47 protein-coding genes and 3 pseudogenes (1 of these 50 running past the window's edge) are annotated in these 57671 nt (G+C 61.0%); 37 read left to right on the forward strand and 13 right to left on the reverse strand.

The features are described 5' to 3' along the window. The 5 genes from ACIGDJ_RS09730 to msrA form a co-directional block, all read left to right on the forward strand. Positions 1–665, forward strand: a 665-nt coding sequence (locus ACIGDJ_RS09730) for a transketolase-like TK C-terminal-containing protein (RefSeq protein ID WP_397504545.1), incomplete at its 5' end; no start/stop codon positions are given. 11 nt (positions 666–676) lie between these two features. Next, positions 677–2635: a dihydrolipoyllysine-residue acetyltransferase gene (gene aceF, locus ACIGDJ_RS09735; RefSeq protein WP_397479541.1), complete on the forward strand. Its 1959-nt coding sequence runs from the start codon at positions 677–679 to the stop codon at positions 2633–2635. Positions 2636–2913: 278 nt separating this feature from the next. Beyond that, a complete protein-coding gene (locus ACIGDJ_RS09740) occupies positions 2914–4311 on the forward strand; it encodes an alkaline phosphatase D family protein (RefSeq protein ID WP_101156509.1) in 1398 nt (465 codons plus the stop codon). A 254-nt stretch (positions 4312–4565) separates the two neighbouring features. Further along, positions 4566–7262, forward strand: coding sequence for a bifunctional diguanylate cyclase/phosphodiesterase (locus ACIGDJ_RS09745; protein ID WP_101156513.1), 2697 nt, complete (start codon positions 4566–4568; stop codon positions 7260–7262). Between the two features lie 202 nt (positions 7263–7464). After that, positions 7465–8130 (forward strand): peptide-methionine (S)-S-oxide reductase MsrA, encoded by a 666-nt coding sequence (gene msrA, locus ACIGDJ_RS09750; RefSeq protein ID WP_312997720.1) that lies wholly within the window; start codon positions 7465–7467, stop codon positions 8128–8130. Between the two features lie 102 nt (positions 8131–8232). Here the strand turns inward: msrA and ACIGDJ_RS09755 are convergent, their stop codons facing one another. Further along, positions 8233–9072, reverse strand: a complete 840-nt coding sequence (locus tag ACIGDJ_RS09755; RefSeq protein ID WP_101156519.1) for a 23S rRNA (adenine(2030)-N(6))-methyltransferase RlmJ — start codon at positions 9070–9072, stop codon at positions 8233–8235. A gap of 194 nt (positions 9073–9266) precedes the next feature. On the opposite strand from ACIGDJ_RS09755, the gene ACIGDJ_RS09760 reads away from it, so the two are divergent. Further along, the gene (locus ACIGDJ_RS09760) at positions 9267–9683 is read left to right on the forward strand and encodes a hypothetical protein (protein WP_101156521.1); all 417 of its coding nucleotides are present in this window, start codon (positions 9267–9269) and stop codon (positions 9681–9683) included. Between the two features lie 99 nt (positions 9684–9782). On the opposite strand, the gene ACIGDJ_RS09765 is transcribed toward ACIGDJ_RS09760, so the two are convergent. The 4 genes from ACIGDJ_RS09765 to putP form a co-directional block, all read right to left on the reverse strand. After that, entirely contained in the window at positions 9783–10103 is a 321-nt protein-coding gene (locus tag ACIGDJ_RS09765) for a hypothetical protein (RefSeq protein WP_101156523.1), read from the reverse strand. Between the two features lie 326 nt (positions 10104–10429). After that, entirely contained in the window at positions 10430–11143 is a 714-nt protein-coding gene (locus ACIGDJ_RS09770) for a DUF4123 domain-containing protein (RefSeq protein WP_312997726.1), read from the reverse strand. Continuing rightward, the gene (locus tag ACIGDJ_RS09775) at positions 11133–13148 is read right to left on the reverse strand and encodes a type VI secretion system tip protein VgrG (protein ID WP_397479542.1); all 2016 of its coding nucleotides are present in this window, start codon (positions 13146–13148) and stop codon (positions 11133–11135) included. Before ACIGDJ_RS09775 ends, ACIGDJ_RS09770 begins: the two co-directional genes overlap by 11 nt. Before the next feature lie 352 nt (positions 13149–13500). After that, positions 13501–14985, reverse strand: a complete 1485-nt coding sequence (gene putP, locus ACIGDJ_RS09780; protein ID WP_101156529.1) for a sodium/proline symporter PutP — start codon at positions 14983–14985, stop codon at positions 13501–13503. A gap of 457 nt (positions 14986–15442) precedes the next feature. Between putP and putA the strand changes: the two genes are divergently transcribed. Then, positions 15443–19396, forward strand: a complete 3954-nt coding sequence (gene putA, locus ACIGDJ_RS09785) for a trifunctional transcriptional regulator/proline dehydrogenase/L-glutamate gamma-semialdehyde dehydrogenase (RefSeq protein ID WP_397479543.1) — start codon at positions 15443–15445, stop codon at positions 19394–19396. Positions 19397–19617: 221 nt separating this feature from the next. Continuing rightward, positions 19618–21420 carry an acyl-CoA dehydrogenase gene (locus ACIGDJ_RS09790; protein ID WP_397479544.1) on the forward strand — a complete coding sequence of 601 codons (1803 nt, stop codon included), beginning with the start codon at positions 19618–19620 and terminating at the stop codon, positions 21418–21420. A gap of 90 nt (positions 21421–21510) precedes the next feature. Here ACIGDJ_RS09790 and ACIGDJ_RS09795 read toward each other — a convergent pair whose 3' ends face one another. The 4 genes and pseudogenes from ACIGDJ_RS09795 to ACIGDJ_RS09810 all read right to left on the reverse strand — a co-directional run bounded on the left by ACIGDJ_RS09795 (position 21511) and on the right by ACIGDJ_RS09810 (position 24077). Then, positions 21511–22356, reverse strand: coding sequence for a methyl-accepting chemotaxis protein (locus ACIGDJ_RS09795; protein ID WP_397479558.1), 846 nt, complete (start codon positions 22354–22356; stop codon positions 21511–21513). 21 nt (positions 22357–22377) lie between these two features. Beyond that, positions 22378–23448, reverse strand: a pseudogene (locus tag ACIGDJ_RS09800) (cache domain-containing protein); the annotation flags it as partial. A 99-nt stretch (positions 23449–23547) separates the two neighbouring features. Next, complete coding sequence (locus ACIGDJ_RS09805; RefSeq protein ID WP_101156537.1) at positions 23548–23850, reverse strand: cell division protein ZapA; 303 nt, start codon at positions 23848–23850, stop codon at positions 23548–23550. Continuing rightward, positions 23847–24077 carry a hypothetical protein gene (locus ACIGDJ_RS09810; RefSeq protein ID WP_016772015.1) on the reverse strand — a complete coding sequence of 77 codons (231 nt, stop codon included), beginning with the start codon at positions 24075–24077 and terminating at the stop codon, positions 23847–23849. The genes ACIGDJ_RS09805 and ACIGDJ_RS09810 overlap by 4 nt, the downstream gene beginning before the upstream one ends. A gap of 343 nt (positions 24078–24420) precedes the next feature. On the opposite strand from ACIGDJ_RS09810, the pseudogene ACIGDJ_RS09815 reads away from it, so the two are divergent. The 6 genes and pseudogenes from ACIGDJ_RS09815 to trxC form a co-directional block, all read left to right on the forward strand. Then, positions 24421–25077 (forward strand): annotated as a pseudogene (locus ACIGDJ_RS09815) (MCP four helix bundle domain-containing protein); the annotation flags it as partial. A gap of 303 nt (positions 25078–25380) precedes the next feature. Continuing rightward, positions 25381–25980: pseudogene (locus tag ACIGDJ_RS09820) on the forward strand (methyl-accepting chemotaxis protein); the annotation flags it as partial. Between the two features lie 152 nt (positions 25981–26132). Then, on the forward strand, positions 26133–27875 hold the full coding sequence (locus ACIGDJ_RS09825) for a potassium/proton antiporter (RefSeq protein ID WP_024011302.1): 1743 nt from the start codon (positions 26133–26135) through the stop codon (positions 27873–27875). 34 nt (positions 27876–27909) lie between these two features. Further along, positions 27910–31263: a mechanosensitive channel MscK gene (gene mscK, locus ACIGDJ_RS09830; RefSeq protein WP_397479545.1), complete on the forward strand. Its 3354-nt coding sequence runs from the start codon at positions 27910–27912 to the stop codon at positions 31261–31263. Between the two features lie 48 nt (positions 31264–31311). Next, positions 31312–32775 (forward strand): protein adenylyltransferase SelO, encoded by a 1464-nt coding sequence (selO, locus tag ACIGDJ_RS09835; RefSeq protein WP_101156545.1) that lies wholly within the window; start codon positions 31312–31314, stop codon positions 32773–32775. Between the two features lie 81 nt (positions 32776–32856). After that, positions 32857–33291 (forward strand): thioredoxin TrxC, encoded by a 435-nt coding sequence (gene trxC / locus ACIGDJ_RS09840; protein ID WP_397479546.1) that lies wholly within the window; start codon positions 32857–32859, stop codon positions 33289–33291. A 130-nt stretch (positions 33292–33421) separates the two neighbouring features. On the opposite strand, the gene ACIGDJ_RS09845 is transcribed toward trxC, so the two are convergent. Then, positions 33422–34192 (reverse strand): ParA family protein, encoded by a 771-nt coding sequence (locus ACIGDJ_RS09845; RefSeq protein ID WP_016772022.1) that lies wholly within the window; start codon positions 34190–34192, stop codon positions 33422–33424. 356 nt (positions 34193–34548) lie between these two features. Between ACIGDJ_RS09845 and ACIGDJ_RS09850 the strand changes: the two genes are divergently transcribed. From ACIGDJ_RS09850 to ACIGDJ_RS09955, 22 genes are all read left to right on the forward strand, one after another. Further along, the gene (locus ACIGDJ_RS09850) at positions 34549–35274 is read left to right on the forward strand and encodes a beta-ketoacyl synthase chain length factor (RefSeq protein ID WP_101156552.1); all 726 of its coding nucleotides are present in this window, start codon (positions 34549–34551) and stop codon (positions 35272–35274) included. Continuing rightward, entirely contained in the window at positions 35250–36062 is an 813-nt protein-coding gene (locus ACIGDJ_RS09855; RefSeq protein WP_101156554.1) for a 1-acyl-sn-glycerol-3-phosphate acyltransferase, read from the forward strand. The genes ACIGDJ_RS09850 and ACIGDJ_RS09855 overlap by 25 nt, the downstream gene beginning before the upstream one ends. Further along, on the forward strand, positions 36040–36315 hold the full coding sequence (locus ACIGDJ_RS09860) for a phosphopantetheine-binding protein (protein ID WP_126359380.1): 276 nt from the start codon (positions 36040–36042) through the stop codon (positions 36313–36315). Before ACIGDJ_RS09855 ends, ACIGDJ_RS09860 begins: the two co-directional genes overlap by 23 nt. A 9-nt stretch (positions 36316–36324) precedes the next feature. Then, the gene (locus tag ACIGDJ_RS09865; protein WP_016772026.1) at positions 36325–36579 is read left to right on the forward strand and encodes an acyl carrier protein; all 255 of its coding nucleotides are present in this window, start codon (positions 36325–36327) and stop codon (positions 36577–36579) included. Beyond that, positions 36576–37121, forward strand: a complete 546-nt coding sequence (locus tag ACIGDJ_RS09870) for a hypothetical protein (RefSeq protein WP_101156560.1) — start codon at positions 36576–36578, stop codon at positions 37119–37121. Before ACIGDJ_RS09865 ends, ACIGDJ_RS09870 begins: the two co-directional genes overlap by 4 nt. After that, entirely contained in the window at positions 37118–38797 is a 1680-nt protein-coding gene (locus ACIGDJ_RS09875) for an AMP-binding protein (RefSeq protein WP_397479547.1), read from the forward strand. Before ACIGDJ_RS09870 ends, ACIGDJ_RS09875 begins: the two co-directional genes overlap by 4 nt. Then, the gene (locus tag ACIGDJ_RS09880) at positions 38790–39524 is read left to right on the forward strand and encodes a glycosyltransferase family 2 protein (protein ID WP_312997773.1); all 735 of its coding nucleotides are present in this window, start codon (positions 38790–38792) and stop codon (positions 39522–39524) included. The genes ACIGDJ_RS09875 and ACIGDJ_RS09880 overlap by 8 nt, the downstream gene beginning before the upstream one ends. Beyond that, positions 39521–40468 (forward strand): glycosyl transferase, encoded by a 948-nt coding sequence (locus tag ACIGDJ_RS09885; protein WP_101156568.1) that lies wholly within the window; start codon positions 39521–39523, stop codon positions 40466–40468. The genes ACIGDJ_RS09880 and ACIGDJ_RS09885 overlap by 4 nt, the downstream gene beginning before the upstream one ends. After that, positions 40449–41993, forward strand: coding sequence for a histidine ammonia-lyase (hutH, locus tag ACIGDJ_RS09890; protein WP_397479548.1), 1545 nt, complete (start codon positions 40449–40451; stop codon positions 41991–41993). The genes ACIGDJ_RS09885 and hutH overlap by 20 nt, the downstream gene beginning before the upstream one ends. Then, positions 41986–42411: an acyl-CoA thioesterase gene (locus ACIGDJ_RS09895; protein WP_312997780.1), complete on the forward strand. Its 426-nt coding sequence runs from the start codon at positions 41986–41988 to the stop codon at positions 42409–42411. Before hutH ends, ACIGDJ_RS09895 begins: the two co-directional genes overlap by 8 nt. After that, positions 42408–43010: an outer membrane lipoprotein carrier protein LolA gene (locus ACIGDJ_RS09900; RefSeq protein WP_312997784.1), complete on the forward strand. Its 603-nt coding sequence runs from the start codon at positions 42408–42410 to the stop codon at positions 43008–43010. Before ACIGDJ_RS09895 ends, ACIGDJ_RS09900 begins: the two co-directional genes overlap by 4 nt. Continuing rightward, positions 42994–45324: an MMPL family transporter gene (locus ACIGDJ_RS09905; RefSeq protein ID WP_397479549.1), complete on the forward strand. Its 2331-nt coding sequence runs from the start codon at positions 42994–42996 to the stop codon at positions 45322–45324. Before ACIGDJ_RS09900 ends, ACIGDJ_RS09905 begins: the two co-directional genes overlap by 17 nt. Beyond that, entirely contained in the window at positions 45321–46484 is a 1164-nt protein-coding gene (locus ACIGDJ_RS09910; RefSeq protein ID WP_397479550.1) for a sodium:proton antiporter, read from the forward strand. Before ACIGDJ_RS09905 ends, ACIGDJ_RS09910 begins: the two co-directional genes overlap by 4 nt. Then, on the forward strand, positions 46471–47718 hold the full coding sequence (locus ACIGDJ_RS09915; RefSeq protein ID WP_397479551.1) for an NAD(P)/FAD-dependent oxidoreductase: 1248 nt from the start codon (positions 46471–46473) through the stop codon (positions 47716–47718). Before ACIGDJ_RS09910 ends, ACIGDJ_RS09915 begins: the two co-directional genes overlap by 14 nt. Further along, entirely contained in the window at positions 47715–48440 is a 726-nt protein-coding gene (locus ACIGDJ_RS09920; protein ID WP_397479552.1) for a class I SAM-dependent methyltransferase, read from the forward strand. Before ACIGDJ_RS09915 ends, ACIGDJ_RS09920 begins: the two co-directional genes overlap by 4 nt. 23 nt (positions 48441–48463) lie before the next feature. Next, positions 48464–49054, forward strand: a complete 591-nt coding sequence (locus ACIGDJ_RS09925; RefSeq protein WP_371918369.1) for a hypothetical protein — start codon at positions 48464–48466, stop codon at positions 49052–49054. Next, complete coding sequence (locus tag ACIGDJ_RS09930) at positions 49051–50247, forward strand: beta-ketoacyl-[acyl-carrier-protein] synthase family protein (protein WP_397479553.1); 1197 nt, start codon at positions 49051–49053, stop codon at positions 50245–50247. The genes ACIGDJ_RS09925 and ACIGDJ_RS09930 overlap by 4 nt, the downstream gene beginning before the upstream one ends. Beyond that, on the forward strand, positions 50244–50708 hold the full coding sequence (locus tag ACIGDJ_RS09935; RefSeq protein ID WP_101156592.1) for a hotdog family protein: 465 nt from the start codon (positions 50244–50246) through the stop codon (positions 50706–50708). The genes ACIGDJ_RS09930 and ACIGDJ_RS09935 overlap by 4 nt, the downstream gene beginning before the upstream one ends. Continuing rightward, a complete protein-coding gene (gene fabG / locus ACIGDJ_RS09940) occupies positions 50701–51429 on the forward strand; it encodes a 3-oxoacyl-ACP reductase FabG (protein ID WP_101156594.1) in 729 nt (242 codons plus the stop codon). The genes ACIGDJ_RS09935 and fabG overlap by 8 nt, the downstream gene beginning before the upstream one ends. Continuing rightward, positions 51429–52655 carry a beta-ketoacyl-ACP synthase gene (locus ACIGDJ_RS09945; RefSeq protein ID WP_101156596.1) on the forward strand — a complete coding sequence of 409 codons (1227 nt, stop codon included), beginning with the start codon at positions 51429–51431 and terminating at the stop codon, positions 52653–52655. Before fabG ends, ACIGDJ_RS09945 begins: the two co-directional genes overlap by 1 nt. 29 nt (positions 52656–52684) lie before the next feature. Next, positions 52685–53128 (forward strand): excinuclease, encoded by a 444-nt coding sequence (locus ACIGDJ_RS09950; protein ID WP_397479554.1) that lies wholly within the window; start codon positions 52685–52687, stop codon positions 53126–53128. Between the two features lie 136 nt (positions 53129–53264). Then, positions 53265–53702 (forward strand): excinuclease, encoded by a 438-nt coding sequence (locus ACIGDJ_RS09955; RefSeq protein ID WP_101156602.1) that lies wholly within the window; start codon positions 53265–53267, stop codon positions 53700–53702. Positions 53703–53728: 26 nt separating this feature from the next. On the opposite strand, the gene ACIGDJ_RS09960 is transcribed toward ACIGDJ_RS09955, so the two are convergent. Continuing rightward, complete coding sequence (locus ACIGDJ_RS09960) at positions 53729–54631, reverse strand: LysR substrate-binding domain-containing protein (protein WP_312997815.1); 903 nt, start codon at positions 54629–54631, stop codon at positions 53729–53731. A 118-nt stretch (positions 54632–54749) separates the two neighbouring features. Between ACIGDJ_RS09960 and ACIGDJ_RS09965 the strand changes: the two genes are divergently transcribed. Then, complete coding sequence (locus ACIGDJ_RS09965) at positions 54750–56024, forward strand: MFS transporter (protein WP_397479555.1); 1275 nt, start codon at positions 54750–54752, stop codon at positions 56022–56024. Positions 56025–56155: 131 nt separating this feature from the next. Here ACIGDJ_RS09965 and hemE read toward each other — a convergent pair whose 3' ends face one another. Beyond that, positions 56156–57223 (reverse strand): uroporphyrinogen decarboxylase, encoded by a 1068-nt coding sequence (gene hemE, locus ACIGDJ_RS09970; RefSeq protein ID WP_056787355.1) that lies wholly within the window; start codon positions 57221–57223, stop codon positions 56156–56158. A gap of 241 nt (positions 57224–57464) precedes the next feature. Next, positions 57465–57671 carry the final stretch of an FAD-dependent oxidoreductase gene (locus ACIGDJ_RS09975; RefSeq protein WP_397504546.1) on the reverse strand. 1212 nt of this gene lie beyond the right edge of the window, so the window shows 207 of its 1419 coding nt (coding positions 1213–1419); its start codon lies beyond the right edge, outside the window — the gene reads right to left on this strand; its stop codon occupies positions 57465–57467.

Here is a 57671-nt window from a genome sequence, read left to right on the forward strand (position 1 = left end):
TGATCATTCAGGACGGCATGAAGAAGATGACCGAAGAGCAACAGGACATCTTCTATTACATCACCGTGATGAACGAGTCGTACCAGCAGCCAGCCATGCCAGCCGGTGCCGAAGAAGGCATCAAAAAAGGCATGTACCTGCTCGAGGAAGACACTCGCGATGCGGCGCATCACGTTCAGCTGATGGGCTCCGGCACCATCCTGCGCGAAGTGCGTGAAGCGGCGAAGATCCTGCGTGAAGAGTTCAACGTCGGCGCTGACGTGTGGAGCGTTACCAGCTTCAACGAACTGCGTCGCGACGGCCTGGCCGTAGAGCGCAGCAACCGCCTCAAGCCTGGCCAGAAGCCGAAGCTGAGCTACGTCGAAGAGTGCCTGAACGGCCGTAAAGGTCCGGTCATTGCTTCTACCGACTACATGAAGCTGTTCGCCGAGCAGATCCGTCAGTGGGTACCGTCCAAGGAATTCAAAGTCCTGGGCACCGACGGTTTTGGCCGCAGCGACAGCCGCAAGAAACTGCGTCATTTCTTCGAAGTCGACCGTCATTTCGTGGTGTTGGCAGCCCTGGAAGCACTGGCTGACCGTGGTGATATCGAACCCAAGGTTGTGGCCGAAGCCATCGCCAAGTTCGGCATCGACCCGGAAAAACGCAACCCACTGGACTGCTGAGGAGACATTTTGTGAGCGAACTCATTCGCGTACCTGACATCGGCAGCGGTGAAGGTGAAGTAATTGAACTGTTTGTGAAGGTCGGCGACCGCATCGAAGCCGACCAGAGCATCCTGACCCTGGAATCGGACAAGGCCAGCATGGAAGTGCCGGCCCCGAAAGCCGGCGTCATCAAAAGCCTGAAAGTGAAGCTGGGCGACCGTCTGAAAGAAGGCGACGAACTGCTCGAGCTGGAAGTCGAGGGCGCTGCTGAAGCGGCCCCTGCACCTGCCGCTGCTCCTGCGAAAGCCGAAGAGAAACCGGCGGCCGCACCTGTTGCTGCCGCGCCTGCTGCTGCTCCTGCTGCCGCTTCGGTACAGCAAGTGCACGTGCCGGACATCGGTTCGTCGGGCAAGGCACAGATCATCGAGATCCAGGTCAAGGTCGGCGACAGCGTCGAAGCTGATCAATCGCTGATCACCCTGGAATCCGACAAGGCGAGCATGGAAATCCCGTCGCCTGCCGCGGGCGTGGTCAAGGCCATCAGCGTCAAGCTCAACGACGAAGTCGGCACTGGCGACCTGATTCTGGATCTGGAAGTGGCGGGTGCTGCGGCGCCTGCTGCGGCCACTCCTGCTCAGGCTGCTGCACCTGCCGCCGCTGCTCCGGCGCCAGCTGCTGCCGCTCCGGTTGCGCCGGCTGCCGACAGCGTTCAGGACATCCACGTTCCGGACATCGGTTCGGCCGGCAAGGCCAAGATCATCGAAGTGCTGGTCAAGGCCGGCGACACCGTCGAAGCCGACCAGTCGTTGATCACCCTGGAATCCGACAAGGCGAGCATGGAAATTCCATCGCCTGCCGCTGGCGTGGTCGAAAGCGTTTCGATCAAGCTGGATGATGAAGTCGGTACCGGCGACCTGATCCTCAAGCTGAAAGTCAAAGGCGCGGCGCCTGCTGCTGCTTCGGCTCCAGCGGCCGCTGCTGCACCGAGCGCTCCGGCACCTGCCGCTGCCCCGGCTGCCGCTGCACCTGCTGCTGCCGCTCCGGCCGCCGCACCGGCCAAGCCAGGCGCGAAAGTTCACGCAGGTCCCGCCGTGCGTCAACTGGCCCGTGAGTTCGGCGTCGAGCTGAGCGCTGTTGGCGCCAGCGGTCCGCACGGTCGCATCCTCAAGGAAGACGTGCAGGTTTACGTCAAGGCGATGATGCAAAAGGCCAAGGAAGCACCGGCCGCTGCTGGCGGCGCAACCGGTGGCGCGGGCATCCCGCCGATTCCGGTCGTCGATTTCAGCCGTTTCGGTGAAATCGAAGAAGTGCCAATGACTCGCCTGATGCAAGTCGGCGCTGCCAACCTGCACCGCAGCTGGCTGAACGTGCCACACGTCACGCAATTCGACTCGGCGGACATCACCGAGCTGGAAGCTTTCCGTGTTGCACAGAAGGCCGTAGCCGAGAAGGCTGGCGTCAAACTGACCATCCTGCCGCTGCTGCTCAAGACTTGCGCGCACCTGCTCAAGGAACTGCCGGACTTCAACAGTTCGCTGGCGCCAAGCGGCAAGGCGATCATCCGCAAGAAATACGTGAACATCGGCTTCGCCGTCGACACTCCGGATGGCCTGCTCGTGCCGGTGATCAAGAACGTCGACCAGAAGAGCCTGTTGCAACTTGCTGCCGAAGCGGCTTCGCTGGCTGAAAAGGCCCGCACCAAGAAGCTGTCCTCGGACGAGATGCAAGGCGCCTGCTTCACCATTTCCAGCCTCGGCCACATTGGCGGTACCGGCTTCACGCCGATCGTCAACGCGCCGGAAGTGGCGATTCTCGGTGTGTCCAAGGCAACCATCCAGCCAGTCTGGGACGGCAAAGCCTTCCAGCCGAAACTGATGCTGCCGCTGTCGCTGTCCTACGATCACCGTGTGATCAACGGCGCTGCAGCCGCACGCTTCACCCAGCGTCTGGGCAGCCTGTTGGGCGACATCCGCACCATCCTGCTGTAACTCGAACGGCCCTCCGGCAACGGAGGGCCGTTTGCTGCACCCTTTCGAGCGCCACACGCTCGTACCTCAACCCCGCCAGTCTGGCGGGGCTTTTTTTTGCCTGAAATAAACCGGCCAGCGTCTTTTTCCCACAACCTGCGCTGACGTCGGCCACAAGCCTGGTCCACTTAACGCCAATATTTTCCATCGCCGCCCAACTAACCTCTGCTCAGGAAAGTTGAACCAACGCACGACGTTTATTTATTTCTTATTACTCCAACTTTCGAATGGAATCGATCATGTTCAAACCGACCATTGGCCCGATCGTGGGCCACGCCACAACTAGCGAAATACGAATTTTTATTCGCGGCGAACAGCAGGACAAAAAGAGAGTGTTTGCCGGAGTCCGCGCCCGTAAAGCCGGCGCGGACAAATGGTCTAACAGCGTATTTGCAATTTTGCATCCAGCCAATGACATGTCGGGGGTGCTGGCCCTGCAGGACCTCGAAGCCGACTGTGAATATGAATACCAGGCTGGCTGGCTGAGCCCAATGAATCCGGTGCATACCATCGACACCGTAATAGAGTTTCCACTGCAGTGGCCGCGACAACTCTACCGTTTCCGTACTCGCACCGCGCAGGCCAGCCAGCCCCGGGGCTTTATTGTCGGCTCGTGCCGTTATCTGCGGATCACCGCCGGCATCGCTTCGTTACCGCAATTGGGCGACCGCATCTTTGGCTCGATCAGCCGACTCATCGAAAACAGCCAGTTACCGGTGAGCGCGATGATCATGACCGGGGATCAAGTGTATGTAGATGATTTGAATATGATTGCGCCGGATCGCGAAGCAAAAGATATCCTGAGAAAATACCGAACGGCGTTTTCGCAACCGAATATTCAACGACTGATGTCCAATACATCGACTTACATGATGCTCGACGATCATGAAATCGAAGATAACTGGCCCGCCAAAGCCAGCGCAGCGGACGCGGACTTATATCGCAACGCCATGGCCGCTTATGAACTTTACCAAGCCAGCCACAGCCCGGTTTATGCATGTAACGGTAAAGGCCAGATAGATCGGGATACGCTGAAGCATTACTGGTATCAGTTCGGCGACAGCGATATCGCCTGGTTCGTCACCGACAGCCGAACCCGACGCAACCTGTCGAAAGAAGATCGACGCATTCTCGACATCGAGCAGGAGGAGGCGTTGCTGCAATGGCTGATCCACAGCCCGGCAAGGGTGAAGTTCGTGGTGACCAGCGTGATGTTCTATCCCGATCGCAGATTCAACGGTGACGATGCGTGGAAAGCATTCCCCGAACAGCGTCTGCGTCTGCTGGAAACCATTCGCAGCCACCGGATCAAGAACGTGGTGTTCGTCTCCGGCGACGTCCATGGCTCGCTGACCAGTCGCCTGAGTCATAGCGAAGATGCCGATTTCGAAGTGCATACCATCGTCTCCTCGCCGTTGCACAACAGCAAATTGCTGCCGTATGCCAGGGCCTCGACATTCATCCTCGATCAACCGCTGGTGCGCACGGCGGCCGGGGATTATCGGCACGAGCTGACCAGTGCGGTGGTGAGCCAGGACAATTTTGCGCATGTGATGGTCGAGACTGATCAGATTCTGGTCAAGTATCACGATCGTGAAGGCAAACTGCTGCAGTCGATTGCGATAAAACTGCGCTGAGCCTTTAAAGATCGCAGCCTTCGGCAGCTCCCACAGAAGGCCCATTCCGCTGTTGGAACTGCCCAAGGCGGGCGATCTTTTGTTCATTTCAGTCATGCACTGGAGAAATGTTCACTGCAGCCGACATATTCTTATAGCACTTGGCCTTCATCTCTCTTGTCAGTCGGTGCCGCAATGATGCAACCTTGCCGCAGCCAACAGACAAGAGGGCGAGAGCCCGGCGCATTCAGCATATTTCCAAGCGAGTTCCCTTCATGAAGAGCCAACCCGATGCCGCCAGCCGTATGGCGGCCGAGGTAGTGACGCAGTTGCCTGTGCCCTCGCGGCTCGGCATGCTGCGTTTCGAGCGCTTGAATGAAGCCAGTTGGGCGATGCTGTTCCTTGATCCCAATTGCGAACGCCAGTTCGGCCAGCCGGCCGTCGAGCTCTGCGCGCTGGTCGGCTCGCCCTACGCCAGCCTGATGGAACCCGAGGCGCGCTACCAACTGCACGACGCGATCCAGCAGCAGCTGAGCAAAAGCGCGCATTACGTGGTGCGCTACACCCTGCACACCGCCGCCGGCGCGTTGAACATCCTCGAGTTGGGCGAAGCCTACAAACAGCACAACCGGCATTTGCTGCGCGGCTACCTGCTGGCGGTCGACGAGGTGTTCGACGAACCCCTGGCGCCGCCTTCGGTGGATCTGGAAACCCAGAACTCACGCCTGCAAATCGCTCTTGAGCTGAACCAGCGCGCCCAGCAGGAACAACTGCAGCATCTGGAACGCGTGCGCGCCCAGCAGGATCTGATTCTGCTGCTCGCGCGCCAGCGCTACAGCACGCATAACTCGCTGCAGGAAGCTGCCGAACTGATCACCCGCTGCGCCTGCGATATCTACGAAATCGACTGCGCCAGCCTGTGGAACCTCGAAGGCCAGCGCTTGCTGCCGATCTCCGCCTACCATCGTGCGACCCAGGAATATCTGCTGCCGGAGCCGATCGATATCAGCGGCTTCCCCGATTACATGGAAGCGCTGCACAGCAGCCGCGCCATTGATGCGCACAATGCCATGCACGACCCGCGCACCCGCGAGATGGCTGAGGCGATGCGTGCGCGTGACGTCAACGCCATGCTTGACGCCAGCATTCGCGTCGATGGGCAGGTGGTCGGCGTGCTGTGTCTGGAACAGACCGGCGTCACCCGTGCCTGGCAGTCCGATGAAATCGCCTTTGCCGGTGAGCTGGCCGACCAGTTCGCGCAAGTGATCAACAACCACAACCGTCGTACCGCCACCAGCGCCCTGCACCTGTTTCAGCGCGCGGTCGAGCAGAGCGCCAACGCCTTTTTGCTGGTCAATTGCGACGGCGTCGTCGAATACGTCAACCCGAGCTTCACTGCCATTACCCAGTACACCACCGAGGAAGTCCACGGCCAGCGCCTGTCGGAATTGCCAGCGCTGGAAAACCTCAGCGAACTGCTGTTCGACGCGCCCTCGGCGCTGGCCCAGAGCAACAGCTGGCAGGGTGAATTCAAGAGCCGGCGCAAGAACCTCGAACCGTACTGGGGGCAGTTATCGATTTCCAAGGTCTACGGCGACAACCGTGAGCTGACGCATTACATCGGCATCTACGAAGACATCACTCAGACCAAACTGGCGCAGCAACGTATCGAGCGCCTGGCTTACACCGACAACCTGACCAACCTGGGCAACCGTCCGGCGTTCATCCGCAATCTCGATGAGCGTTTTGCCCGCGACAGCGATACGCCAATCAGCCTGCTGCTGGTGGACATCGACAATTTCAAGCGCATCAACGACAGCCTCGGTCATCAGACCGGCGACAAACTGTTGATCAGCCTCGCCCGGCGCCTGCGCAATAGCCTCAGCCCGAGTGGCAGCCTTGCGCGTTTCGCCAGTAATGAATTCGCCGTGTTGCTCGACGACACCGACCTTGAAGCAGGGCAGCAGATTGCCAGCCAATTGCTGATGACCCTCGACAAGCCGATGTTCGTCGACAACCAGTTGATCAGCGTCACCGGCTCCGTGGGCCTGGCCTGCGCGCCGCTGCACGGGCGCGATCCGCAAACCCTGATGCGCAACGCCGGTCTGGCGCTGCACAAGGCCAAGGCCAACGGCAAACATCAACTGCAGGTGTTCACTGAAGCGCTGAACGCCGAAGCCAGTTACAAACTGTTCGTCGAGAACAACCTGCGCCGCGCCCTCACGCAGAACGAACTGGACGTGTTCTACCAGCCCAAGCTGTGCCTGCGCAGTGGTCGTCTGCTGGGCATGGAAGCGCTGTTGCGCTGGAACCACCCGGAACGCGGCATGATCCGCCCGGACCAGTTCATCAGCGTCGCCGAGGAAACCGGCCTGATCATTCCGATCGGCAAGTGGATCGCCCGCCAGGCCTGCCGCATGAGCAAATCCTTGACCGCCGCCGGCCTGGGCAATCTGCAAGTAGCGATCAATCTTTCGCCGAAACAGTTCTCCGATCCGGACCTGGTCGCTTCCATCGCCAACATCCTCAGGGAAGAGGCGCTACCGGCCAATCTGCTCGAACTGGAGCTGACCGAAGGCCTGCTGCTGGAAGCCACCGAAGACACGCATTTGCAGCTCGACCAGCTCAAGCGTCTGGGCCTGACCCTGGCCATGGACGATTTCGGCACCGGGTACTCGTCGCTGAGCTATCTGAAGAAATTCCCGATCGACATCATCAAGATCGATCGCAGCTTCATCCATGAAATCCCCGACAACCAGGACGACATGGAAATTACCTCTGCGGTGATCGCCATGGCTCATAACCTGAAACTCAAGGTTGTGGCTGAAGGCATCGAAACTGCCGAGCAACTGGCGTTCCTGCGCCGGCATCGATGCGACGTCGGCCAGGGTTATCTGTTCGACCGGCCAATCCCCGGCGATGAGCTGATCAAAGCGCTCAAGCGCTACCCGCGCGGGCCGCTCTGCCTCTAACCCCTCTACCCCATTCTCGCCATAACATGCCGCCCCCTGTAGGAGCTGCCGAAGGCTGCGATCTTTTGATCTGGTTTTTAAAAAGCAAAATCAAAAGTTCGCAGCCTTCGGCAGCTCCTACATTGGGTAGTGATTAACCGGGCATCATTCGGCACACTGGCGGTCTGACTTTTTACCTCCAACCTGACTGAGAGGAACGATCATGGTTCTGCGCTCGGAAATTCTGGTGAACAAAAACGTGCTACCAACCAAAGAACAAGCCCTGCCCGGCCGCGAAACCCCGATGACCCTGCCGGAAAAACACTTCGTCTTCGAAGACACGCCGCTGCTCGGCCCATTCTTTCAGGACGTCGACTTCGCGATCTTCGGTCTGGGCTGTTTCTGGGGTGCGGAACGACGCTTCTGGCAGCGCGAAGGCGTGGTCAGCACCGTGGTCGGTTACGCCGGCGGCTTCACGCCAAACCCGACGTATGAAGAAGTCTGCTCAGGCCTGACCGGCCACGCCGAAGTGGTATTGGTGGTGTATGACAAGGCGCAAGTCAGTTATGAAGAACTGCTGGCGATGTTCTGGGAATTGCACAACCCGACTCAGGGCATGCGTCAGGGCAACGACATCGGCACCCAGTATCGCTCGGTAATCTACGCCACCACGCCAGAGCAACTGGATGCCGCGCTGAAGAGCAAAGACGTGTATCAGGCTGAACTGGCAAAGGCCGGTCTGGGTGAAATCAGCACCGAGATCGATCAGGCCCCGACCGTGTACTTTGCCGAGGCCTATCACCAGCAGTATCTGGCGAAGAATCCGGAAGGTTACTGCGGGATTGGCGGCACTGGCGTTTGCATGCCACCGAGTCTGGCGGGTAATTAGATCCTGACAGCAAAAAATCGCAGCCTTCGGCAGCTCCTACAGGGAAACGAATTTCAACTGTAGGAGCTGCCGAAGGCTGCGATCTTTTGATCTTGCTGTTGATCAGCTCTCGGCAATCAGCCAATCCATCTGCCAGCCACCCTGAGTCTGCCCCAGTTTCTTCGACAACCACGGCAGCAACTCACGCAATTCTTCCTCCAGCCCCCACGGCGGATTCGCAATCGCCATGCCCGAACCGTTCAGGCTGTTCGGCGTGTCCAGCGGATGCACCAGCAACTCCACACGCAGCAACTTCGGCGCACCCGTGCCTGCCAGGTCCTGATAGAACCGCCGCAATGCACGCTGATCCTTGACCGGGTACCAGATCGCTGCCACGGTCTGGCGCATGCGGCCGATGGCTTCTTTCATCGACGCCGCGCAGCGCTGCATCTCGTCCAGTTGCTCGAACGGCGGATCGATCAGCATCACCGCCCGCTTCTCCTGCACCGGCAACATCGCCCGCGCCACATGCCAGCCCTCGCCCAGGTGCACTTTCACCCGGCGATCGCCGGCCATGTTGTCCTTGAGCAGCACGCCGTCTTCGGGGTGCTTCTCGTTGAGCATCACCCGATCCTGTGGCCGCGTCAGGCGCCGCGCCAGCTCCGGCGAACCCGGGTAAAAACGCAACTGGCCATCCGGATTCATCTCCTGCAGCACTTTCATATAGTCGGCGGTCAGCGCCGGCAGATCGGGCTGATCCCACAACCGCGCAATGCCTTCCAGATACTCGCCGGTGCGGTTGGCCTGATCGCCCTGCAAGTCGTACAGACCGATGCCGGCGTGGCTGTCGAGATAGGCAAACGGCTGCTCCTTGCGCGACATCAGGGCAATGAGGCGGGTCAAGGTCAGGTGTTTGAACACATCGGCGTGATTGCCGGCATGGAAGGCGTGACGATAATTCATGGCTGCTCCTGCGAGGGCCGCAAAGTTTACCTTTTACCGGGCGGCAAGTCAGGGGTTCGCAGCCGAGCGGACAAAAGCCTGCCCTCACCCTAACCTTCTCCCTGTATGTACCCGATGGAGAGGGTTAGGGTGAGGGGCTTTGCTTTTATGGCATTACACTGGCTAAACATGAATGACAGGACGTCAAAAAACCCATGCGATATCGGATCATCTGCTTACTCGGCCTGCTTAGCCCCTGCCTCGTCCTCGCCGACGAAACCCACATTGAACAGGCCCGCCAGACACTCAAGAATTATGGTCTGAGCCACTGTATTCTGAAGCCATTCAACGAACACTCCGCTCTGGAAAAAGACATTGCACTGTCCGCCAATGGCTATTCGTTCATGGGCAAAGGCATGCATTCCATCCTGCAAAATGAAGACACGCTGCAAGTGCTGCATGACCCCTATAAAGAAACACTGAGCTACGTGTCGACGGCTTACGAGCAGACATCTTTACGCAGCAAACACTCAAGTGAAAAAGTAGTGTTTCTTGCGTGCCTTCACGTCTACAACTCAGAGGCGTTCGACCGCTTTATCCGCAGTCAGGATGCATACATCAATGATGATTGACCCCTTCGAAAGTCAAAAGATCGCAGCCTTCGTCAGCTCCTACACGGGACAGGCGTTCACTTTGCAGGAGCCGTCGAAGGCTGCGATCTTTTGATCTCTTCAGGCAGGCAAGCTGCGCAGGCGCTTGCCGATGACATCAAGTACATCGCAGCCATCACGCAACGGGATGGCGCACAGCAGGGCGAAGTCGCTGAGGATCACGGAGTCGCATTCGATCGAGCCGCGCATGCACATGTTTTCCAGCACCTGGACCACGGCGCGGATGCGGTGGTTGGCAGCGTCCATGAGGATGTCGAGAGGCACATGGGTGTCGACGAACAGGCTGGGCATGTCGCTGCAATTGCCGGTCAGGGCCATGAAGCGGTTGTCGGGGTGAGGCGTGATTTTCTTGTAGGGCGGATCATGTTTTGTCGTTGTCATTCTTGGCATCCCTGAAGTTCTGAGTGGAGCCGCCATTGACCTTCCTACGGGTTTGGGTGGCAGCCATGTGCGGGAGTAGGAACTGAGAACTCCAAATCAGCCACGTCGAAACGTGTCCCGCACAAAGCCGCCGTCAACTTGTCATGAATACGCTTTGACCCTTGTATTCAGCCTGCGGCACTTATGCACTTCAGAGTTCGGGATCCTACCCCCTGCCACCGCTCTCGCGGCGACAACGAAAAGACTACCCCTGCAACTCAGCGCGCACCAGTTCATGAAAACCGCCGCGATTCGAAGGAAACGTCCGAAGCGTTTGCCCCGAAATTTCACTCTGTCTCTGCCAGCAAAAACTCCAGAAGCGCCGATCGTGACGAATCTTCCGACATCGATAATTTGAAAAACTGTCCGACCTTGCAGCGCAAAACAGCCTCGGGAAACGCCTCGAACATGGCTGGGTGTTCTTCGCTCAGCCATTGCAGAGCATTCACGATGCGCACGCTTGCATCAGTCTGCGCCAACACAGATTTCGGCACGTTCCACCACGGAAAAACCCGCCCCGAACCCAGCGCTCCACCGCCGATTGCAACGGCTTGGCCGTTGATCAAGCCTCGCGAAATTACCGGCAGCAATTGCGCAGGATCGACCTCGTCAGACTGCAAAAGAGGCAGCAAAAACCGCCCATCCCAGAAGCGGAAAAACACCGCTTTACCGTCCGGCATCAGCACTTGAGTCAGGCTGCGGAAATGTTCGACCAGCACTTCAAGATCCGCCGAAGACACCGCCAGCCAACCCCAGTCCCGTGAGGCGGTTTCCGCTACCCAACGTAAAAACTCACTGTCTGCAGCGACAATTCCCACATAGGGCATCACCGCTTCCCAATCGGCATAAATGGTCTCGGCCCAAACCGGGTTCGCCGTGCCCTGCCAGACTTTGAAAGCATCGGCGTCGCTGGCGCGGCTGAAAATTGCGAACAGTTGTTCTGACGCCAGCAGCGGCTGCCGCGCCAGCCAATCTTCGGCGGTTAATTGTTCAGGCTGCACAAACACCGTCCTTGCATCGCTCACACTCTTCGCAAAAAGGCGCATCACCTTTGAGACTCATGATTTGTGCGGCGGTGAGAATCGCCGCCGGCGCAGCGGCCAGTTTCTCGGGCAATCCCGGCACCACCGGTGCCGCACTCATTGCCGCCATCGGCGCGCCGCCCACCACAATCGGTACGCTGCTGAAAATTCCGCCGGGGCCGATATTGATCCACTGTCCGCCGGCCTGAATCGTTGCGCTCGCGCCGCCATCGATTACCACTTGCTGGCCAGCGCTGATATGGATCTGCGCCGAGGCGCTGGTGGCCTGGCTGTTTACCCGAACGTGCTGGTCGCCGAGCACGGACAAGTGATCATCCTGCCTGACCTCGGTCTGGCGCTGGCCGTGGGTGATGCGCTGTTCGTCGGCTTTGAGTTCATGCCGGGCGGAGCCGGTGACGATCACACTGCGCTGGTTGTCGACCTGCAGTTGCTGATCATTGAGCACATGCTGGGTCCAATTGCGCTGGGCACGCAGGTAGATTTCCTCGGCGCCTTTCTTATCTTCGATGCGCAGTTCGTTGTAACCGCCACCGCCGGGGCTGCTCTGGCTGCGGAAAACGCTGCGAGTCTTGTCTGCCGGCAGATCGAGCGGCACCGGTGTCGCGGCGTTGGGCAGGCAACCCATGACCAGCGGCTTGTCTGCATCGCCATCAATGAAACCGACCAGCACTTCCATGCCGACGCGCGGAATCAGCACGCCGCCGTAGTGATCGTGGGCCCAGCCGGTCGCGACGCGCAGCCAGCAACTGGAGTGCTCGTTCAGCTCGCCGTCGCGATCCCAGGCCAGTTGCACTTTGACCCGCCCGTATTCATCGCAATGGATCTCCAGGTCTTTCGGGCCGGTGACCACGGCGGGTTGGTAACCCGACACGCGCGGCTTTTCCGGGCCCAGCGCCGGACGATAGAACACGTCCCACGGCGTGGCCACGAAGGTATTGCGATAGCCCTGGAAGGATTCGCCATCGCTGGTCACCGACTCCTCCAATACCTGCGGCTGACGGCCACGGTGTTCGACGGCAGTGAGTAACCACAGATCATTCCAGTCGCTGCGCGGATGTTCGACAAGTTGCAGGAAATGTCCGCAGACCAGTGAGGACTGGTCGCTGCTGCCGTCGGCTCGCCGGTAATCGGCGACGTGCCGTTCAAGCATTCGCCGCGCCAGATGCCTGCCGGTGTCGCGATCGTTGAATTGACCGGGGAAGTGGTAGTCCTCCAGCACTGGACGTTGCTCGCCGTCACTGCGGCTTTCCAGAGACAGGCGCGGTTTTTCGAAGTTGTAGTCACGTCGAGTGACAACGCTGGTGCGGGTTTCGACACGCACGTTGAAACGCTGAATCGCCGGCGCACCGCCCGACATGCCACTACCCGGCAAATATAGCGTCGGCTCGGCCAGCTTCGGAAACACGGTCTGGTCGTCGCCGAACACCAGCAGATGGCCTTCGGGGCTGTGTTGAAAGTGATAATGAATGCCGACTTCGGCACACAGACGCTGGATGAAGGCCAGATCGCTTTCCGCGTACTGCACGCAGTACTCGCGCTCCGGGTACTCGCTACCCAGGCGAAATTCAAAGGCATCGCGCAGGATCGAATGATCCTTGAGGATCTGCGTGACAATTTGCGGCACGCTTTGATGCTGAAAAATCCGCTGGTTGATGCGATGCCCCAGATACATCAGACGCGGAACGAGGCTGAGGTGATAGCGCGTCAGACGTTTCCCGGAATCGCCCTGCCCGACCTGATAAATCTGACCATGAAAACCGCAACCCTGAGCATCGAAACTCAGATACGCCTGACTGTGCAGCAGGCTTTCGAGATCCAGGTCCGGCCGCTCGCTGACCAGTTCGAGTTCGAAGCGAAAAGGCTGGCTGATGGCTTCCCTGCCCGAGAACTCAAGGACCTTGAGGTCATCCTGAGCGCCTTCGAGGGTCAAGGTAAAACGCGGTTGATTGGCAGGGGCGAACATCCGATGTCTCTCTGCAGTGTGGGGCGGGCGATTCTGCGGGAGAGGCAAGGGGTGATGAACAGGTGCCCGGAAATTCAGATTTGCCCTACGCAGGTTGCTGAAAGCGCCTGAGAACGCGGTGCCTTCGACTACAGACAAATCCCCCAAACCCGTACACAGAACGAACTGTGGGAGCGGGCTTGCTCGCGAAGGCGCCGGGTCAGTCGATTGAGATGTCGCCTGATATGCCGCATTCGCGAGCAAGCCCGTTCCCACACTGGATTTGCAGCTTCGCCGAAATCTACAGGCAATAAAAAACGGCCCGCCTCCGGTAGGAAACGGGCCGTTCTGATGTGAGCCGAAGCTCAGCGCATTATTTGTTCAGGTGGAAATCTTTTTCCGCTGCTTCGAAGCGCTGCACCATGCCAGCGGTCGGCGCGCCGAGCTTGCTGACGATGTAGATGGCCAGGCTGGCGAAGATGAAGCCAGGGATGATTTCGTACAGGCCAAGCAGTTCGAAATGCTTCCAGAGCACCACGGTAATCGCGCCGACCAGAATACCGGCCAGTGCACCGTTGCGGGTCATGTCTTTCCAGATGACCGAGATCAGCACAACCGGACCGAACGCAGCGCCGAAACCGGCCCAGGCGTAGGACACCAGGCCCAGTACGCGGTTATCCGGATTGGCAGCCATAGCGATGGCAATCAGGGCTACCAACAGCACCATCGCACGACCGACCCAGACCAGCTCCTGTTGCGAGGCGGACTTGCGCAGGAAGGCCTTGTAGAAGTCTTCGGTCAGGGCGCTCGAGCACACCAGCAACTGGCAGCTCAGGGTGCTCATTACCGCAGCCAGAATGGCCGACAGCAGCACACCGGCAACCCATGGGTTGAAGAGGAGTTTTGCCAGTTCGATGAACACCCGCTCAGGGTTTTCAGCGACCGGGCCGGCCACTTCCGGGTGCGCCGAGAAATAGGCGATACCGAAGAAGCCCACCGCCACGGTGCCGCCCAGGCACAGGATCATCCAGGTCATGGAAATGCGACGCGCCTTGGCGATCGACTTCACCGAATCCGCCGCCATGAAACGCGCGAGGATGTGCGGCTGACCGAAGTAGCCCAGACCCCAACCCATCAGCGAAATGATGCCGATGAAAGTGGTGCCCTTGAGCATGTCGAAATTGCTCGGATCTTGCGCTTCGATGGCGAGGAATGTGGTATCGACGCCGCCAGTGGCCAGCAGGACGATGATCGGCGTAAGGATCAGCGCGAAGATCATCAGCGTGGCTTGTACGGTGTCGGTCCAGCTCACAGCCAGGAAACCACCGATAAAGGTGTAGGCAATCGTCGCCGCCGCACCGGCCCACAGCGCCGTTTCGTAGGTCATGCCGAACGTGCTCTCGAACAGGCGGGCACCCGCGACGATGCCGGAAGCGCAGTAGATGGTGAAGAACACCAGAATCACGATCGCCGAGATGATTCGCAGCAGGCCGCTTTTGTCTTCAAAACGGCTGGCGAAGTAGTCCGGCAGGGTCAAGGCGTCGCCGTTGTGCTCGGTCTGTACGCGCAGACGACCGGCCACGAACAGCCAGTTCAGGTAGGCCCCGATGACCAGGCCAATGGCGATCCAGCTTTCGGAAAGACCGGACATGTAGATGGCGCCCGGCAGGCCCATCAGCAACCAGCCGCTCATGTCGGAGGCACCGGCAGACAGCGCGGTGACGACGCTGCCGAGGCTGCGACCGCCGAGAATATAGTCAGAAAGGTTGTTGGTGGAGCGATAGGCCATCAAGCCGATCAGCACCATTGCTGCGATGTAGATCACGAATGTGATCAGGGTTGGATTGCTTACGCTCATTGAGTTACGCCCTGGCTTTGTTTTTATGTAGCGGCGGTGGTGAACCGCTCGCAAACGACGACGTTTGGCAGACGATCCGGGATCCCGCGCATTTAAGACTGATGTTTCCCCAGGAAAGCCATCAGCCGGTGTACCGGGTTATTCCCGGTTGCACCTTGGCGGCGAATGCTATGCAACAAAGCAAATAAGGTGCAACCAGTTTCGCGAGAATTAGTTGCACCCAGTCGGATTAATCGACGTTCACCGGGTTTTTGCTCCCTTTTAAGGCAGTCAGGGCTCTTTGCTAGAAGTAAAAGCACCAAGCAGAGGCAGTACTTTGGTCGCGGAAATTAATTCCTGACCCGTTGCGGATTTTTCCGACAAAAAAGGGTTGCACCCGGTTGCACCTCATTCAGCGCACGGCTAATCTTGCCGCCAGCTGATGCCACGCAACTGTGGCAACCATGAGGATAAAAATATGGCTACCACCACCCTTGGGGTCAAACTCGATGACCCGACCCGCGAGCGCCTCAAGGCTGCCGCAACCTCGATTGATCGCACGCCGCACTGGCTGATCAAACAGGCAATTTTCAATTACCTGGAAAAACTCGAGGGTGGTGCAACCCTGACCGAGTTGAACGGTTTGACCGCCAAAGACGCCGATGACGCTGGCGAAGTGCAGACCGATCACGCTCACCAATGCTTCCTCGAATTCGCTGAAAGCATCCTGCCGCAATCGGTTCTGCGTGCTTCGATCACCGCCGCCTACCGCCGCCCTGAGCCGGAAGTCGTGCCAATGCTGATCGAGCAGGCGCGCCTGCCGGCACCGATGGCCGAAGCCACCAACAAACTCGCCGCGACCATCGCCGAAAAACTGCGTAACCAGAAAAGTGCCGGTGGTCGTGCGGGCATTGTTCAGGGTTTGCTGCAGGAATTTTCTTTGTCGTCCCAGGAAGGTGTGGCGCTGATGTGCCTGGCCGAAGCGCTGCTGCGTATCCCCGACAAAGGCACACGCGATGCGCTGATCCGCGACAAGATCAGCACCGGCAACTGGCATCCACACCTGGGCAACAGTCCTTCGCTGTTCGTCAACGCCGCGACCTGGGGCCTGCTGCTGACCGGTAAACTGGTTTCCACCCACAACGAAGCCGGCCTGACTTCTTCGCTGAGCCGCATCATCGGCAAGAGCGGCGAGCCGATGATCCGCAAGGGCGTCGACATGGCCATGCGCCTGATGGGCGAGCAGTTCGTTACCGGCGAAACCATCGCCGAAGCGCTGGCCAACGCGAGCAAGTTCGAAACCAAGGGCTTCCGCTATTCCTACGACATGCTCGGTGAAGCGGCACTCACCGAAGTCGACGCGCAAAAATACCTGGCCTCGTACGAACAAGCCATCCACTCGATCGGCAAAGCGTCCCACGGTCGTGGGATTTATGAAGGCCCGGGCATTTCCATCAAGCTCTCGGCACTGCACCCGCGTTACAGCCGTGCTCAGTACGAGCGTGTAATGGACGAGCTGTACCCACGCCTGCTGTCGCTGACCCTGCTGGCCAAGCAATATGACATCGGCCTGAACATCGACGCCGAAGAAGTCGACCGCCTCGAGCTGTCGCTGGATCTGCTCGAGCGCCTGTGCTTCGAGCCGCAGCTGACCGGCTGGAACGGTATCGGTTTCGTTATCCAGGCTTACCAGAAGCGTTGCCCGTACGTGATCGACTACGTGATCGATCTGGCCCGCCGCAGCCGTCATCGCCTGATGATCCGCCTGGTGAAAGGCGCGTACTGGGACAGCGAAATCAAGCGCGCTCAGGTCGAAGGTCTGGAAGGCTATCCGGTCTACACCCGCAAGGTGTACACCGACGTTTCCTACATCGCTTGCGCACGCAAACTGCTCTCGGTGCCGGAAGTCATCTACCCGCAATTCGCCACGCATAACGCCCACACTCTGTCGGCGATTTATCACATTGCCGGTCAGAACTATTACCCCGGCCAGTACGAATTCCAGTGCCTGCACGGCATGGGCGAGCCGCTTTACGAACAAGTGGTTGGCAAGGTTTCCGAGGGCAAGCTGAACCGTCCGTGCCGCGTTTACGCTCCGGTCGGCACCCACGAAACCCTGCTGGCGTATCTCGTGCGTCGTCTGCTGGAAAACGGCGCCAACACCTCGTTCGTCAACCGCATCGCCGACCAGTCGATTTCGATTCAGGAACTGGTCGCCGATCCGGTGGCGCAAATCGAGCAGATGGCCACCATGGAAGGCGGTTTCGGTCTGCCGCACCCGCGCATTCCGCTGCCGCGTGATCTGTACGGTGCCGAGCGCGCCAACTCCAGCGGCATTGACATGGCCAACGAACATCGTCTGGCCTCGCTGTCCTGCGCCTTGCTCGCCACCGCGCACAATGACTGGAAAGCCGCGCCGATGCTCGGCTGCGCGTCCAGCAACGAAACGCCGGCAGCAGTGCTGAACCCGTCCGATCACCGCGATGTGGTCGGTCACGTTCAGGAAGCCACCGTCGAGGACGTCGACAACGCCATTCAATGCGCGCTGAACGCCGCGCCGATCTGGCAGGCCACCCCGCCGGCCGAGCGCGCGGCGATTCTGGAACGTGCTGCAGATTTGATGGAAGGCGAGATCCAGCCGCTGATGGGCCTGTTGGCGCGCGAAGCCGGCAAGACCTACGCCAACGCCATCGCCGAAGTCCGCGAAGCGGTCGACTTCCTGCGTTATTACGCGGTGCAGGCACGCAACGATTTCAGCAATGATGCCCACCGCCCACTCGGTCCGGTCGTATGCATCAGCCCGTGGAACTTCCCGCTGGCGATCTTCAGCGGCCAGGTCGCTGCGGCACTGGCCGCCGGTAACCCGGTGCTGGCCAAACCGGCCGAACAAACTCCGCTGGTCGCCGCTCAAGCCGTGCGCTTGATGCTCGAAGCCGGCATCCCGGAAGGCGTGCTGCAACTGCTGCCGGGGCGCGGTGAAACGGTCGGCGCCGGTCTGGTCGGTGACGAGCGTGTCAAAGGCGTGATGTTCACCGGTTCCACCGAAGTCGCGCGCTTGCTGCAACGCAACATCGCCGGGCGTCTCGACAGCCAGGGCCGCCCGATCCCGCTGATCGCCGAAACCGGTGGCCAGAACGCGATGATCGTCGACTCCTCGGCACTGACCGAACAAGTGGTGATCGACGTAGTGTCGTCGGCCTTCGACAGCGCCGGTCAGCGTTGCTCAGCGCTGCGGGTACTGTGCCTGCAGGAAGATTCTGCCGATCGCGTCATCGAAATGCTCAAAGGTGCGATGGCCGAAAGCCGTCTCGGCAATCCGGAGCGTCTGTCCGTGGACATCGGCCCGGTGATCGACGCCGAAGCCAAGGCCGGCATCGACAAGCACATCCAGGGCATGCGCGACAAAGGCCGCAACGTTTACCAAGTGGCAATTGCCGACAGCGAAGAGGTCAAGCGCGGCACCTTCGTCATGCCGACTCTGATCGAACTGGAAAGCTTCGACGAACTGCAACGCGAGATCTTCGGCCCGGTACTGCACGTGGTGCGCTACAAGCGCAAAGAGCTGGATCAACTGATCGGCCAGATCAACGCCTCCGGTTACGGCCTGACGCTGGGCGTGCACACGCGCATCGACGAGACCATCGCCAAGGTGATCGACAACGTCAACGCCGGTAACGTCTACGTCAACCGCAACATCGTCGGTGCCGTGGTCGGCGTGCAGCCATTTGGCGGCGAAGGCCTGTCGGGTACTGGGCCGAAAGCCGGTGGCCCGCTGTATCTGTACCGCTTGCTGTCGACGCGTCCTACCGACGCCATCGAACAATCCTTCGCTCGCGGTGACGCCATCGTCGCCCCGGACGTGCGCCTGCGCGATGCCATGAGCAAACCGCTGAACGCGCTGAAAGCCTGGGCTGAAAGCAACAAGTACGCCGACCTGAGCACCCTGTGCGTGCAGTACGCGGCGCAATCGCAGAGCGGCATCACCCGCGTACTGGCAGGCCCGACCGGCGAGAAAAACAGCTACGCCATCCTGCCGCGCGAGCATGTGTTGTGCCTGGCGGAAGTTGAAGGCGACCTGCTGACGCAACTGGCGGCGGTGCTGGCGGTAGGCGGTTCGGCTGTATGGCCGGAGTCGGACATCAGCAAGGCATTGTTCGCACGTCTGCCGAAGGACATTCAGGCGCGGATCAAGTTGGTAGCTGACTGGAATAAAGATGAAGTGGTGTTTGATGCGGTTCTGCATCACGGCCATTCCGACCAGTTGCGCGGCGTTTGCCAGCAGATTGCCAAGCGTGCCGGCGCGATCGTTGGCGTTCAGGGCTTGTCCCAGGGCGAAACCAACATTGCTCTGGAACGCCTGGTAATTGAGCGGGCATTGAGCGTCAACACCGCTGCGGCGGGGGGTAATGCCAGCTTGATGACGATCGGTTAAACCGCTGTAAATTCAGGCGACTGCAATGGTCGCCTGGCTCGCTCCCACAGAAGATCAAAAGATCGCAGCCTTCGGCAGCTCCTACAGGGAACGCATTCCAAATGCAGGAGCTGCCGAAGGCTGCGATCTTTTGCTTCTGCATCACTCTCATCAATCATCCTATCCAGCCTCTATTCCCCCACCTTAGACTCGGCCCAACCTCAATTCCCAGGTAAGCCGCCATGTCCGAGACGCTGCTCAGTTCCCGCAATCTGGCTTTCGAGCTGTACGAAGTCCTTGATGCCGAGGGCCTGACCCGGCGAGAGCGTTTTGCCGAGCACAATCGCGAGACCTTCGACGCTGCCATCGGCACCGCGCGCAACATCGCCGAAAAGTATTTTGCCCCGCACAACCGCAAGGGCGATGAAAACGAGCCGCGCTATGAAGACGGCCAGGCGATTCTGATTCCCGAAGTGAAACCGGCGGTGGCTGCCTTTCTCGAGGCCGGTTTTCTCAACGCCGCACGCAGTTTTGAAGCTGGCGGCATGCAACTGCCGACGCTGCTGTCGCAAGCCTGCTTCGCGCATTTCCAGTCGGCTAACGCCGCGTCGACTTCGTACCCATTCCTGACCATGGGTGCGGCGAACCTGATCGAGAGCTTCGGCAGCGAAGAGCAGAAGCAGCGGTTTCTGCAACCGATGATCGACGGGCGCTTCTTCGGCACCATGGCCCTGACCGAGCCGCACGCCGGTTCGTCGCTGTCGGATATTCGTACCCGCGCCGAGCCTGCGTCCGACGGCACTTACCGCCTCAAGGGCAACAAGATCTTCATCTCCGGCGGTGATCACCCGCTCTCGGAAAACATCGTGCACATGGTGCTGGCGAAACTGCCGGATGCGCCGCCGGGAGTGAAAGGTATTTCGCTGTTCATCGTGCCGAAGTTTCTGGTCAACGACGACGGCAGCCTCGGCCAGCGCAACGACGTGTTGCTCGCCGGGTTGTTTCACAAGATGGGCTGGCGCGGCACGACGTCGACGGCACTGAATTTTGGCGATAACGGCGAGTGCGTCGGCTATCTGGTGGGCAAGCCGCACCATGGCTTGAGCTACATGTTCCAGATGATGAATGAGGCGCGAATCGGCGTCGGCATGGGTGCGGTGATGCTCGGTTATGCCGGTTACCTGTATTCGCTGGACTATGCGCGCGAGCGGCCGCAGGGGCGGGTGCCGGACAGCAAGGATCCGACCACCGCGCCGGTGGCGATCATCCAGCACGCGGACGTCAGACGCATGCTGCTGACGCAGAAATCCTACGTCGAAGGCGCATTTGACCTCGGCCTGTATGCCGCGCGGTTGTTCGATGACACCACCACGCTGCAAACCGAAGCCGAGCGTAAGCAGGCGCACGAGTTGCTGGACCTGCTGACGCCGATCGTCAAATCCTGGCCATCGGAGTTTTGCCTGAAGGCCAACGAACTGGCGATCCAGATTCTTGGCGGTCACGGTTACACGCGCGAATACCCGGTGGAGCAGTACTACCGTGACAACCGCCTGAACCCGATCCACGAAGGCACCCACGGCATTCAGTCGCTGGATCTGCTTGGCCGCAAACTGGCGCAGAACGGTGGCGCTGGGCTGAAGCAATTGATCCGCCTGATCGCCAACACCGCTGAACGCGCCGCTGCGTACGATTCGCTGACCGCACTGCGGGAACCGCTGGAGAAACTCGTTGCCCGCCTGCAAACCGTGACCATCGGCCTGCTGACCGATCTGGCGCAGGGCAAGGTCAACAGCAGTCTGGCGAACTCGGCGCTGTACCTGAAAGTGTTTGGCCACGCGGTGATCGGCTGGCGCTGGCTGGAGCAAGCGATTCGCGCCGAGGAAGGCCTGGCCAACGGGAGTGCGGCGGATGTCGACTTCTATAAGGGCAAGTTGCAGGCGGCGCGATATTTCCTGACGTGGGAAGTGCCGGGTTGCCAGCATGAGCTGGACTTGCTGGAGGCGCGGGATGATACGTGTCTGGCGATGCGGGACGCGTGGTTCTAAAAGCAAAAGATCGCAGCCTTCGGCAGCTCCTACAGAAACGCATTCCAATGTAGGAGCTGCCGAAGGCTGCGATCTTTTGATCTTGATCCTTTAGCTCAACTTGAACCCACCCATCTGCCGCGCCAGATCATCCGTCAGCTTCTGCAACATCTGACAATCCTCACGACAGGCACGAACTTCGACCGCCGTCGCCCGCGCCAGATCGGAAATGCCCTGCACATTGCGATTGATCTCTTCGGTCACCGCCGACTGTTCTTCCGTCGCCGTCGCTACTTGATGATTCATGTCACTGATGCGCTCGACCTGCCCGGTAATCGCCGTCAACGACGCCCCGGTGCGCTGGCTCGATTCAACCCCGGTGCCCGTCGCGGCCTGACCGGTGCGCATCGACGACACGGCATTTTCCGCGCCTTGCTTGAGACTGCCGATCATCAGTTGGATTTCGTCGGTCGAGGCCTGGGTTCTGCGTGCCAGGGTGCGCACTTCATCGGCGACCACGGCAAAGCCACGGCCCATATCGCCGGCGCGGGCGGCTTCGATGGCGGCGTTGAGTGCGAGCAGATTGGTCTGCTCGGAAACGCCACGAATCACCGCCAGCACCGAATCGATCGATGCCACTTGCTGCGCCAGCTCAGCCACCGCCCCCGCCGCCACGCCGATTTCATCGGACATGCTTTCGATATGGCGGACCGAGCCACCGACCACTTCCCGCGCCTGCAGCGCTTCATCACGTGCAGTTTGCGAAGCGAGCGCGGCGTTGCCGGCGTTCTGCGCGATTTCCTGCACGGTCAGGCCCATTTCGTGGACAGCCGTGGCGACCATGTCGGTCATTTCCTGCTGCCGACCGGAACGATCGGCGGTGTTGTCCACCACCGTCGCCACTTGCCCCACCGCCATGCGTAAACGCTCGCTGGTGGTCAGCACTTCGCCGATCATCGCGCGCTGGCTGTCGAGGAACCGGTTGAACCCTCGAGCCAGGTCACCCAACTCATCGGCGCGACTGGAATCTAACCGGTGGGTCAAATCTCCCCCACCGCTACCGATGGCCACCAGCGCTCGTGTTACTTGTCGGATCGGTCGCACCAGCCCTTGCGCCAGCCACACCACCAATGCCAGGCAAACCAATGCCACCACCAGGCCGATGCCGCCACTCATCCACATCGCTTGGCGCGCTTCGGCGTAGATCTGCGACTGCGGCACTTCGGCCACCAATGTCCAGCCGAGATCGCGCAACGGCAGACTGAAGGCGAGAAAATCTTCACCCTCGCGCTGAAAGCTGCTGTTGACTGCAGTCTTATGCCCCATCACCGCTTGCGCCGCGTTGGCGCCGATCTGCTCGGTCAAGGTGCGTTTGCCGCTGAACTGCGCTTGCGGATGCACCTGAATCAAACCGTCGGAACGCACGAGATAGACCTTGCCGCGCTCACCGAAGCTGAAATTGTGAATCAACTCGGAAAGCTCTTTCATGCTCAGCCCGAGCCCGGCAACGCCAACCACTTTGCCGGCCTGCTCGACCTTCAGATCGATGAACAGGGCCAGCTCGCCAGTGGCGCCATCGTTGTCGATATTCAGCGTGCGCGGCTGATTGCTGTCGAGAAAGGAATAGAACCAGGCATCGGCCGGTTTCGAGCGACTGAGGGTGCGATCCAGGCCTTTTTCGGTGATGTAGTGGTTGGATTCGGTGCCGATGATCAGCGCCGTGAAGGCCTTGTGTTCGGCGCGGATACCTTCCAGATACTGCGCAAATAGAGCAGTTTTGCTGCTGTCTTCGCCCGTCGCCAGCCAGTCACGCACCATGGTGTTGCTGGCGATGTCCTTGGCGGCGGTGAGTGGCTGGACGAGGATGCGCTCGATATCGTTGCGCGTCGCTTCGATGCTCGACGGCAGCGCTTGCTCGACCAGATAGTTCTGCGCAAGGCGGTTGACCACCAGCGTATAAATGCCAACCACAATCACGATGCTGATCAGCAGGGCCGTGCCCATGCCGAGAATCAACTGCCACTGAATACTGCGTCGCCACCACTGCATGGAGCACCCCCAGGGAATAAGTGGCCGAAGCACTGCAACAGCCGTGCCGATTGTATACAAGCCAACCGACAATCTATTCCCTGGTTGTGCGCAACCGCATCAGCCCTGACTGATGGTCTTGGTGATGGTCTCGACCGTGGCGCTGACTTGCTCTTGATAACGCTCGAGTTCTTCTTCGTGCTGCTTCTTCATTTCAATCTGCTGCGAGCACAGATTCATCGCTGCCAGCACCAGCAAGCGGTCGCCGATCAGCGTCGGGTATTTGCGCTTGGTGTCCTCCAGCGCTGCCTTGAGCATCATCGCCGCGTCCAGCAGGGTCTGTTCTTCCCCGGCCGGTGCCTTGATCGAATAGTCCTCACCAAGAATGGAGATGACTTTTACCCCCGCTGTGCCGTGGTTCATGCGCTGACCGGACCGGCGTTGACGCGATCAACCAGCGCCTGGATGCGAGCGGCGGTGGCGCCGTGTTTTTCTTCCTGCTCCATCAGGTTCAGTTGCAGGTTTTCGTTTTCATCCTTGGCCTGGGCCAGTTCCGTGGACAGGGTCTGGTTGGTCTGCAGCAAGGTCTGGTTCTGTTGCACCAGATCGCTGACGAGCTGTTCCAATTGGCTGAGGGATGCTTCCAACATTTTGATCTTCCAAGCGTTTTTCAAAGGGCGCGTACGATAAAGAAAAGTCACCACGGATGCCAGGGTTAAACCGGCGCAAGGCCTTGATTTACCTGGGCGGCGAAGCTTCTCGCGAGTTTAAAAGACTGTGAATGGTCGATCTGGTTCCTGCACTTCGTCGCACAGAGCTGTCTGCGACAAATACGCACACCACCTCAAGACTTTAGTCGTATGACCGATAAGTCACCCATACAGCAGTCTCAGCCCGCATGGATGCGGCCCTTTTCGGTATCCGCCCATGTCCCTTCGCAATATGAATATCGCCCCACGGGCGTTCACCGGTTTCGCCCTGATTGGCGGCCTGATGTTGATTCTCGGCGTGTTTGCGCTGAACCAGATGAGCAAGATCCGCGCGGCCGGTGAAGACATCGCCACCGCCAGCGTGCCATCGATCAAGGCCCTCGACGAATTCACCCAGTTGACCCTGCGTCTGCGCGTGCTGTCCTATCGCCTGTTGATCAACCGCGAACCCGATGTGCAGCAGAAAACCATCGAACTGTTCGACCTGCGCAACCGCCAGATCGCCGATGCGCAACGCGCTTACGAGCCATTGATCGAAGGCCCGCAGGAACGCGCGGCGTACGATCAGTACGTGCAGTTGCTGGCGCAATACCGTCAGCTTGAAGAGCGCATGAAAACCTTGTCGCGCAACAATCAGATCGATGAATTGCGGCAGATGCTCAACAGCGATTTGCTGAGCAACTCGGAGGCGGTGAACACCGCACTGGCACGCTTGCTGGAGATCAACACCCAGCAGATCGCCGAGACCGATCAGGGCGCCACAGACCAGTACTCGATGTCGTTCAACCTTGTAGTGACACTGCTGGTGATCGCCAGCGGCCTGACCCTGCTGTTCGCCTGGCTGCTGACCGTGAGCATCACCAAGCCGATTTCCAAGGCACTGGAGGCTGCGGAAACCATCGCCGAAGGCAACCTGACCCAGCCGATCCACGTCGATGGCGAAGATGAAGCCGGGCGCCTGCTGGCCGCGATGGCCAAGATGCAATCGAAGCTGCGCGACACTCTGCAGCGCATCTCCGGTTCGGCCACGCAACTGGCCTCCGCCGCTGAAGAACTCAACAGCGTCACCGACGAAAGTGCTCGCGGCCTGACCCAGCAGAACAACGAAATCGAACAGGCCGCCACGGCGGTCAACGAGATGACCAGTGCCGTCGAAGAAGTCGCGCGCAACGCGGTCAGCACCTCGGAAGCCTCGAAAAACGCCACCACTTCGGCGGGCGACGGTCGTGATCTGGTGCAGGAAACCGTCAGCGCCATCGAACGCATGAGCGCTGATGTACAGAGCACCGCGTCCTTGATCGGCGATCTGGCCAATGAATCGCGCGATATCGGCAAGGTGCTCGACGTGATCCGTGGCCTCGCCGACCAGACCAACCTGCTGGCATTGAACGCAGCGATCGAAGCGGCCCGTGCCGGTGAGGCCGGTCGTGGTTTCGCCGTGGTGGCGGACGAAGTGCGTGCCCTGGCCCATCGCACCCAGCAGTCGACCAGCGAAATCGAACGCATGATCGGCAGCATCCAGAGCGGCACCGAACACGCCGTGGATTCGATGCGCAACAGCACCGAACGTGCCGAATCGACGCTGAACATCGCCCGTGGTGCCGGGATGTCGCTGGACACCATCAACAGCGCCATCGTCGAAATCAACGAGCGCAATCTGGTCATCGCCAGCGCGGCGGAAGAGCAGGCGCAGGTGGCGCGCGAGGTTGATCGCAATCTGGTCAACATCCGCGATCTGTCGGTGCAATCGGCGACCGGGGCGAACCAGACCAGCGCGGCGAGCAACGAGCTGTCGCGCCTGGCGCTGGATCTGAACAACATGGTTGGGCGGTTCAGCCTCTAACCTGATCCTTGATCGTTCCCACGCTCCGCGTGGGAACGATCACCGACCGCAAAAGCTTTTTGACAGCATCACATTTCAACAGGTTAGAATCGCTGGCACGCAGACTGCATGGTCAGTTTGTGCCTCGTCTTTACGCTTCTGGAGTACTGCCTTTGAATGCGACGACCATCAACAGCCTGTTCTTGATCGGCGCGTTGCTGGTAGGCGCAAGCATTCTTGTCAGCTCCCTGTCTTCACGTCTCGGCATTCCTATTCTGGTCATCATTCTCGCGGTCGGCATGGCTGCCGGGGTCGATGGTGGCGGGATCATTTTCGATAATTACCCGACGGCCTATCTGGTCGGTAACCTCGCCCTGGCGGTGATTTTGCTCGACGGCGGTTTGCGCACGCGTGTGTCGAGTTTCCGCGTGGCCTTGTGGCCGGCGTTGTCGCTGGCCACGGTCGGCGTGTTGATCACCACCGGGCTGACCGGCATGGCTGCTGCCTGGCTGTTCGACCTCAATCTGATTCAGGGCCTGCTGATCGGCGCCATCGTCGGTTCGACCGACGCCGCTGCGGTGTTCTCGCTGCTCGGCGGTAAAGGCCTGAATGAGCGGGTCAGCGCCAGTCTGGAAATCGAATCCGGCAGCAATGACCCGATGGCGGTGTTTCTCACCGTCACCCTGATCGACATGCTCGCCAGCGGCGAAACCGGTCTGCACTGGAGTCTGCTGACTCACCTGATTCGCGAGTTCGGCATCGGTGGTGTGATCGGTCTGGGCGGCGGCTGGGTGATGCTGCAACTGGTCAACCGCATCAATCTCGCCGCCGGGCTCTATCCGATCCTGATCATCGCCGGCGGTCTGGTGGTGTTCGCGCTGACCAACGCCTTGCATGGCAGCGGCTTCCTCGCCGTGTACCTGTGCGGTCTGGTGATCGGCAACCGCCCGGTGCGCAGCCGCCACGGCATTTTGCACATGCTTGACGGTATGGCGTGGCTGGCGCAGATCGGCATGTTTCTGGTGCTGGGCCTGCTGGTCACGCCTCATGATCTGCTGCCGATCGCCCTGCCCGCCCTGGGTCTGGCGCTGTGGATGATTTTGTTCGCGCGGCCGCTGTCAGTGATGGTCGGCCTGCTGCCGTTCAAGGCCTTCCACGGTCGCGAAAAAGCCTTTATTTCGTGGGTGGGTCTGCGCGGCGCGGTGCCGATCATTCTGGCGGTGTTCCCGCTGATGGCCGGCCTGCCGCAAGCGCAGCTCTACTTCAATCTCGCATTCTTCATCGTTCTGGTGTCGCTGTTGGTGCAGGGCACGAGCCTGCCGTGGGTGGCCAAGTTGCTCAAAGTGACGGTACCGCCCGAGCCAGCGCCGATTTCCCGGGCGGCGCTGGAAGTGCACGTGACCAGCGAGTGGGAGTTGTTCGTTTACAAGCTCGGCGCCGAGAAATGGTGCATCGGCTCGCCGCTGCGTGAATTGAAAATGCCCGAAGGCACGCGCATCGCAGCCCTGTTTCGCGGCCAACAACTGCTCCATCCGTCGGGTAGTACGGTGCTGGAAGTCGATGATTTGCTGTGTGTTATTGGCCACGAACACAACTTGCCGGCCCTCGGCAAACTGTTCAGCCAGGCACCACAACGCGGCCTCGATCTGCGTTTCTTCGGCGACTTCGTGCTCGAAGGAGACGCCCAGCTTAAAGCGGTTGCAGCGCTGTATGGCTTGCCGGCCGAAGGCATCGATCCGGACATGACCCTGGGCGCGTTCATCGCGCAAAAAGTGGGGGGCGCACCCATCGTCGGCGACCAGGTGGAATGGAACAACACCCACTGGACAGTCGCGGTCATGGACGGGAACAAGATCGGCAAAGTGGGCGTCAGATTCCCCGAAGGAAGTCGCCCGGGCCCCGGACTCTTCCTCTAAACTGCCTCCACTCTCACTTGCTTGACCGGTCTCTATGCCTACCCTGCGCTCCTTTTTCGCCGCGGCCCTGCTGGGCCTCAGTCTCGTTGTCGGCCCGCTGCATGCTGCCGAACCACCGTCCAGCGACGCCGTGCAGGCCAGCCTCGACAAGTTGGCCGACAGCAAATTGCCGGACGCCGACAAGAAGACCTTGCAGACCGTTCTGCAGAACACGCTCAATCAGCTGAACAACCAGCGTGATTACGAGCAAAAGCTGATCGACCTCAAGCGTCAGCTGGCCAACGCGCCCAAGCAGACGATTGAAAACACCCGCGAACTCAGCCGTCTCAAGGCTACCGCGCCGGTGCCAGTGGCACAGCGTTTTCCCAAGGAGTCGATCCAGCAACTGGAGCAGATCCTTACCGATCGCTCGACCCAGCAGAGCGACCTGCAAAAAGCTTTGGCCGAAGCCAACAGCCTGATCATCACCGCGCAGACTCGCCCCGAACGCGCTCAGGCAGAGATTTCCGCCAGCCAGACGCGCATCCAGCAGATCAATACCATTCTCAAGTCCGGCAAGGACACGGGCAAAACGGTCACCGCCGAACAGCGCGACCAGTTGAACGCCGAGCTGGCCGCACTCAATGCGCTGATTCCGCTGCGCCGTCAGGAACTGGCCGGCAACACGCAGCTGCAGGATCTGGGCAACGCCCAGCACGATTTGCTCTCGGAGAAATCCGATCGCCTCGACCGCGAGATCCAGGAACTGCAAACCCTGATCAACCAGAAGCGTCTGGCGCAGTCGCAGGAAACCGTGACCCAGCAATCGATCGAAGCGCAGAAGGCCGGCGGCAGCAGCCTGCTGGCGAGCGAGAGCGCCACCAACCTCAAGCTTTCCGACTATTTGCTCAAGAGCACCGACCGTCTCAACGAAGTCACTCAGCAGAACCTGCAGACCAAACAGCAACTCGACACCCTGACCCAGAGCGATTCGGCGCTGGACGAACAGATCAATGTGCTCAAGGGCAGCCTGCTGCTGTCGAAAATTCTCTACAAGCAGAAGCAGGCCCTGCCGCACCTCAAGGTCGACCGCGACCTCGCCGACCAGATTGCCGATATTCGCCTCTATCAGTTCGATGTCAGTCAGCAACGCGAGCTGCTGAGCAATCCGGCGACCTACGTCGACAACTTGCTGGCCACGCAGCCGCCGGAGCAGGTCACCCCGCAGCTGCGCAAGAGCCTGCTCGATCTGGCCAACACCCGCACCGATTTGCTCGAGCGGCTGAACCGCGAGTTGAGCGCGATGCTTAATGAGTCGATCACCCTGCAGCTCAATCAGAAACAACTGCTGAGCACCGCGCAAAGCCTGCGCGCAACCCTCGACGAACAGATGTTCTGGATCCCCAGCAACAAGCCACTGGACGTGGAATGGATGCGCGGCGTGCCAGAGCGCCTCGAGCGGCAGGTCAACACGTTGCCTTGGGCGTCGAGCCTGAGCGAACTGACGGACGGCCTGACCCAGCGCCCCTTGTTGTTCCTGCCACTCGCGTTACTGATCGGCGCTCTGTTATGGCGCCGCAAGGCGCTGTACGGAAGACTCAACAAGGTTCACCAGGACATCGGCCACTTCAAGCGCGACAGCCAATGGCACACGCCGCAGGCCATTCTGATCAATATTTTGCTGGCGATGCCGGTGGCGCTGGGTCTGGCGCTGTGCGGTCTGGCCTTGCAGATCGATGCACGCGGGCAGAACGCCAACATGGGCGCGGCACTGTTGCAGATGGGCCAGGCCTGGCTGGTGTTCTACACCGCGTACCGGATTCTCGCGCCGGGTGGCGTGGCGGAATTGCACTTCCGCTGGGAGAAACCGCAGGTCGAGTTCCTTCAGGGCTGGGTGCGTCGGTTGGGTCTTGTGGTCATGGCACTGGTGGCCGTGGTGGCCGTCGCCGAGCTGCAGCCGGCGGCGCTGGCCGATGACGTGCTCGGCATGCCGGTGGTGCTGACCTGCTACGCCTTGATGGCGTGGCTGCTCAGTCGCCTGCTGATCAGCAGCCCGACACACCAGAATGCCTCGCTGTTTCGTAAAGCCGTCGGGGTGATGTTCACCCTGTTGCCGATCGCCCTGTTTGTCGCGGTGTGCTTCGGCTACTACTACACGGCGCTGAAACTCAGCGATCGCTTGATCAATACCCTGTACCTGCTGATGTTCTGGCTGGTGATCGAGGCCACTTTCGTGCGGGGCCTGAGCGTTGCGGCGCGGCGCCTGGCTTACCAGCGCGCGCTGGCGAAACGGCAAGCGGCAAAAGAGGCCGGTGACGGCGAAGCGGTGATCGAAGAGCCGACGCTGGACATCGAAAAGGTCAACGAACAGTCCCTGCGCCTGATCCGCCTGGCCTTGCTCGGCGGTTTCATCGCGGCGCTGTACTGGGTCTGGTCGGACCTGATCTCGGTGTTTTCGTACCTGGACAACATCACCCTCTACGAATACACCAGCGGCACTGGCGCCAACATGAGCATGGTGCCGATCAGCATCGGCGACATGCTCGGCGCGCTGATCATCATCGGCATCACCTTCGCGCTGGCGCGCAATTTGCCCGGCCTGCTCGAAGTGTTCGTGCTGTCCAAGCTCAATCTGGCTCAGGGCAGTGCTTACGCAACGACAACACTGCTGTCCTATGTGATTGCCGGCGTCGGCTTCGTCACCACCCTGTCGACCCTCGGCGTCAGCTGGGACAAGTTGCAATGGCTGGTGGCGGCGCTGTCGGTAGGCCTCGGTTTCGGTATGCAGGAGATCTTCGCCAACTTCATCTCCGGCATCATGATCCTCTTCGAACGCCCGGTGCGGATCGGCGACACCATCACCATCGGCAACCTCTCGGGCACGGTGAGCAAGATCCGCATCCGTGCCACGACCATCACCGACTTCGACCGCAAGGACATCATTGTCCCGAACAAGACGTTCATTACCGGGCAACTGATCAACTGGTCGCTGACCGACACCATCACCCGCGTCACGCTGAAACTGGGCGTCGATTACGGCTCGGATCTGGATCTGGTCAAGGAGTTGCTGCTCAAAGCGGCTCGGGAAAACCCGCGTGTGCTCAAAGAACCTGAGCCACACGTGTACTTCCTCAATTTCGGCGAAAGCACGCTCGACCACGAACTGCGCATGCATGTGCGCGATCTCGGTGACCGTAACCCGGTGCTGGATGAGGTCAACCGCTTCATCAACCGCGAGTTCAAGAAGCAGCACATCAACATCTCGTTCCGGCAAATGGAGGTTTATCTGAAGAACCTGCATGGTCAGGAATACAAGATGGTGCCCGTGGAACCCGAGAACAAAACCATCGCGCCGGTCGTCGACGCGCAGAAACCGTTGCCGGAACCGCCACCGAGCAAACTCGACTAACCGACATGGTCCCAGCAGAATGCTCGGACATTCTGCTGGAGCCGGCCCGTGAAAGCCCTCGACGAACTGACTTTCGACAACCGCTTTGCCCGCCTGGGCGACGCGTTCTCCGTTCACGTACTGCCCGAGCCGATCGATAATCCACGGCTGGTAGTGGCCAGCCCGGCCGCACTGGCCCTGCTCGACCTGGACCCGGCGACTGCCGAAACTCAAGAGTTTGCCGAACTGTTCGGCGGCCACAAGCTGTGGGCCGATGCGGAGCCACGGGCGATGGTGTACTCCGGCCACCAGTTCGGCGGCTATACGCCGCAACTGGGCGACGGTCGTGGTTTGCTGCTCGGCGAGGTCTACAACAACGCCGGCGAACATTGGGACCTGCACCTCAAGGGCGCCGGGCAGACGCCGTTTTCGCGCATGGGCGATGGTCGTGCGGTGTTGCGCTCTTCGATCCGCGAATTTCTAGCTTCCGAAGCCCTCTATGCGCTGAACATTCCTTCCTCACGCGCAGCCTGCGTGATCGGCTCCGACACACCAGTCTGGCGGGAAAAACAGGAGCGCGCGGCGATGGTGCTGCGCCTGGCGCCGAGTCATATCCGCTTCGGCCACTTCGAATATTTCTATTACACCAAGCGCCCCGAACAGCAAAAGCAGCTCGGCGAGCATGTCCTGGCGATGCATTTCCCCGAATGCCTGGAACAACCGGAACCGTATCTGGCGATGTTCCGCGAGATCGTCGAACGCAACGCCGAACTGATCGCCAAATGGCAGGCCTACGGCTTCTGTCACGGCGTGATGAACACCGACAACATGTCGATCCTCGGCATCACCTTCGACTTCGGCCCGTTCGCCTTCCTCGACGATTTCGACGCCAACTTCATCTGCAACCACTCCGATGATCAGGGCCGTTACTCGTTCAGCAATCAGGTGCCGGTCGGCCAGTGGAACCTCAGCGCCCTCGCCCAGGCGCTGACGCCGTTCATCAGCGTCGAAGCCCTGCGTGAAACACTGGGCTTGTACCTGCCGCTGTTCCAGGCGCATTACCTCGACCTGATGCGCCGCCGTTTCGGCTTCACTACTGCCGAAGACGACGACCAGCAATTGCTGGAAAACCTGCTGCAACTGATGCAGAACAGCGGCGTCGACTACACACTGTTCTTCCGCCGCCTCGGTGAAGAGTCAGCCGAACAGGCCGTGGCTCGCTTGCGTGATGATTTTGTCGATATCAAGGGTTTCGATGCCTGGGGCGAACGCTACGTCGCCCGCGTCGCTCGCGATGGCGATACCGATCAAGAGCAGCGCCGCGCGCGGATGCACGCGGTCAATCCGCTGTACGTCCTGCGCAACTACCTGGCGCAAAAAGCCATTGATGCGGCAGAGCAAGGCGATTATTCCGAGGTGCGCCGGCTGCACTCGGTGCTGAGCAAACCGTTCGAAGAGCAGCCGGGAATGGAAGGTTATGCCGAGCGGCCACCGGAGTGGGGCAAGCATTTGGAGATCAGTTGTTCGTCGTGAGCCCCCAGCGCGCGAACTTGATAAACAGCTCGTGCGGCTCCAGATAGGTCGCACGAACCGCTGAATTTCAATGAGCCGAATATGACCACCCCACTCCTCATCCCCTGCCCCACCTGCAACGGCCTCAACCGCATCCCCGCCGAGCGCCTGGCGGACCAGCCCAAATGCGGGCGCTGCAAATCTGCGGTGCTGTTGAGCAAACCGTTCGAACTCAAGCAAGGCGATTACACCAGTCAGATCAAGGGCGATCTGCCGTTACTGGTGGATGTCTGGGCGGACTGGTGCGGGCCGTGCAAGTCGTTTGCGCCGGTGTTCGAACAGGCTGCAGCGCAATTGGCGGGCAAGTGTCGGCTGGCCAAGCTCGACAGCGAAGCGAACCAGCAGCTGTCGGCGCAGTTGGGGATTCGCTCGATTCCGAGTCTGATTCTGTTTAAAAACGGTAGGGAAGTGGCGCGCCAGAGTGGTGCATTTCCATTGCCGCAATTGATGTCGTGGCTGCGTAGCCAAGGGATCTGACCCAACACAGAAACCTGTGGAAGCGGGCTTGCCAGCGAAAGCGGTTTTTCATCCGACATTAATGTCGACTGACCTTGCGCCTTCGCGAGCAAGCCAGCTCCCACAGGGGATTAGCGTGTGATTCGGCAGATCAGTGGTCTTCCAGCAGATTGTGCAGTTCAACGAACTGCTGGGTCAGCTTGTGCCGTGGGTCGAGGTGGATCAGCGGCATGCTGGCCTGGTGCGACTCGCGCATGCGCACCGAACTGCTCAGATACACCGGCAACACCGGCAAGCCTTCGGCGATCAACTCATCGAGAATCTGCTGTGGCAGGCTGGCGCGGGCCTGGAACTGATTGACCACAATGCCTTCAACTTCCAACCCTTCGTTGTGGTCATCCTTCAACTCTTCGATCTCGGCGATCAGACCGTACAGGGCCTGACGGGAAAAGCTGTCGCAGTCGAAAGGAATCAACACCCGATCCGCCGCAATCAGCGCCGATACCGCATAGAAGTTCAGTGCTGGCGGGGTATCCAGATAAATCCGGTCGTAGTCTTCCGACAATTCGTCCAGCAACTTGCGCAGCTTGTTGATCTTGTGTTTTGCCTCAAGCTTGGGCTGCAGGTCAGCCAGCTCGGCAGTGGCGGTAATGATGTGCAGGTTGTCGAACGGGGTCTCGTAGATGTCCGCCTGATTCTTCTTCGAGAACGGCCCGGAGGACAGCGTCTGTTTGAAGAAATCGGCGATGCCCATCGGAATGTCGTCGCCGGTGAGCCCGGTCAGATATTGAGTGGAATTGGCCTGGGCATCGAGATCGACCAGCAAGGTGCGATAGCCCTCGCTGGCACTGACCGCCGCCAGATTGCAGGCGATGCTGGACTTGCCCACGCCACCTTTCTGATTGAACACCACGCGCCGCATGACCAAACCTCCGTGTATCAAAGAATGACCGAGTGTAGTTGCCGGTGGCCACGCTTCGCTACCTTCACCGACATGGACTACGTCGTCAGGTGTAAATATCGGCGCACAGGCAGGGAAAAAACCGCCAGTCATCACAGACTCACCTGACAGACAGGCCGCGTGGAATCTGGATAATGGCCAAGTGACAGCCACACGGCGAACCGCTCGGTACATTTTGTTGGGCAAAATGTAACCAACATTTGCTACACACCCGTCGCACCGGGATAATGCGCGCCACCCGGCGCCCTGCGCCAAGCCAAGCGTGCTGCGGCGCTGGCGACTCAACGCGTCAACGAAAGCCCGCAGGGGCGGGATGAATGTCCGTGATCAACTTCAACATCGCCCAATGGCGCGCGTGGGCTCCCGGGCTCGACAGCGTGGACGCCTGGCAGGCCTGGAGCCGACAGCCGGTCGTGCTCCAGAGCAGTGATGCCGCGCCCGATGTGTCGTTTCTGCCGGCCATGCAACGCCGTCGCCTCAGCCGCCTCGCACGCATGGCGTTCAGCGTGGGCTGGCCATTGGCCGACGGACGCGACAAGCTGCCGCTGGTGTTCGTCTCACGGCACGGCGAAACCCCACGCACATTTGAAATCCTCCGCGATCTGGCCACCGAACAGCCCTTGTCGCCGACCCAGTTCAGCCTTTCGGTGCATAACGCGATCATCGGCCTGTGGTCGATCATGCGCGGCGAAACCAGCGAAATGACTGCCCTCGCCGCCGCTGGCGACGGCCTTGAACACGGCATGCTCGAAGCAGCGGCACTGCTCGATGAAGGCGCCCCGGCGGTGCTGCTGGTGATCACCGAAGAACAACCGCCCGAGGCCTATTCGCAGTGGGTCGACGATGTGCCGTTCCCTTATGCGCTGGGTTTATTGCTCACGCCGGGTACCGACTGGCGGCTGACCCTGAACAGCAGCACCGAAACCCGGTCAAAGGCGCACTGGCCGCACGCGCTCAACCTGCTGCGAACCCTGCTCGGCCAGCAACCTGATTGCCAACATGCGTGGAAAAATCGTGTATGGACCTGGCATCGCAACCCGTGACCGCCAAACACCGCGACGCCTACTACTGGCGCCTGCTGGCCACTGCTGCGAGCTTCGCTTTGTTCGGGCTCGGCGGGCTGTGTCTGCGTCTTCTGGTATTTCCGTTACTTGGCTGCCTGCGCGGTGACGTATTTGAACATCGCCTTCGCGCGCGGCGTACGGTCAGTCGGTTGTTCTGGTTTTTCGTGCGGTTCATGGCCCGCACCGGTGTGCTCACTTACGACATCGAGGGCGCCGAACGCCTCGGCCGGCCGGGGCAGATGATCATCGCCAACCACCCGTCGCTGATCGATGTGGTGTTTCTCATCGGTCTGGTGCGCCACGCCAACTGCGTGGTGAAGAAAACCCTTTGGGAAAACCCGTTCACCCGTGGCCCGCTGCGCCGCACTGAATACATCAGCAACGACGGCAGCATGGACATGCTCGACGCCGCCGCGCAGGCATTGCAGGACGGCCAGACGCTGATCATCTTCCCCGAAGGCACCCGCACCCGGCCGGGACAGGCGCCGGCCTTTCATCGGGGGGCGGCGGCGATTGCCCTGCGTGGTGCGAAAATCGTTACCCCGGTGGTCATCAAGGTCAGCCCGACCACCCTGACCAAAGCCGAGCCGTGGTATCGCATCCCTCATCGCCGCGTGCACTTCAGTTTTCGCGTCGGGGCCGATATAGACCCACAGACCTTCGCCGCGCAAGGCCCCGCACCGCAGGCCTCACGCAAGCTCAACGATTATTTGCATGACTATTTCATTAAGGAGCTCGCCGCAGATGAGCGAACTGAACACCGCTAGCCTGATGCGTGACATCAAACTGCTGATCATCGACGCCCTCGGCCTCGAAGACATCAGCCCCGACGACATCGGCGACGAGCAGACACTGTTCGGCGAAGGCCTCGGCCTGGATTCCGTGGACGCACTGGAACTGGGCCTGGCAATCCAGAAAAAATATGGCATCAAGATCGACGCCGATGCCAAAGATACCCGCAACCATTTCACCAACGTGGCCAGCCTTGCGGCATTCGTCACGGCAAAACAGGCAGCTTGAGACCGGACCATGCAAACTCGTGACGATATTTTCAACACCCTGCGCGATGCCCTGGTCGAGCTGTTCGAACTGGATCCGGCCCGCGTGAGCATGGACGCCAACCTGTACCAGGATCTGGAAATCGACAGCATCGACGCCGTCGACCTGATCGATCACATCAAACGCCAGACCGGCAAGAAAATCGCCGCCGAAGAATTCAAATCGGTGCGCACCGTGGGCGACGTGGTCGAGGCGGTGTTCCGTCTGGTTCAACCGGCCGCATGAGCCGACTGATCGGCCTGGGCCTGCTGCTGGCCGGTCTGCTGTACCCCTTTGCGGTGTATTTCGGCATGGAGCATTTTGCCCCGTGGCAATTTGCGCTGCTGCTGGGCAGCCTGTGGCTGGCGCGCGCCCTGTCCGGCGAACGCAAGCCCGGCAGCCTGTGGACGGCTTGCGTGGCGATGGTGTTCTGCCTGCTGCTGGCGGTGTTCGACAGCCCGCAACTGCTGCGCTGGTACCCGGTGCTGATCAGCGCATTCATGCTGGTGCTGTTCGGCGCCAGCCTGCAATACGGCCCGCCAATGGTCGAGCGTCTGGCGCGTTTGCGTGAGCCACAGCTGCCGGAGGTCGCCATTCGCTATACGCGCAAGGTCACGCTGGCCTGGAGCGTGTTTTTCTTCTGCAACGGTTTGTGCGCTGCCCTCCTCACCCTGTGGGCGCCGCTGGATTGGTGGATGTTGTACACCGGCCTGATCTCCTATGGATTGATCGGCCTGATGTTTGCCATTGAATGGCTGATACGACAACGGGTAAGAGGCCGTACATGAATTGGATAAAACTTGAGCAACTTTTGCTCAAGGCGTTGCCGGCACGGGCGATCTGCCAGGCGCCGGCGCTGGATCACGCGCAGCTGCATGCACGGGCACTGAGTGTCGCCGCTGGCCTGCAAGCTCGCGGCGTGAAGGGGCTGGCCGTGCATCTGGAAGACGCCGCCGACCTCGCCATTGCCTTGCTTGGTGCGTGGCGTGCCGGCGTCAGCGTGTTGTTGCCGGCGGATCTGCAAGCGCAGACGCGTCAGCGCTGGGCCCCTCAAGTCGACCTGTGGCTGACCGATCAGCCGGGCGATGCGCAGCTCCATGACTTCACCCACCCCGGATTACCCGGCGCCGAACTGGATCTCGATCAGTGCCGGTTGAGCCTGTGCACTTCCGGCTCCAGCGGCGAACCCAAGCGCATCGACAAGACCCTGCGCCAATTGGCCAAGGAGGTCGAAGCGCTGGAGCAGTTATGGGGCGCAGACCTCGGCGAAGCCTGCATCATCGGCAGCGTCGCCACGCAACACATCTATGGCCTGCTGTTTCGCGTGTTGTGGCCCTTGTGCGCCGGGCGTCCGTTCGTGCGCCGGCAACTGGCGTTCTCCGAAGACTTGCAACGTGCCAGCCGCGAGTACTCGGCCTTCGCCTGGGTTGCCAGCCCGGCGCTGCTGAAACGAATGGGCGACAACCTTGACTGGCCGGCCCTGAGCGCGGTGCGCCGGGTGTTTTCTTCCGGTGGCGCGTTGCCGCCGGAAGCGGCGCAAAGCCTGCAACAGCGCTTGCAGCAATGGCCGACGGAAATCCTCGGCAGCTCGGAAACCGGCGGCATCGCGTGGCGCCAGGGCGATTCGTTGTGGCAGCCGTTTGCCGGCGTCGAACTGAGCCAGGACAGCGACGGCGCCCTGCTGATTGCCTCGCCGTATCTGCCTGCCGGTCATATCGAACACAGCGCCGATGCCGCACGCATCGCTGCCGATGGGCGCTTCGAATTACTGGGTCGACTCGACCGCATCGTCAAACTGGAAGAAAAGCGCATCTCGCTGCCGATGCTTGAGCAGGCTCTGGTCGATCATGACTGGGTCGCCGAAGCGCGCCTCGGCGTGGTCCAGGAAAACCGCGCCTCGCTCGGTGCGCTGCTGGTGCTCAGCGAGTCTGGCCTGTTCGCCCTGCGCGAGCACGGCCGCCGTGGTCTCACCGAAACCCTGCGCAAACATCTGAGCCAACATTGCGAAGCGCTCGCCCTGCCCCGCCGCTGGCGCCTGCTGCGGCAAATGCCGTTGAACAGCCAGGGCAAACTGGCACAAGCCGACGTTGAAGCGTTGCTGCTGGCCGCCCGGCCGAAAGCCCCCGAAGTGCTTGAGCAAAGCGCAAGCGACGGCGAGTGGAGCCTGCAACTCAGCGTGCCGCCGGATCTGGCCTACTTCAGCGGGCACTTTCCCAAGGCACCGGTGCTGCCCGGCGTGGTGCAGGTGGAGTGGGCGCTGAATCTGGGTCGGCAGTGGCTGAAGCTGGACGGTGCGTTCGCGGGCATGGAAGTGCTGAAGTTCCAGCAACTGGTGCGGCCCGGCGATGAAATCCAGCTGCATCTGCGTTTCGATGCCGAGCGCGGCAAGCTGTATTTCGCCTACCGCAATGACACGGCGACCTGTTCCAGCGGGCGCATCCTCCTGGGGCCTGGCCATGCATAACCCCTGCGCCGTAATCCCGGTGTACAACCACGAAACCGCGATCACCACCGTGGTCGATGCCCTGCTTGCCCAAGACCTGCCGTGCATTCTGGTGGACGATGCCAGCGAGGCGTCCTGCGCACGGGTGCTCGACACTCTGGCCGAGCGCGACAGGGTTTTTCTGGTGCGCCTGACGGCCAATCAGGGCAAGGGCGGCGCAGTGATGACCGGTCTGCGCGAAGCGTCGCGTCTGGGCTTCACTCACGCCTTGCAGGTCGATGCCGACGGTCAGCACGACTTGCACGACGTCGCGCGCTTCGTCGCCGAATCCCGTGCTTATCCGCAGGCGATGATCTGCGGCTATCCGCTGTTCGACGAAAGCGTGCCGAAGGGACGTTTGTACGCACGCTACCTGACCCACGTGATGGTCTGGATCAACACCCTGTCGTTGCAGATCCGCGATTCGATGTGCGGCTTCCGCGTTTATCCGCTGGCGTCGACTCTGGCGGTGATCGACTCGGCCAAAGTCGGCAAGCGCATGGATTTCGACTCTGACATTCTCGTGCGCCTGGCCTGGCGCAATCAGCCGATGCGCTGGCTGCAGACCAGCGTGCACTACCCGCTGGACGGCGTGTCGCACTTTCGCCTGTTCCACGACAACGCGCTGATCTCCAGCATGCACACGCGGCTGTTCTTCGGCATGTTGCTGCGTTGGCCGCTGATTCTCTGGCGGCGGTGGAAACCATGAGCGAAGAAGTCGACAAGAAGCACTGGGCCGACCGCGAAGAACGCGGCAGTTTCCTGCTGATGAAATTCACCGCGTTCGCCGCCAGAGTTCTCGGCCGCCGACTGCTCAGTCCGTTGCTGTACGGCATCGTGCTGTATTTCTTTTTGTTCGGCCGGATCGCCCGGCGCAGTGCCTGGCAGTACCAGCAGCGTCTGGCCGAGTGGAGCCGGCGCGACGACCTGCGCCCGAGCCACTGGCGGGTGTTCGGCCAGTTCATGACATTTGCCGACTCTCTGCTCGACAAGCTCGACGTGTGGAACGGCAAGCTGAGCATCGAGCAGATCGAAATCATCGACCCGGCGCTGCTGCGCAAGCAGTTGCGCGGCAGTCGCGGGCAACTGCTGGTTGGCGCGCACCTGGGCAATCTCGAAGTGTGCCGGGCGCTCGCAGAGATCGGCGAAAAAGTCACCATGAACGTGCTGGTGCACACCAAGCACGCCGAGCAGTTCAACCGTTTGCTCGGCGAGGCCGGGGCGACCAATCTGCGCCTGATTCAGGTCAGCGAACTCGACCCGGTGATCATGCTGCAACTGCACGAACGGCTGGAGCGCGGCGAGTGGCTGGCGATCGCCGGCGACCGCGTGCCGCTGCACGGCGGGCGCAGTGTCACCGTGGATTTTCTCGGCCATCCGGCACCGTTCCCCCAAGGCCCGTGGTTGCTGGCCGGCCTGTTGAAGTGCCCGGTCAATCTGCTGATGTGCCTGAAACAACCCGACGGCCACTATCGCCTGACTCTCGAACCGTTCGCTGACGCAGTGGTGTGGACACGCCGCGAGCGCGAGCAGGTCATTCATCAGTGGGCCACCCGCTACGCGCAGCGCCTGAGTCACTATTGCCTCGAAGCCCCGCAGCAATGGTTCAACTTTTACCCTTTCTGGAAGACCGATGACGACGCCAACCCATGAGCCGGTAACCTTCGGCGAACGCCCTTTGCGCATCGAAGACGTGCTGGCCCTGGCCAACCGTCAGGCACCCGTGCAGTTACAGGCTGACGCCGACTATCGCGAGCGCATCGCCAAGGGCGCGCGGTTTCTCGATTCGCTGCTGGACAAGGAAGGCGTGATCTACGGCGTCACCACCGGTTACGGCGATTCCTGCGTGGTCGCGGTGCCGCTGCATCACGTCGAGGCGCTGCCGCGTCATCTCTACACCTTTCACGGTTGCGGCCTGGGCAAACTGCTCGACGCGCAAGCCACCCGCGCCGTGCTGGCGGCGCGTTTGCAGTCGTTGTGTCATGGCGTTTCCGGGGTGCGCGTCGAGTTGCTCGAGCGTCTGCACGCGTTTCTCGAATACGACATCCTGCCGTTGATTCCCGAAGAAGGCTCGGTCGGCGCCAGCGGCGATCTGACGCCGCTGTCCTATGTCGCCGCAACCCTGTCCGGCGAGCGCGAAGTGATGTTCCGTGGCGAACGTCGTCAGGCTGCCGACGTGCATCGCGAACTGGGCTGGACGCCATTGGTACTGCGCCCGAAAGAAGCGCTGGCACTGATGAACGGCACCGCAGTGATGACCGGCCTCGCCTGCCTCGCTTTCGCTCGCGCCGATTACCTGCTGCAACTGGCCACGCGCATCACCGCGCTCAACGTGGTCGCGTTGCAAGGCAATCCGGAGCACTTCGACGAACGCCTGTTCGCGGCCAAGCCGCATCCGGGGCAGATGCAGGTGGCCGCGTGGCTGCGCAAGGATCTGGCGATCGACGCGCCGACTGCACCGCTGCATCGTCTGCAGGATCGCTACTCGCTGCGATGCGCGCCACATGTGCTCGGCGTCCTGGCCGACAGCCTGAACTGGCTGCGCGGCTTCATCGAAACCGAACTGAACAGCGCCAACGACAATCCGATCATCGACGCCGAAGCCGAGCGCGTTTTGCATGGCGGGCACTTCTACGGCGGGCACATTGCGTTCGCCATGGACAGCCTGAAGAACCTTGTGGCCAACGTCGCCGATCTGCTCGATCGGCAATTGGCGTTGCTGGTCGACGAGCGTTACAACCACGGCTTGCCGAGCAACCTCTCCGGCGCTCCTGCGGATCGGGCGATGATCAATCACGGCTTCAAAGCGGTGCAGATCGGCACCAGCGCCTGGACCGCCGAGGCGTTGAAAAACACCATGCCGGCCAGCGTGTTCTCGCGCTCGACCGAGTGTCACAACCAGGACAAGGTGAGCATGGGCACCATCGCCGCCCGTGATGCGATTCGCGTGCTGGAACTGACCGAACAGGTCGCCGCCGCCACGTTGCTCGCAGCCAATCAAGGCGTGTGGCTGCGTGCGCAAGCCGACAACGCGCGTCCGTTGCCGCCAGCGCTGGCGGCGATGCACGAAGAACTCGGCAAAGACTTCCCGCCGGTCATCGAAGACCGTGCGCTGGAAGGCGAACTGCGCCTGTGCCTGCAACGCATCGCCGCGCAACACTGGAGGCTGCATGCGTAGCGCCGGAGTGCTTCACGCCGACACCGAAATCCTCGTGCCGTTTTTTGACGTCGACACCATGCATGTGGTCTGGCACGGCCATTACGTCAAATACCTGGAAGTGGCACGCTGCGCGCTGCTGGACAAGATCGGCCACAACTACACGCACATGGTCGAGTCCGGTTACGCCTGGCCGATCATCGACCTGCAATTGCGCTACGTGCGCGGCGCAGTATTCGGCCAGCGGCTGAATGTTCGAGCCAGTCTGGTCGAGTGGGAAAACCGTCTGAAGATCAATTACCTGATCACCGACCTGCAGACCGGCGAACGCCTGACCCGCGCAAGCTCCGTGCAGGTCGCTGTTGAAGTCAGCAGCCGCGACATGCAACTGGCTTCACCCAAAGTCTTCACCGATGCCGTGGAAAGGATGCTGCGATGAATGTGTTTTTCAGAAGCCTCGGCGCACTGGCGCTGCTGGCCGTGTCGTCATGGGCCAATGCCTTTGACCTGCAACAGCTCAGTGAACAACTGGCGAAACCGGACGTGATCCACGGCCAGTTCATTCAGGAAAAACACCTGCGCGCCTTGCCTCAGCCGCTGATCAGCAAGGGCAGTTTCGTCCTCGCTAAAAACCGGGGCCTGCTGTGGCTGCTGAAAACTCCGCTGCAGCAGGATTACCGCATCACCGCCAAAGGCATCGCCCGCCGCGACAACAATGGCTGGCAACTGCTGCCGAACAAGAGCGCGGGCGCCGAGCAGAACCGTTTGTTCCTCGCCGTGCTGCAAGGCGATAGCAGCGGTTTGCAGCAAGATTTTGAACTGGCCCTGAGCGGCACGGCGCAGCAGTGGCAACTGACCCTGACGCCGCGTTCGATGTTGCTCAAGCAAGTGTTCCAGCAGATCAATATCGACGGCGGCGCTCTGGTGCAAACCATCGAGCTGCTGGAAGCCCAGGGCGACAGCACACTGCTGCGCATGCAGGACAGCACGGCCGGGAAACCCTTGAGCGAAGCGGAGCAACATGACTTTGCCGAGTGAACGCAGGCTGCCCTGGCTGTTTCTGAGCATGCTGCTGGCAGTCGTTGCGCTGGCCGCCTGGCAGTGGCGCGACGGTGCGCCGCTGTCGGCCAACCTGATGGAGCTGGTGCCTGGGACCAGTCCCGACGCGCTGGAATTGCGCGCCGAGCAGCGCATGCAGGAGCCGCTCAACCGCGAAATGCTGGTGCTGGTCGGCCACACCGATCGCCAGCAAGCGCTGACCATGGCCCAGCAACTGGGCGAACAATGGCAGGCCAGCGGTCTGTTCGAAACCGTGCAGTGGAATCTGCAAGCCGACTTGCCGGCGCTGCGTACGCAATTGCTGCAAGGGCGCCTGGCGATGCTCTCGGCGGATGATCGGCAACTGCTCAGCGAACATCCCGACGTGTTCATTCAGCAGCGGGTGCAGGCGTTGTTCGACCCGTTCAACGGTTTCACTCTGGTGCCGAGCCAGGACGATTGGCTGGGCCTGACCGGACGCATCCAGAACAGCCAGCCGAAACACGGCGCGGTGCAACTGGACATCGGCAGTGGCGCATTGATCGCCAATGCCGATGGCAAGAGCTGGGTGATGTTGCGCGCGCGCACCACCGGCGATGCCTTCGACATGAACCTGCCGCTGCAAGTCGCGGATCTGCTCAAAAAAAGCCGCGACCAAGCGGCGCAAAGCGACGTGCGGTTGCTCGCCGCCAGTGGTTTGCTCTACGCCGCCAACGGTCAGCAACAGGCCACCCGCGAAATGACCTGGGTCGGCGGCGGCGCGACGGTTGGCATTCTGTTATTGCTGCTGCTGGCGTTTCGCCGCTGGGGCGTGCTGCTGGCCTTCGTCCCGGTGCTGGTCGGCATGCTGTTCGGTGCGGTGGCCTGTGTGGCGCTGTTCGGCCACATGCATGTGATGACGCTGGTGCTCGGTTCGAGTCTGATCGGCGTTGCCGTCGATTACCCGCTGCACTATCTGTCCAAGAGCTGGAGCCTCAAGCCCTGGCGCAGTTGGCCGGCCCTGCGCCTGACGTTGCCGGGGCTGACCCTGAGCCTGATCACCAGCGTTATCGGCTATCTGGCCCTGGCCTGGACTCCGTTCCCGGCGCTGACTCAGATTGCCGTGTTCTCCGCCGCCGGTTTGCTTGGCGCCTATCTGTCGGCGGTCTGCCTGCTGCCGGCGCTGCTGAAAAATGTCCAACTGCGCCCGGCGCAGTGGCCGCTGCGCCTGGCCGAACGCCTGATCGACCTGCGTGAAGCACTGCTCGGCTGCATTCGCACGCCCGTGCTGCTGGCCCTGCTGATCGCCTTCTGCGTCGGCGGCCTGATGCAATTGCAGAGTAAAAACGACATTCGCCAATGGGTCGGTGCACCGCAACATCTGACTGACGAAGCGCAGACCATCGCACGTATCACCGGTTATCAACCAACCAGCCAGTTCTTTCTTGTCCGTGCGGCCAATCAGGAGCAATTGCTCGAGCGTCAGGCAGCGCTGAGCGAGCGTCTGCAGCAACTGGTCAATCTCGAAAAACTGCAAGGCTATCTGGCCCTCGATCAACTGATCAGCGCGCCGAGTCAGCAACAGCAAGTGCGCGAATCACTGAACAAGCTGCCATCGTTCTGGCAACCGCTGCTCGATCTCGGCGTGCCAGCGGCGGCGTTGCAAAACGAATTGCAGCAGTTGCAGACCCTGCCCGCCGAAGACATCGACGCCGCGCTGGCCGGCCCACTCGGCGAACCGTATCGCACACTGTGGCTTGGTCCGACTGAACACGGCGTTGCGGCAATCACCAGCCTGCAGGGCTTGAACAATCCGTCGTTGCTACGCGTGCAAGCGCTGGACCTGCCGGGGGTGGCGCTGGTTGATCGCCTCGGTGATCTGAACAAGGTGTTCGCGGCCACGCAGCTCAGCGCCGCCGAACTTAAACTCGCTTCCTGCGTATTGATCGTGCTGGTACTGATGCTGACGTTCGGCCTGGCCGGCGCGCTGCGTATCGTCGCCCTGCCACTGCTGGCGGCGCTGTGCAGTCTCGCCAGCCTTGGCTGGCTGGGTCAGCCGCTGACCCTGTTCAGCCTGTTCGGCCTGCTGCTAGTGACGGCGATCAGCGTCGATTACGCAATCCTCATGCGTGAACAGGTTGGCGGCGCGGCGGTAAGCCTGCTCGGCACCTTGCTCGCGGCGCTGACAACGTGGTTGTCGTTCGGCCTGCTGGCAGTGTCCAGCACGCCGGCGGTGAGCAATTTCGGCCTGTCGGTGAGCCTGGGTCTGGCGTTCAGCTTCATGCTCGCACCGTGGGCCGGGCGCCATGCACCGGTCGCGGAGACAAAGTCATGATGGTCTTCGGCTTCTGGCTGCTGGCCCTGGCACTGTTTGCCCTGGCGACCCGGGTCGGCCGCCATTTCGGCCTGATTCCGATCGTCAGTCAGTTGTTGCTGGCAAGCTTCGGTTTGCCCCTGCTGATGTACTTCTGGATCGAGCCAGGCTGGCAGCTCAGCGGCGCACAACTGATCGCACCGCACTGGTTGAAAAACCTCTACAGCCTGAGCTTCGCCTTGCTGCTCGGGCACATCCTCAGCGACGTCATCGACCTGCGTCTGGATCGCCAGAGCGTAAAAATCGCCGTGCCGAGTTTCGCTGTGCCGTTCACTTGTGGGCTGGCGGTTGCGTACTGGTTGCTGCCAGCGCAACCGTGGCTCAACGCGATGGCCATCGGACTGGTCTTCGCCATTACCGCGATCCCGGTGTTGTACCTGTACTTGCGCCACATCGATTACCCGCCCGCCGCCACCAAGCGTCTGGTGCAGACCGCGATCCTCATCGACCTGACCTGCTGGACGCTGTTCGGCCTCGCGCAGGGCAGCCTGCACTTGAGCAGCCTGTTGCTGCCCGTGGCCATGGCCGGCGTGCCGCTGCTTTTGCACCTGCTGCGCGTTCGTCGCCCGCTGACTTACAGCCTCGGCTTCTTCGCCCTGCTGGTCATGGCCGAACATTACAAACTCAACGCGCTGATTTTCGGCATCGGCTATCTGCTGTGCATGGCGCTGCTGAAAGTGCCGTTGGTGCTGCCGTTGCCGGCGCGTTGGATGAGCCGTTTGCAAACGTGGATCGCGATCCCGCTGATCCTCACGTTCGGCATCGTCCAGATCGACGTGCACAGCGCCCTCGCCAGCCTCGACGCCGGACAATGGGCGGCGCTGCTGCTGGTGCCGATTGCCAGTAAACTGCTGGGCAACTGGCTCGGCCTCGGCTGGGCCGGCGCCTCGTTTGCCGGGGCCAGCCGCTGGCGCGAAAGCGTGCTGTTGAACATTCGCGGCCTGAGCGAAATCGTCTTTCTCAACCTGCTGTTGCAACAACAGCTCATCACCCCGGCGCTGTATTTCGCGCTGATGCTGATGGGCCTGATCGCGACGCTGCTGCCGGCCCTTATCGGTCTGCATCGCGCGCCCCTGAATCTGAACAGTCCCTTGCCCCGGAGCTCACGTGCCAATCGTTGAAATGGAATCCCGTCAGGTCGTGATCATCGGTGCCGGCCCGTCCGGCGCTATCGCTGCGGCCCTGCTCAAGCGCAAAGGCCACGATGTGCTGGTGCTCGAGCGCCAGCACTTCCCGCGCTTCTCCATAGGCGAAAGCCTGCTCAGCCATTGCCTGGATTTCGTCGAAGAAGCCGGCATGCTCGACGCCGTCAACGCCGCCGGTTTCCAGCGCAAGACCGGCGCGGCGTTTGCCTGGGGCGAGCGCTACAGCGCTTTCGATTTTGGCGACACTTTCACCGCCGGCAAGCCGACCACGTTCCAGGTGCAGCGCGCCGATTTCGACAAGTTGCTGGCCGATCAAGCAGCATTGCAAGGTGCGGAAATCCGTTATGGCGATGCAATCGTCAGCGTCGATTTCGATCAGACGAAACCACTCCTTGACGTGCGCCGCGAAGATGGCAGCGAGTACCGCGTCGAAGCCGATTTTGTCCTGGACGCCAGCGGCTACGGCCGCGTGTTGTCGCGCTTGCTCGACCTCGAAGCACCTTCGAATTTCCCGGTGCGCCAGGCGGTGTTCACCCATGTTGAAGATCACATCGACAATCCGGCGTTCGACCGCGAAAAGATCCTTGTCACCACCCATCCCGAGCATCGCGATGTGTGGTTCTGGACCATTCCGTTCAGCAATGGCCGCTGCTCGGTGGGCGTGGTCGCGGCTGAGGAACATTTTCAGGGCCGCGACAGCGATCTCGATGCCTGCCTGCGCAGTTTCATCGCCGAGACGCCAAGCCTCGCCGGGGTTCTGAACAACGCAGTCTGGGACACCCCGGCGCGCACCCTCGGCGGTTACGCGGCCAATGTGAAAACCCTGCACGGCCCGGGTTTCGCGCTGCTGGGCAACGCCGCAGAATTCCTCGACCCGGTGTTCTCCTCCGGCGTGACCATCGCCATGCGTTCGGCGAGCATGGCCGCCGGCGTGCTGCACCGCCAGCTCCAGGGTGAAACGGTCGACTGGCAAAGCGAGTTTGCCGAGCCGTTGAAACGCGGCGTCGATACCTTCCGCTGCTACGTCGAAGGCTGGTACGCCGGCACCTTCCAGGACGTGATTTTCTACGAGGACAGTCAGGCGGAGATTCGCCGGATGATCTGCTCGATCCTTGCCGGTTACGCCTGGGACGAGCGCAACCCGTTCGTCAGCGAAGCGCGTCGACGGCTGAAGATGATTTCCCGACTCTGCGCGCAGGACGCCTCATGAATTATTTGAGCGACAGTTACGTCGAGGAAACCCGCTTCGGTCTCTGGTTCCTGCGCAGCCGCACCTGGCAGCACCATGTGCTGCGCGTGGCGATCAACGATCTGCGTGGATTATTCAGTGAAGCGCTGCCGGAACACCCAGTGCTGCTGGACGCCGGTTGCGGTCAGGGCAAGTCGTTCGGCCACCTGCACCAGACCTTCGCTCCACAGCGACTGATCGGCGTCGACGCCGACCCGCACAGCCTGCAACTCAGCGCCGAAGAAGCCGCACGCCTGGGCCTGCCAGTCGAGTTGATCGGCAGCGATTGCGCCACGCTCGACGTCGCCGATGCCAGCGTCGATCTGCTGTTCTGTCACCAGACTTTTCATCATCTGGTCGAGCAGGAAAAGGCCTTGGCCGAGTTCTATCGCGTGCTGAAGCCGGGCGGCTATCTGCTGTTCGCCGAATCCACCGAGGCTTACATCGATACCTGGGTGATCCGCTGGCTGTTCCGCCATCCGATGCACGTGCAGAAGAGCGCCGCCGGCTATCTGCAGATGATCCGCGAGCAGGGTTTCGAGTTTGCCGAGCGCAATGTTTCCTACCCGTATCTGTGGTGGAGCCGGTCGAAGGATTTTGGTTTGCTGGAGCGATCTGGCTTGAGCAAACCCAAGCCATTCGGTGAACGCGAAGAGACGCTGGTGAATGTCGTCGCGCGCAAGCCGCTTGCAGGGGCTATCTGATGCGCCACTTTCGACCTGCTTACATGGAACCCTGTGGGAGCGGGCTTGCTCGCGAAAGCGGTAGGTCAGCTTGCATTGATGTCGGATGTACCGATGCCTTCGCGAGCAAGCCCGCTCCCACAATGCCCTCTGTGTGGCGGTTTTTTATGGTCGGCATGATCTTCCTGTTGAACGCCTGCGCCAGCCAGCCACCACTGCCCGCGGCCAACCCGACACTGCCCCTGCCGCTGCAACTGCACATCGAGCGCGAGCAGGCCGGGCAACGTCAGGACTGGCTGCTGGTGATCCAGCGCGAAGGCGCCGGCACGCGCTGGTCGATGATGGATCCGCTGGGCATTCCCCAGGCCCGCCAGCAACTGATCGACGGGCATTGGCAGGCCGATGGTCTGCTGCCGCCCAATCCCGAGGCGCGGGAATTATTCGCCGCATTGCTGTTCGCCCTGACGCCGCCCGCCGAGCTGCTGCGTAACTATCCCGACGCTCGGCAACAGGCCGATCAGCGTTCACTGTCGGCACGCTGGGACGTCCGCTATTCACAACCGTTGAGCTTCGACTTGAATCTGCCTCAAGGCCCGCACTATCGCGTTTCCCAGCTAGGTGAATCGACGCCATGACCGCTTACCTGAATGCCCTCGGCGTGATCTGCGCCCTGGGCCGCAACAAGTCTGAAGTCGCGCGCAATCTGTTCGCCGGCGACTGTTCGGGGATGCGCCGCGAGTCCGGCTGGGTCGCCGAGCGTGAGCTGCCTGTCGCCGGCGTGCACGGTGAATTGGCGCCGATCCCCGCCGAACTGCTCGAACACAGCAGTCGCAACAATCAGCTGTTGCTGGAAGCCGCCCTGCAAGTCCGCGATGACATCGACCGCGCGATCCAGACCTATGGCCGTGAGCGCATTGGCGTGGTACTCGGCACCAGCACCTCGGGCATCGACGAGGCCAGTCGTGGCCTGGCGCATTACATCCGCGAGCAGCAATTTCCCCGCGAGTACGACTATCGCCAGCAGGAGCTCGGCGCGCCGGCAAATTTCCTCGCCGAATGGCTGCAATTGAGCGGCCCGGCGTACGTGATTTCCACCGCCTGCACCTCCAGCGCCCGCGCGCTGATGAGCGCCCGGCGTCTGCTCGATCTGGGCCTGTGCGACGCGGTGCTGTGCGGCGGCGTCGACAGTCTGTGCAAGCTCACGCTGAACGGTTTTTGTTCGCTGGAAGCCGTTTCAGATGAACGCTGCAATCCGTTTTCCGCCAACCGCAACGGCATCAATATCGGCGAGGCAGCGGTGCTGTTCGTGATGAGCAAACAGCGCGGCGAAGGCCCGGGAATCGCCCTGCTGGGGACGGGCGCCAGCTCGGATGCGCACCATATTTCCGCGCCGGAGCCGAGCGGCCGCGGCGCCCTGCAAGCGATGCAGAAAGCGCTTGGCCGCGCTGGTCTGCAAGCCGCGCAAATCGACTACCTGAACCTGCACGGCACCGCCACTGCGCACAACGACGCCATGGAAAGTCTGGCTGTCGCTGCGCTGTTTCCCGAAGGCGTCGCCTGCTCGTCAACCAAGCCGCTGACCGGCCACACCCTCGGCGCGGCCGGCGCGCTGGAAGCGGCGTTCTGCTGGCTGAGCCTGAGCGCCGACAACCCTGATCATGCGTTGCCGCCGCACATCTGGGACGGCCACGCCGATCCCGCGCTGCCTCCGCTCAAGTGGGTGACCGCGAGCGAACGCCTGACGTCCATTGCACCGCGCTACCTGATGAGCAACTCGTTTGCCTTCGGCGGCAACAACGTCAGCCTGATAATCGGAGACGCCCCATGAGCCACTGGCCGCTCGCCGAACTGCTGCCGCACGCCGGCGACATGATTCTGATCGACGCCATCGAGCGCTTCGATGACGAGCAGATTTTCACTCGCCTGACGGTCAAGCCCGACGGCCTGTTCAACCTGCCCGACGGCAGCCTGCCGGCGTGGGTCGGTGTCGAGCTGATGGCGCAGAGCGTCGCCGCTTTCGCCGGATGCCACGCACGGCGAAAAGGCAATCCGCCGGAGCTGGGTTTTCTGCTCGGTACGCGCAAATTCGAGTGCAACGTCGAAGCCTTTCCGGTTGCCAGCGAGTTGACCGTCCACGGCATTCGTTCGCTGGAAGATGACAACGGCATGGGCGTATTCGAATGTCACATCCACGGCGACGGCATTCATGCCAGCGCTCGGCTCAACGTGTACCGTCCGCCGCAAGCCAACCAATATCTGCAACAGACAAAGGAGTCGCACGATGACTGAATCCGTACTGGTCACCGGCTCCAGCCGGGGCATCGGCCGCGCCATTGCCTTGCGTCTGGCGCAGGCCGGGCATGACATCGTCCTGCATTGCCGAAGCGGCATGACTGAAGCCCAAGCGGTGCAGGCCGAAATCGAAGCATTGGGCCGCCGCGCACGCATCCTGCAATTCGACGTCGCCGACCGTGAAACCTGCAAAAACATTCTCGAAGCCGACGTCGAAAACCACGGCGCCTATTACGGCGTGGTGCTCAACGCCGGCCTGACCCGCGACGGTGCGTTTCCGGCGCTGAGCGATGACGACTGGGACGTGGTCCTGCGCACCAACCTCGACGGTTTCTACAACGTTCTGCACCCGGTGATGATGCCGATGATTCGTCGTCGCGCCGCCGGACGCATCGTCTGCATCACCTCGGTGTCGGGTCTGATCGGCAACCGTGGCCAGGTCAATTACAGCGCCTCGAAGGCCGGCGTGATCGGCGCGGCAAAGGCGTTGGCGATCGAGCTGGGCAAGCGCAAAATCACCGTTAACTGCGTCGCCCCTGGCCTGATCGACACGGCCATGCTCGACGAAAACGTGCCGGTGGAGGAACTGATGAAAATGATCCCCGCGCAGCGCATGGGCACCCCTGAAGAAGTCGCCGCTGCGGTGAATTTCCTGATGTCGGCGGAAGCCTCGTACATCACTCGTCAGGTTCTGGCAGTCAACGGAGGCCTGTGCTGATGAAGCGCGTCGTCGTCACCGGCATGGCCGGCATTACCTCGCTGGGCAGCGACTGGCAGACCATTGCCGGCAACTTCGCGGCCAACCGCAGCGGCATTCGCCGCATGGACGAGTGGGATCGCTTCACGGAACTCAACACGCGTCTGGCCGGGCCCATCGATGACTTTGTCGTGCCGTCGCACTGGACCCGCAAGCAGTTGCGCAGCATGGGCCGGGTCTCACGACTGGCGGTCGGCGCAGCAGAAAAGGCTCTGGCCGACGCCGGCCTGCTCGGTGACGAATCGATCAAGGACGGGCGCATGGGCGTCGCTTGTGGTTCGTCCACTGGCAGCACTGACGAAATCAAAGCGTTCGGCAACATGCTGCTCAACTCGGTGGCCGAAGGGCTGAACGCCAACTCCTACGTGCGGATGATGCCGCATACCACCGCCGCCAATATCAGCATTTTCTTCGGCCTCACCGGGCGTCTGATTCCCACCTCCAGCGCCTGCACCAGCGGCAGCCAGGGCATCGGCTACGCCTACGAGGCGATCAAGTTCGGCCGCTTGCCATTGATGCTCGCTGGCGGCGCCGAAGAGCTGTGCCCGACCGAAGCCATGGTCTTCGACGCGCTCTACGCCACCAGTCTGAAAAACGATGCGCCACAGAGCAGCCCTCGCCCGTATGACAAGGGCCGCGACGGTCTGGTGATCGGTGAAGGCGGCGGCATGCTGGTACTCGAAGAGCTGGAGCATGCCCTCGCCCGTGGCGCGCACATTCACGCGGAAATCGTCGGTTTCGGCAGCAACGCCGATGGCCAGCACACCACCCGCCCGGAGCAGATCACGATGCGCCGCGCCATGGAGCTGGCCCTGGAAGATGCCGGCCTCAGCCCGGACGCCATCGGCTATGTGAACGGCCATGGCACGGCGACCGAGCAGGGCGACATCGCCGAAACGCTGGCCACCAGCAGCCTGTTCGGCGAACACATGCCGATCAGCTCGCAGAAGAGTTTCCTCGGCCACACCCTCGGCGCCTGCGGTGCGCTGGAGTCGTGGTTCAGCATCGAGATGATGAATCGCGATCAGTACGTGCACACCTTCAACCTCGACGAGGTCGACCCGCACTGCGGCAAGCTCGATTACCTGCGCGGCGAATTCCGCCAGATGCACCACGACTACGTGATGAACAACAATTTCGCTTTCGGCGGCGTCAACACTTCGTTGATCTTCCGCCGCTGGGCATAACCGAATCAATCCAGGTCAAGGAGACCTTCATGCACTTAAAAAAACTCGCTGCCGTCACCCTGCTGCTCTGCACTTTGCCAGCGGTGAGCCAGGCCCGCGACACGGCGGTCTACCTGCCATTCGACAAAGCGGTCGCCGAAGCGACCCGCTCCGGCAAGATCGATGGCAGCGTGAAGTTCTATCTGGCCGGCAACACCCCAGCCGGTAAAGTCACCGTCGTCAGCCCCGACGCCGTGACCAACAAGAAAACCAACGCCTTCAACAAGTCCGACGAAGTCGCCTGCGAGTGGGTAGCCCAATCGGCAATCATCAGCCTGCACCAGGCCGCAAAAAACGCCGGCGCCAACGCCGTGACCAACATCGTCAGCTTCTACAAGCGCAACGAGCGCAAGGACGCGCAAACCTACGAATGCCACGCCGGCGCGATCATGGCGGGCGTTGCGCTGAAGGGTGATTTGGCGAAGGTTCAGTAAACGCCAGAAACGACAAAGGGCGCCGTTTGGCGCCCTTTTTATTTGCGGTGATTCAGCAGCATCTACACTCGCTGATGCAGGTCGCAGCACCATCACCTGCCCTCGTGTTTCTCTTTCACCGTCAAAGGAGATGACCATGCAAGTGAAAGTCCTGTTGGCCGCTGCGCTTATCCTCCTGCTGCCCAGTGCCAGCCATGCCACCAACCTTATGTACATGCCTTTCGAAACCGTGCTGTCGGACGCCATTCGCGCCGGTCGGCTGGATGGCAGTGTGAAGTTCTACCTGATCGGCAACGGGCCGCAGAGCACTCAGCAGTTGTTGCGCCGAGGGGTGGTCAGTGATTTGAAAACCAACGGTTTCAACAAGAGCGATCAGGCTTCGTGCGAATGGGTGTTGCAGTCGAATCTGATCAAATTGCAGGCTGATGCCAAGCGGGTCGGGGCGAATGCGGTGGTCAATATCGTCAGCTACTACGACCAGCGTGTACGCAAGGATTTGAATACTTACGAGTGCCGGGCAGGAGTTTTTGTTACCCGGGTCGCTTTGAAGGGGGATTTGGTGCGATTGCCTTGAAGGGCGAAGGCTGCGATCTTTTGATTTCAGGTTTTCTGCGGCTCAACCTTGCGCGTAAGCAGTTCGACAAACGCCTTTGCCATCGGCGATTTCTGGTCTTTGCGCTGCACCAGCCATACCGCTGAAATTGCTTCAGGATCAAGCAGCGGGCGATAGACCACGCCGTCGATGCGCATACGTTGATAGGACGCCGGCAGCACTGACACACCGAGGCCCGCTGCGACCAGACCGATGATGGTCATTGCCTCGCCGGCCTCTTGGGCAAAATGCGGACTGAAGCCGGCGTCACGGGCCAGGCTCAACAGTTGTGCATAGAGCCCGCTGCCATAGCTGCGTGGGAAAAATACGAAAGGTTCCAGCGCCAGCGCCGAGAGAAAAAGACCTTCGTCGCTGCCCTGAGCCAACGGATGCTTGGAACTGAGCACCGCCACCAATGGCTCGCGCATCAACTCCACAACACTCAGCGAATCCGGCAATCCGAGCGGGCGCATGATGCCGACTTCGATCGACTCGTCCACCAAGGCATCGGCGACCATGGTGCTGCTCATTTCGCGCAGATTCAGATGCACCGCCGGAAAGCGCTGACGGAAGGAAAAAATCGCCTGGGGAATCGTCGAGTTGAACGGTGCTGACGAAGTGAAACCAATCTTCAACTCACCCAGCTCGCCAAGTTGCGCGCGGCGAGCAACGTCCGCCGCCTTGTCGACTTGCGCCAGCACCAGGCGCGCCTCCTGCAAAAACAACCGGCCCGCCTCGCTCAGCTCGACCCGACGATTGGTTCGCTCGAACAACCGCGCACCGAGCTGCTGTTCCAGCGCCTGAATCTGCTGGCTCAGTGGAGGCTGCGAAATGCCCAGCGCCTGAGCGGCGCGGCCGAAATGCAGTTCTTCGGCGACGGCAATGAAGTAACGCAGATGACGCAATTCCATGGGATTCCCATTAGGTCGCTGAGGCTATCAAACAGGTCGAACAATATATTGGATAGAAACATTAGCCAGCTATATGATTTTTTCATTGCCTGCCCGGCTGTGCTTTCCGAGGTCTGAAGTGAAAACTGCTGTCGCGCCCCTTGCCCACGAAGTCCCGCCCTCTGCCGACGACGATGCCCTCGTCGAGCTGCAGGAGATCTACATCGAAAAAGGCACGCCGGCGTTCATGCGCACGGTGCTGGCACTGTTCTGTGGCGGCTTTGCGACGTTCGCGCTGCTCTATTGCGTGCAACCGATGATGCCGCTGCTGTCGCACGAATACGGAATCAACGCGGCGCAGAGCAGCCTGATCCTCTCGGTGGCCACCGGGATGCTCGCCTTCGGTCTGCTGATCACCGGGCCGATTTCCGACCGCATCGGCCGTAAACCAGTGATGGTCGCGGCGCTGTTCGCTGCCGCGCTGTGCACCATCGCCAGCTCGATGATGCCGAGCTGGCACGGCGTGCTGATCATGCGCGCCCTGATCGGCCTGTCGTTGAGCGGTCTGGCCGCGGTGGCGATGACCTATCTGAGTGAAGAAATTCATCCACAACACATCGGTCTGGCGATGGGCTTGTACATCGGCGGCAACGCGATCGGCGGGATGAGCGGACGTTTGATCACCGGCGTGCTGATCGACTTTGTCAGCTGGCACACGGCGATGCTGGTGATTGGCGGTTTGGCGCTGATCGCTGCGGCGGTGTTCTGGAAGATCCTCCCGGAGTCGCGCAACTTCCGCTCCCGCTCACTGCACCCGCGTAGCCTGCTCGACGGTTTCACCATGCATTTTCGCGACGCCGGCCTGCCGCTGCTGTTTCTTGAAGCATTTGTGTTGATGGGCGCGTTCGTCACGCTGTTCAACTACATCGGCTATCGCTTGCTGGCGGCGCCGTACCACCTCGATCAGGTGTACGTCGGGTTGCTCTCGGTGGTGTACCTGTCGGGAATCTACAGCTCGGCGAAGATCGGTTCACTGGCGGACAAACTGGGGCGGCGCAAAGTGTTGTGGGCGACCATTGCACTGATGTTCGCCGGACTGGCCCTGACCATGTTCACCTCGTTGCTGCTGGTGATCGTCGGCATGCTGGTGTTCACCTTCGGCTTTTTTGCCGCGCACTCGGTGGCGAGCAGTTGGATCGGCCGACGTGCGTTGAAGGCAAAGGGACAGGCGTCGTCGCTGTATCTGTTCAGTTATTACGCCGGGTCGAGCATTGCTGGTACGGCGGGCGGGGTGTTCTGGCATCTGGGCGGATGGAACGGGATCGGCCTGTTTATCGGAGCGCTGCTGCTCGTTGCCCTGCTGGTGGCGTTGAAGCTGGCGAAGTTGCCGCCTCTTGGCGGTGTCAAAGCTTAAAAGCAAAAGATCGCAGCCTTCGGCAGCTCCTACAGGGAAACGCAAATCCCGATGTAGGAGCTGCCGGAGGCTGCGATCTTTCGATCTAAAAAAAGCCCGGCATTGGCCGGGCGTTTTTTATTGTGCGCCGATCACTCGTGATACTGCGCCGACAACTCATGCACCGCACGCAGGAACGCACCGGCATGTTCCGGATCAACTTCCGGCGTGATGCCGTGGCCGAGGTTGAACACGTGGCCGCTGCCCTTGCCATAACTGGCGAGGATGCGCCCGACTTCAGTGCGGATCGCTTCCGGTTTGGCGTAGAGCACGGTCGGGTCCATGTTGCCTTGCAGCGCGACCTTGTCGCCGACGCGGGCGCGGGCGTTGCCGATGTCGCAGGTCCAGTCCAGGCCCAGAGCATCGGCGCCGGCTTCGGCGATGCTTTCCAGCCACAGGCCGCCGTTCTTGGTGAAGAGGATCACCGGCACTTTGCGGCCGTCGTTCTCGCGGATCAGGCCGCTGACGATTTTCTTCATGTAGGCCAGGGAGAATTCCTGATACGCCGCCGCAGACAGGTTGCCGCCCCAGGTATCGAAAATCTGCACCGCTTGTGCACCGGCCATGATCTGGCCGTTGAGGTAGGAGGTCACCGACTGCGCCAGTTTATCCAGCAGCAGGTGCATGGCTTGCGGGTTGTCGTAGAGCATGGCTTTGGTCTTGCGGAAGTCTTTCGACGAGCCACCTTCGACCATGTAGGTCGCCAGGGTCCACGGGCTGCCGGAGAAGCCGATCAGCGGTACGCGGCCGTTGAGCTCGCGGCGGATGGTGCTGACCGCATCCATTACGTAGCCAAGATCCTTGTGCGGATCGGGGATCGGCAGGGCTTCGATGTCAGCCATCGTGCTGACGACTTTCTTGAAGCGCGGGCCTTCGCCGGTCTCGAAGTACAGGCCCTGGCCCATGGCATCGGGGATGGTGAGGATGTCGGAAAACAGGATCGCCGCGTCCAGTTGCGGATAGCGGTCGAGTGGTTGCAGAGTGACTTCGCAGGCGAATTGCGGATTCATGCACAGGCTCATGAAGTCGCCGGCGTGGGCGCGGCTGGCGCGGTACTCCGGCAGGTAGCGACCGGCCTGGCGCATCATCCACACGGGGGTGACGTCAACGGGTTGCTTGAGCAGGGCGCGGAGGAAACGGTCGTTCTTCAGGGCAGTCATGTCGGCATCCGGAAAAAAAGTGCGGGCATTTTCTCAGAGCGCGACGCAAAAGGCACGGATGTGGGTCAGCCTTTTGTCTATCGGGTCAATTTGTCGCGTTATCTTGAACACGCAGAAACCAAAGTGGGAGCGGGCTTGCTCGCGAAAGCGGTGGGGCAGCCGACACATTTGTGACTGATACACAGCATTCGCGAGCAAGCCCGCTCCCACAGTTTTGATCATGTTTCAGCTTGAAATGTGCTCAGACGCCCAAGTAATCAAGGATCCCCTCAGCCGCATTACGCCCCTCGAAGATCGCCGTTACCACCAGGTCGGAACCGCGCACCATGTCGCCACCGGCAAAGATTTTCGGGTTGCTGGTCTGATGCTTGTACTGACCTTGCTCGGGCGCAACAACGCGGCCCTGGCTGTCGGTCTGGATCTCGAACTGCTCGAACCACGGCGCCGG

It is taken from the genome of Pseudomonas sp. NPDC079367 (genome assembly GCF_044542195.1).
Lineage (GTDB): Bacteria > Pseudomonadota > Gammaproteobacteria > Pseudomonadales > Pseudomonadaceae > Aquipseudomonas.

Bases quoted from the DNA above. Each gene is read 5' to 3' on its own strand.
- ACIGDJ_RS09740 (WP_101156509.1), top strand. From the start codon at position 2,914: ATGTTCAAACCGACCATTGGCCCGATCGTGGGCCACGCCACAACTAGC.
- ACIGDJ_RS09745 (WP_101156513.1), top strand. From the start codon at position 4,566: ATGAAGAGCCAACCCGATGCCGCCAGCCGTATGGCGGCCGAGGTAGTG.
- msrA (WP_312997720.1), top strand. From the start codon at position 7,465: ATGGTTCTGCGCTCGGAAATTCTGGTGAACAAAAACGTGCTACCAACC.
- ACIGDJ_RS09755 (WP_101156519.1), bottom strand. From the start codon at position 9,072: ATGAATTATCGTCACGCCTTCCATGCCGGCAATCACGCCGATGTGTTC.
- ACIGDJ_RS09760 (WP_101156521.1), top strand. From the start codon at position 9,267: ATGCGATATCGGATCATCTGCTTACTCGGCCTGCTTAGCCCCTGCCTC.
- ACIGDJ_RS09765 (WP_101156523.1), bottom strand. From the start codon at position 10,103: ATGACAACGACAAAACATGATCCGCCCTACAAGAAAATCACGCCTCAC.
- ACIGDJ_RS09775 (WP_397479542.1), bottom strand. From the start codon at position 13,148: ATGTTCGCCCCTGCCAATCAACCGCGTTTTACCTTGACCCTCGAAGGC.
- putP (WP_101156529.1), bottom strand. From the start codon at position 14,985: ATGAGCGTAAGCAATCCAACCCTGATCACATTCGTGATCTACATCGCA.
- putA (WP_397479543.1), top strand. From the start codon at position 15,443: ATGGCTACCACCACCCTTGGGGTCAAACTCGATGACCCGACCCGCGAG.
- ACIGDJ_RS09790 (WP_397479544.1), top strand. From the start codon at position 19,618: ATGTCCGAGACGCTGCTCAGTTCCCGCAATCTGGCTTTCGAGCTGTAC.
- ACIGDJ_RS09795 (WP_397479558.1), bottom strand. From the start codon at position 22,356: ATGATCGGCGAAGTGCTGACCACCAGCGAGCGTTTACGCATGGCGGTG.
- ACIGDJ_RS09805 (WP_101156537.1), bottom strand. From the start codon at position 23,850: ATGAACCACGGCACAGCGGGGGTAAAAGTCATCTCCATTCTTGGTGAG.
- ACIGDJ_RS09810 (WP_016772015.1), bottom strand. From the start codon at position 24,077: ATGTTGGAAGCATCCCTCAGCCAATTGGAACAGCTCGTCAGCGATCTG.
- mscK (WP_397479545.1), top strand. From the start codon at position 27,910: ATGCCTACCCTGCGCTCCTTTTTCGCCGCGGCCCTGCTGGGCCTCAGT.
- trxC (WP_397479546.1), top strand. From the start codon at position 32,857: ATGACCACCCCACTCCTCATCCCCTGCCCCACCTGCAACGGCCTCAAC.
- ACIGDJ_RS09845 (WP_016772022.1), bottom strand. From the start codon at position 34,192: ATGCGGCGCGTGGTGTTCAATCAGAAAGGTGGCGTGGGCAAGTCCAGC.
- ACIGDJ_RS09850 (WP_101156552.1), top strand. From the start codon at position 34,549: ATGTCCGTGATCAACTTCAACATCGCCCAATGGCGCGCGTGGGCTCCC.
- ACIGDJ_RS09855 (WP_101156554.1), top strand. From the start codon at position 35,250: ATGGACCTGGCATCGCAACCCGTGACCGCCAAACACCGCGACGCCTAC.
- ACIGDJ_RS09860 (WP_126359380.1), top strand. From the start codon at position 36,040: ATGAGCGAACTGAACACCGCTAGCCTGATGCGTGACATCAAACTGCTG.
- ACIGDJ_RS09865 (WP_016772026.1), top strand. From the start codon at position 36,325: ATGCAAACTCGTGACGATATTTTCAACACCCTGCGCGATGCCCTGGTC.
- ACIGDJ_RS09870 (WP_101156560.1), top strand. From the start codon at position 36,576: ATGAGCCGACTGATCGGCCTGGGCCTGCTGCTGGCCGGTCTGCTGTAC.
- ACIGDJ_RS09875 (WP_397479547.1), top strand. From the start codon at position 37,118: ATGAATTGGATAAAACTTGAGCAACTTTTGCTCAAGGCGTTGCCGGCA.
- ACIGDJ_RS09880 (WP_312997773.1), top strand. From the start codon at position 38,790: ATGCATAACCCCTGCGCCGTAATCCCGGTGTACAACCACGAAACCGCG.
- ACIGDJ_RS09885 (WP_101156568.1), top strand. From the start codon at position 39,521: ATGAGCGAAGAAGTCGACAAGAAGCACTGGGCCGACCGCGAAGAACGC.
- hutH (WP_397479548.1), top strand. From the start codon at position 40,449: ATGACGACGCCAACCCATGAGCCGGTAACCTTCGGCGAACGCCCTTTG.
- ACIGDJ_RS09895 (WP_312997780.1), top strand. From the start codon at position 41,986: ATGCGTAGCGCCGGAGTGCTTCACGCCGACACCGAAATCCTCGTGCCG.
- ACIGDJ_RS09900 (WP_312997784.1), top strand. From the start codon at position 42,408: ATGAATGTGTTTTTCAGAAGCCTCGGCGCACTGGCGCTGCTGGCCGTG.
- ACIGDJ_RS09905 (WP_397479549.1), top strand. From the start codon at position 42,994: ATGACTTTGCCGAGTGAACGCAGGCTGCCCTGGCTGTTTCTGAGCATG.
- ACIGDJ_RS09910 (WP_397479550.1), top strand. From the start codon at position 45,321: ATGATGGTCTTCGGCTTCTGGCTGCTGGCCCTGGCACTGTTTGCCCTG.
- ACIGDJ_RS09920 (WP_397479552.1), top strand. From the start codon at position 47,715: ATGAATTATTTGAGCGACAGTTACGTCGAGGAAACCCGCTTCGGTCTC.
- ACIGDJ_RS09925 (WP_371918369.1), top strand. From the start codon at position 48,464: ATGGAACCCTGTGGGAGCGGGCTTGCTCGCGAAAGCGGTAGGTCAGCT.
- ACIGDJ_RS09930 (WP_397479553.1), top strand. From the start codon at position 49,051: ATGACCGCTTACCTGAATGCCCTCGGCGTGATCTGCGCCCTGGGCCGC.
- ACIGDJ_RS09935 (WP_101156592.1), top strand. From the start codon at position 50,244: ATGAGCCACTGGCCGCTCGCCGAACTGCTGCCGCACGCCGGCGACATG.
- fabG (WP_101156594.1), top strand. From the start codon at position 50,701: ATGACTGAATCCGTACTGGTCACCGGCTCCAGCCGGGGCATCGGCCGC.
- ACIGDJ_RS09945 (WP_101156596.1), top strand. From the start codon at position 51,429: ATGAAGCGCGTCGTCGTCACCGGCATGGCCGGCATTACCTCGCTGGGC.
- ACIGDJ_RS09950 (WP_397479554.1), top strand. From the start codon at position 52,685: ATGCACTTAAAAAAACTCGCTGCCGTCACCCTGCTGCTCTGCACTTTG.
- ACIGDJ_RS09955 (WP_101156602.1), top strand. From the start codon at position 53,265: ATGCAAGTGAAAGTCCTGTTGGCCGCTGCGCTTATCCTCCTGCTGCCC.
- ACIGDJ_RS09960 (WP_312997815.1), bottom strand. From the start codon at position 54,631: ATGGAATTGCGTCATCTGCGTTACTTCATTGCCGTCGCCGAAGAACTG.
- hemE (WP_056787355.1), bottom strand. From the start codon at position 57,223: ATGACTGCCCTGAAGAACGACCGTTTCCTCCGCGCCCTGCTCAAGCAA.